This is a genomic window from Geodermatophilus sp. SYSU D00703, from assembly GCF_054050155.1.
In genome coordinates this window covers 1-57,274 of sequence record NZ_JBJGYU010000022.1, presented here as the reverse complement: position 1 = coordinate 57,274, position 57,274 = coordinate 1, and the positions used below count along the sequence as shown (strand labels likewise).

The 57,274-nt window shown below is 74.9% G+C and carries 54 protein-coding genes and 1 riboswitch (1 of these 55 cut by a window edge); of the genes, 21 read left to right on the top strand and 33 right to left on the bottom strand.

What is annotated here, in order from left to right; all coding sequences use genetic code 11:
• From ACI782_RS18670 to ACI782_RS18650, 5 genes are all read right to left on the bottom strand, one after another.
• On the bottom strand, positions 1–604 hold the beginning of the coding sequence (locus ACI782_RS18670) for an AI-2E family transporter (protein ID WP_456911575.1). It extends 806 nt beyond the left edge of the window; 604 of the gene's 1,410 nt are visible here — the first part of the coding sequence; its start codon is at positions 602–604; the stop codon falls past the left edge of the window.
• A 303-nt stretch (positions 605–907) separates the two neighbouring features.
• On the bottom strand, positions 908–1,603 hold the full coding sequence (locus tag ACI782_RS18665) for a dienelactone hydrolase family protein (RefSeq protein ID WP_456911574.1): 696 nt from the start codon (positions 1,601–1,603) through the stop codon (positions 908–910).
• 88 nt (positions 1,604–1,691) lie between these two features.
• Positions 1,692–2,237: a hypothetical protein gene (locus tag ACI782_RS18660; protein ID WP_456911573.1), complete on the bottom strand. Its 546-nt coding sequence runs from the start codon at positions 2,235–2,237 to the stop codon at positions 1,692–1,694.
• 77 nt (positions 2,238–2,314) lie between these two features.
• Positions 2,315–2,878: a hypothetical protein gene (locus tag ACI782_RS18655; RefSeq protein ID WP_456911572.1), complete on the bottom strand. Its 564-nt coding sequence runs from the start codon at positions 2,876–2,878 to the stop codon at positions 2,315–2,317.
• 31 nt (positions 2,879–2,909) lie between these two features.
• Positions 2,910–3,377 (bottom strand): PPOX class F420-dependent oxidoreductase, encoded by a 468-nt coding sequence (locus ACI782_RS18650; protein ID WP_456911571.1) that lies wholly within the window; start codon positions 3,375–3,377, stop codon positions 2,910–2,912.
• Between the two features lie 98 nt (positions 3,378–3,475).
• Here ACI782_RS18650 and ACI782_RS18645 point away from each other — a divergent pair, with 98 nt between their 5' ends.
• Together ACI782_RS18645 and ACI782_RS18640 are read left to right on the top strand one after the other, a co-directional pair.
• Entirely contained in the window at positions 3,476–4,810 is a 1,335-nt protein-coding gene (locus tag ACI782_RS18645; RefSeq protein WP_456911570.1) for an AI-2E family transporter, read from the top strand.
• A gap of 69 nt (positions 4,811–4,879) precedes the next feature.
• Positions 4,880–5,830, top strand: a complete 951-nt coding sequence (locus ACI782_RS18640; RefSeq protein ID WP_456911569.1) for a proteasome assembly chaperone family protein — start codon at positions 4,880–4,882, stop codon at positions 5,828–5,830.
• A 145-nt stretch (positions 5,831–5,975) separates the two neighbouring features.
• On the opposite strand, the gene purU is transcribed toward ACI782_RS18640, so the two are convergent.
• From purU to ACI782_RS18615, 5 genes are all read right to left on the bottom strand, one after another.
• Positions 5,976–6,872, bottom strand: coding sequence for a formyltetrahydrofolate deformylase (gene purU / locus ACI782_RS18635; protein WP_456911568.1), 897 nt, complete (start codon positions 6,870–6,872; stop codon positions 5,976–5,978).
• 75 nt (positions 6,873–6,947) lie between these two features.
• On the bottom strand, positions 6,948–7,868 hold the full coding sequence (ligD, locus tag ACI782_RS18630) for a non-homologous end-joining DNA ligase (protein ID WP_456911567.1): 921 nt from the start codon (positions 7,866–7,868) through the stop codon (positions 6,948–6,950).
• Positions 7,869–7,893: 25 nt separating this feature from the next.
• A complete protein-coding gene (ligD, locus tag ACI782_RS18625) occupies positions 7,894–9,354 on the bottom strand; it encodes a non-homologous end-joining DNA ligase (protein ID WP_456911566.1) in 1,461 nt (486 codons plus the stop codon).
• A gap of 1 nt (position 9,355) precedes the next feature.
• Complete coding sequence (ku, locus tag ACI782_RS18620; RefSeq protein ID WP_456911565.1) at positions 9,356–10,393, bottom strand: non-homologous end joining protein Ku; 1,038 nt, start codon at positions 10,391–10,393, stop codon at positions 9,356–9,358.
• Between the two features lie 131 nt (positions 10,394–10,524).
• Complete coding sequence (locus ACI782_RS18615) at positions 10,525–11,091, bottom strand: DUF1360 domain-containing protein (RefSeq protein ID WP_456911564.1); 567 nt, start codon at positions 11,089–11,091, stop codon at positions 10,525–10,527.
• A 206-nt stretch (positions 11,092–11,297) separates the two neighbouring features.
• On the opposite strand from ACI782_RS18615, the gene ACI782_RS18610 reads away from it, so the two are divergent.
• Positions 11,298–11,711, top strand: coding sequence for a hypothetical protein (locus ACI782_RS18610; protein ID WP_456911563.1), 414 nt, complete (start codon positions 11,298–11,300; stop codon positions 11,709–11,711).
• Positions 11,712–11,961: 250 nt separating this feature from the next.
• Entirely contained in the window at positions 11,962–12,360 is a 399-nt protein-coding gene (locus tag ACI782_RS18605) for an STAS domain-containing protein (protein ID WP_456911562.1), read from the top strand.
• Between the two features lie 75 nt (positions 12,361–12,435).
• Here the strand turns inward: ACI782_RS18605 and ACI782_RS18600 are convergent, their stop codons facing one another.
• Positions 12,436–13,458, bottom strand: a complete 1,023-nt coding sequence (locus ACI782_RS18600; RefSeq protein WP_456911561.1) for a DNA topoisomerase IB — start codon at positions 13,456–13,458, stop codon at positions 12,436–12,438.
• A 57-nt stretch (positions 13,459–13,515) separates the two neighbouring features.
• On the bottom strand, positions 13,516–15,360 hold the full coding sequence (locus tag ACI782_RS18595) for a SpoIIE family protein phosphatase (protein WP_456911560.1): 1,845 nt from the start codon (positions 15,358–15,360) through the stop codon (positions 13,516–13,518).
• Between the two features lie 225 nt (positions 15,361–15,585).
• Here ACI782_RS18595 and ACI782_RS18590 point away from each other — a divergent pair, with 225 nt between their 5' ends.
• The gene (locus ACI782_RS18590; protein ID WP_456911559.1) at positions 15,586–16,083 is read left to right on the top strand and encodes an ATP-binding protein; all 498 of its coding nucleotides are present in this window, start codon (positions 15,586–15,588) and stop codon (positions 16,081–16,083) included.
• Positions 16,080–17,030, top strand: a complete 951-nt coding sequence (locus ACI782_RS18585; RefSeq protein ID WP_456911558.1) for an RNA polymerase sigma factor SigF — start codon at positions 16,080–16,082, stop codon at positions 17,028–17,030. The genes ACI782_RS18590 and ACI782_RS18585 overlap by 4 nt, the downstream gene beginning before the upstream one ends.
• A gap of 179 nt (positions 17,031–17,209) precedes the next feature.
• Here the strand turns inward: ACI782_RS18585 and ACI782_RS18580 are convergent, their stop codons facing one another.
• Positions 17,210–18,427 (bottom strand): SPFH domain-containing protein, encoded by a 1,218-nt coding sequence (locus ACI782_RS18580; protein WP_456911557.1) that lies wholly within the window; start codon positions 18,425–18,427, stop codon positions 17,210–17,212.
• Positions 18,428–18,455: 28 nt separating this feature from the next.
• Positions 18,456–18,899 carry an NfeD family protein gene (locus ACI782_RS18575; RefSeq protein ID WP_456911556.1) on the bottom strand — a complete coding sequence of 148 codons (444 nt, stop codon included), beginning with the start codon at positions 18,897–18,899 and terminating at the stop codon, positions 18,456–18,458.
• Between the two features lie 86 nt (positions 18,900–18,985).
• Here ACI782_RS18575 and ACI782_RS18570 point away from each other — a divergent pair, with 86 nt between their 5' ends.
• Positions 18,986–19,723 (top strand): hypothetical protein, encoded by a 738-nt coding sequence (locus tag ACI782_RS18570; protein WP_456911555.1) that lies wholly within the window; start codon positions 18,986–18,988, stop codon positions 19,721–19,723.
• A 93-nt stretch (positions 19,724–19,816) separates the two neighbouring features.
• Here the strand turns inward: ACI782_RS18570 and ACI782_RS18565 are convergent, their stop codons facing one another.
• Genes ACI782_RS18565 through fabG form a run of 3 tightly spaced genes read right to left on the bottom strand, consistent with a single transcriptional unit; the run spans position 19,817 to position 22,500 of the window.
• Complete coding sequence (locus ACI782_RS18565; RefSeq protein ID WP_456911554.1) at positions 19,817–20,983, bottom strand: ferrochelatase; 1,167 nt, start codon at positions 20,981–20,983, stop codon at positions 19,817–19,819.
• Positions 20,984–21,022: 39 nt separating this feature from the next.
• Entirely contained in the window at positions 21,023–21,796 is a 774-nt protein-coding gene (gene fabI / locus ACI782_RS18560) for an enoyl-ACP reductase FabI (RefSeq protein ID WP_456911553.1), read from the bottom strand.
• A complete protein-coding gene (gene fabG / locus ACI782_RS18555) occupies positions 21,796–22,500 on the bottom strand; it encodes a 3-oxoacyl-[acyl-carrier-protein] reductase (RefSeq protein WP_456911552.1) in 705 nt (234 codons plus the stop codon). Before fabG ends, fabI begins: the two co-directional genes overlap by 1 nt.
• Before the next feature lie 235 nt (positions 22,501–22,735).
• Between fabG and ACI782_RS18550 the strand changes: the two genes are divergently transcribed.
• Positions 22,736–23,683, top strand: coding sequence for an ABC transporter substrate-binding protein (locus tag ACI782_RS18550; RefSeq protein WP_456911551.1), 948 nt, complete (start codon positions 22,736–22,738; stop codon positions 23,681–23,683).
• A 5-nt stretch (positions 23,684–23,688) separates the two neighbouring features.
• Complete coding sequence (locus tag ACI782_RS18545) at positions 23,689–24,384, top strand: EthD domain-containing protein (protein WP_456911550.1); 696 nt, start codon at positions 23,689–23,691, stop codon at positions 24,382–24,384.
• 15 nt (positions 24,385–24,399) lie between these two features.
• On the opposite strand, the gene ACI782_RS18540 is transcribed toward ACI782_RS18545, so the two are convergent.
• On the bottom strand, positions 24,400–26,319 hold the full coding sequence (locus tag ACI782_RS18540) for an FAD-binding monooxygenase (RefSeq protein WP_456911549.1): 1,920 nt from the start codon (positions 26,317–26,319) through the stop codon (positions 24,400–24,402).
• An 89-nt stretch (positions 26,320–26,408) separates the two neighbouring features.
• Complete coding sequence (locus tag ACI782_RS18535) at positions 26,409–27,389, bottom strand: patatin-like phospholipase family protein (RefSeq protein ID WP_456911548.1); 981 nt, start codon at positions 27,387–27,389, stop codon at positions 26,409–26,411.
• Between the two features lie 166 nt (positions 27,390–27,555).
• Between ACI782_RS18535 and ACI782_RS18530 the strand changes: the two genes are divergently transcribed.
• The 3 genes from ACI782_RS18530 to ACI782_RS18520 are packed head-to-tail and all read left to right on the top strand — an operon-like array spanning position 27,556 to position 32,107.
• Complete coding sequence (locus tag ACI782_RS18530; protein ID WP_456911547.1) at positions 27,556–28,581, top strand: 3-oxoacyl-ACP synthase III; 1,026 nt, start codon at positions 27,556–27,558, stop codon at positions 28,579–28,581.
• Positions 28,578–31,133 (top strand): alpha/beta fold hydrolase, encoded by a 2,556-nt coding sequence (locus ACI782_RS18525; protein ID WP_456911546.1) that lies wholly within the window; start codon positions 28,578–28,580, stop codon positions 31,131–31,133. Before ACI782_RS18530 ends, ACI782_RS18525 begins: the two co-directional genes overlap by 4 nt.
• A complete protein-coding gene (locus ACI782_RS18520) occupies positions 31,130–32,107 on the top strand; it encodes an NAD-dependent epimerase/dehydratase family protein (RefSeq protein ID WP_456911545.1) in 978 nt (325 codons plus the stop codon). Before ACI782_RS18525 ends, ACI782_RS18520 begins: the two co-directional genes overlap by 4 nt.
• A 49-nt stretch (positions 32,108–32,156) precedes the next feature.
• Here the strand turns inward: ACI782_RS18520 and ACI782_RS18515 are convergent, their stop codons facing one another.
• Complete coding sequence (locus ACI782_RS18515; protein ID WP_456911544.1) at positions 32,157–33,221, bottom strand: diguanylate cyclase; 1,065 nt, start codon at positions 33,219–33,221, stop codon at positions 32,157–32,159.
• Positions 33,222–33,342: 121 nt separating this feature from the next.
• Here ACI782_RS18515 and ACI782_RS18510 point away from each other — a divergent pair, with 121 nt between their 5' ends.
• On the top strand, positions 33,343–34,146 hold the full coding sequence (locus ACI782_RS18510) for an MBL fold metallo-hydrolase (RefSeq protein ID WP_456911543.1): 804 nt from the start codon (positions 33,343–33,345) through the stop codon (positions 34,144–34,146).
• Positions 34,147–34,192: 46 nt separating this feature from the next.
• Here the strand turns inward: ACI782_RS18510 and ACI782_RS18505 are convergent, their stop codons facing one another.
• Positions 34,193–35,452 (bottom strand): 3-deoxy-7-phosphoheptulonate synthase, encoded by a 1,260-nt coding sequence (locus ACI782_RS18505; RefSeq protein WP_456911542.1) that lies wholly within the window; start codon positions 35,450–35,452, stop codon positions 34,193–34,195.
• A 269-nt stretch (positions 35,453–35,721) separates the two neighbouring features.
• Here ACI782_RS18505 and ACI782_RS18500 point away from each other — a divergent pair, with 269 nt between their 5' ends.
• Positions 35,722–36,135: an excisionase family DNA-binding protein gene (locus ACI782_RS18500; RefSeq protein ID WP_456911541.1), complete on the top strand. Its 414-nt coding sequence runs from the start codon at positions 35,722–35,724 to the stop codon at positions 36,133–36,135.
• 178 nt (positions 36,136–36,313) lie between these two features.
• On the top strand, positions 36,314–37,285 hold the full coding sequence (locus ACI782_RS18495; RefSeq protein WP_456911540.1) for a quinone oxidoreductase family protein: 972 nt from the start codon (positions 36,314–36,316) through the stop codon (positions 37,283–37,285).
• 68 nt (positions 37,286–37,353) lie between these two features.
• On the opposite strand, the gene ACI782_RS18490 is transcribed toward ACI782_RS18495, so the two are convergent.
• The 7 genes from ACI782_RS18490 to ACI782_RS18460 all read right to left on the bottom strand — a co-directional run bounded on the left by ACI782_RS18490 (position 37,354) and on the right by ACI782_RS18460 (position 45,056).
• A complete protein-coding gene (locus tag ACI782_RS18490) occupies positions 37,354–38,310 on the bottom strand; it encodes a VWA domain-containing protein (protein WP_456911539.1) in 957 nt (318 codons plus the stop codon).
• Between the two features lie 55 nt (positions 38,311–38,365).
• Entirely contained in the window at positions 38,366–39,400 is a 1,035-nt protein-coding gene (locus tag ACI782_RS18485) for a DUF58 domain-containing protein (RefSeq protein WP_456911538.1), read from the bottom strand.
• Positions 39,397–40,665, bottom strand: a complete 1,269-nt coding sequence (locus ACI782_RS18480; protein WP_456911537.1) for an AAA family ATPase — start codon at positions 40,663–40,665, stop codon at positions 39,397–39,399. Before ACI782_RS18480 ends, ACI782_RS18485 begins: the two co-directional genes overlap by 4 nt.
• 262 nt (positions 40,666–40,927) lie before the next feature.
• Positions 40,928–42,268 carry a C40 family peptidase gene (locus ACI782_RS18475; RefSeq protein ID WP_456911536.1) on the bottom strand — a complete coding sequence of 447 codons (1,341 nt, stop codon included), beginning with the start codon at positions 42,266–42,268 and terminating at the stop codon, positions 40,928–40,930.
• A gap of 210 nt (positions 42,269–42,478) precedes the next feature.
• A complete protein-coding gene (locus ACI782_RS18470; RefSeq protein ID WP_456911535.1) occupies positions 42,479–44,014 on the bottom strand; it encodes a long-chain-fatty-acid--CoA ligase in 1,536 nt (511 codons plus the stop codon).
• Between the two features lie 71 nt (positions 44,015–44,085).
• The gene (locus tag ACI782_RS18465) at positions 44,086–44,229 is read right to left on the bottom strand and encodes a hypothetical protein (protein ID WP_456911534.1); all 144 of its coding nucleotides are present in this window, start codon (positions 44,227–44,229) and stop codon (positions 44,086–44,088) included.
• Positions 44,230–44,297: 68 nt separating this feature from the next.
• Positions 44,298–45,056 (bottom strand): SIR2 family NAD-dependent protein deacylase, encoded by a 759-nt coding sequence (locus ACI782_RS18460; protein WP_456911533.1) that lies wholly within the window; start codon positions 45,054–45,056, stop codon positions 44,298–44,300.
• 134 nt (positions 45,057–45,190) lie between these two features.
• On the opposite strand from ACI782_RS18460, the gene ACI782_RS18455 reads away from it, so the two are divergent.
• The 6 genes from ACI782_RS18455 to ACI782_RS18430 all read left to right on the top strand — a co-directional run bounded on the left by ACI782_RS18455 (position 45,191) and on the right by ACI782_RS18430 (position 52,504).
• Entirely contained in the window at positions 45,191–48,034 is a 2,844-nt protein-coding gene (locus tag ACI782_RS18455; RefSeq protein ID WP_456911532.1) for an aconitate hydratase, read from the top strand.
• A gap of 14 nt (positions 48,035–48,048) precedes the next feature.
• The gene (locus ACI782_RS18450) at positions 48,049–48,810 is read left to right on the top strand and encodes an SDR family oxidoreductase (protein ID WP_456911531.1); all 762 of its coding nucleotides are present in this window, start codon (positions 48,049–48,051) and stop codon (positions 48,808–48,810) included.
• A 2-nt stretch (positions 48,811–48,812) separates the two neighbouring features.
• Positions 48,813–49,505 carry a sirohydrochlorin chelatase gene (locus tag ACI782_RS18445; RefSeq protein ID WP_456911530.1) on the top strand — a complete coding sequence of 231 codons (693 nt, stop codon included), beginning with the start codon at positions 48,813–48,815 and terminating at the stop codon, positions 49,503–49,505.
• 139 nt (positions 49,506–49,644) lie between these two features.
• A complete protein-coding gene (locus tag ACI782_RS18440; protein WP_456911529.1) occupies positions 49,645–50,361 on the top strand; it encodes a hypothetical protein in 717 nt (238 codons plus the stop codon).
• 9 nt (positions 50,362–50,370) lie between these two features.
• A riboswitch (guanidine-III (ykkC-III) riboswitch) is annotated at positions 50,371–50,436 on the top strand.
• Positions 50,437–50,447: 11 nt separating this feature from the next.
• Positions 50,448–50,762 (top strand): DMT family transporter, encoded by a 315-nt coding sequence (locus tag ACI782_RS18435; RefSeq protein ID WP_456911528.1) that lies wholly within the window; start codon positions 50,448–50,450, stop codon positions 50,760–50,762.
• 122 nt (positions 50,763–50,884) lie between these two features.
• The gene (locus tag ACI782_RS18430) at positions 50,885–52,504 is read left to right on the top strand and encodes a multicopper oxidase family protein (RefSeq protein ID WP_456911527.1); all 1,620 of its coding nucleotides are present in this window, start codon (positions 50,885–50,887) and stop codon (positions 52,502–52,504) included.
• A 52-nt stretch (positions 52,505–52,556) separates the two neighbouring features.
• Here the strand turns inward: ACI782_RS18430 and ACI782_RS18425 are convergent, their stop codons facing one another.
• The 5 genes from ACI782_RS18425 to ACI782_RS18405 form a co-directional block, all read right to left on the bottom strand.
• A complete protein-coding gene (locus ACI782_RS18425; protein WP_456911526.1) occupies positions 52,557–53,414 on the bottom strand; it encodes a sulfurtransferase in 858 nt (285 codons plus the stop codon).
• Positions 53,411–53,875, bottom strand: coding sequence for an SgcJ/EcaC family oxidoreductase (locus ACI782_RS18420; protein ID WP_456911525.1), 465 nt, complete (start codon positions 53,873–53,875; stop codon positions 53,411–53,413). Before ACI782_RS18420 ends, ACI782_RS18425 begins: the two co-directional genes overlap by 4 nt.
• 43 nt (positions 53,876–53,918) lie before the next feature.
• Positions 53,919–55,811, bottom strand: a complete 1,893-nt coding sequence (locus tag ACI782_RS18415) for an ABC transporter ATP-binding protein (protein WP_456911524.1) — start codon at positions 55,809–55,811, stop codon at positions 53,919–53,921.
• 84 nt (positions 55,812–55,895) lie between these two features.
• Positions 55,896–56,672 (bottom strand): enoyl-CoA hydratase/isomerase family protein, encoded by a 777-nt coding sequence (locus ACI782_RS18410; RefSeq protein ID WP_456911523.1) that lies wholly within the window; start codon positions 56,670–56,672, stop codon positions 55,896–55,898.
• The gene (locus ACI782_RS18405; protein ID WP_456911522.1) at positions 56,669–56,896 is read right to left on the bottom strand and encodes a helix-turn-helix domain-containing protein; all 228 of its coding nucleotides are present in this window, start codon (positions 56,894–56,896) and stop codon (positions 56,669–56,671) included. Before ACI782_RS18405 ends, ACI782_RS18410 begins: the two co-directional genes overlap by 4 nt.
• Between the last annotated feature and the right edge of the window lie 378 nt (positions 56,897–57,274).

Below are 57,274 nucleotides of genomic sequence, written 5' to 3'. Positions count from 1 at the left end.
CCAGCTGGCTGTAGTCGAACTGGGAGATGAGGTCGGAGAGCTGGCCGGAGACGATCCCCCGGTCGTTGAGATCGGCCACCACCGAGGCCAGCAGCGCCTCGGCGGAGTCGGCGTAGTCGGGCAGCAGCGCGGCGAACTGGGCTATCGAGACGACCAGCAGCGCGACGAAGGCCAGCAGGATCGTCCAGACGAGCACCAGGAGCACCGTGGCGCTGGCCCAGCGCGGCCAGCCGTGCCGCTGCAGGAACCGCTGCACGGGCATGAGCGCGATGACGACGACCAGCGCCAGCAGCACCGGGCCGACCAGCCAGGCGATCTCCCGGACGCCGGCGATGGCGATGGTGGCCGCGGCCGCCCCGCCCACCAGGACCAGCCAGCGTGGCAGCCCGCCGGGCGACGGGTCGGGGAGCTCGGCGGGGACCTGGTGCGCCGCGCCGTGGCTCGCCTCGGCCGCCCGCGCCGCGGCCACCGTGGCCTCCTCGACGTCGGCGGCCTGCACCTCGGCGGCCTGCACCTCGGCGGCCTCAGCCGGGGTCAGGGCACTGGCGCCCCCGGGCTCCGGGACCTCCGCCCCGGTGCCCGACAGCCCTTGCTGCGCGACCATGTTCCGCGTCCCGCCGGCTCAGGCCGCGGCGACGGGCGCGGGCCCGCCGGACGTCTCGACGTCGACCATCTGTCCTCCGCCTTCCCCCACGCGGCGCCGCGGTACCCGCGCACCAGCCTGGCATGCCTGACCGGCGAGGTCGGGAACGCGCACCGTCGAGCAACGCGGCCATCGCTGGCAGGTCGGAGGACGCGGCGAGGACGAGCAGCGTGTCGCCCGTCCGCTCACCCCGGCCAGCCTAGGAGGTGGCGGCGGCCGCTCGAGACGGCGAGCCGGCGCTCGCTGAAGCTCCCGCCGCTGTCCTCAGGTGGTCGCGACCCGGTCGGTCAGCGTGAGCACCCGGCGCCAGACGTCGGCGCAGGCGTCGGCCCAGTCGCCGTACGCGCGGTCGAAGAACGAGTGCGGTGCGCCGTCGTAGACCGCGGTCTCGACCTCCGCCCCGCCGGCGCGCATCCGCTCGGCGAGCGCGAGTTGGTCCTCGACCGGGGTGGCCTGGTCCGCGCCGGCGATCACCATGAGCGTCGGGCGGGTGGCCGCGACGTCGCCGACCATGGCCGGCCGGCCGTAGAAGCCGACGCACGCGGCCACGTCCAGGTCCCCGCCGGCCAGCCGCCACGCGTGGCTGCCGCCGAAGCAGAACCCGACGGTCACCACCGGCAGGTCGGGTCGGGTGCGCTCGCGCAGGTACGCGATCGCGGCGGCGACGTCGGCGTCCACCCCCTCCGGGGTGGTCTGCGGGATGTGCGTCTGCCAGTCGAAGTCCTGCTCCCGCGTGCCCGTCTGCGGCAGCTCGGCCGTCCGCCCGAAGTAGTCGATCGCCACCGCGGAGAGCCCGGCCTCGGCGAACCGCTCGGCCAGGGCCACGTAGTACGGGTGCAGGCCGCGGATGTCGGGCAGGAGCACGACCCCCACCCGGGCGGGCTCCGCGGGCGCGGCGTGCGCCGCGGCGAACTCGGTGCCGTCACCAGCGGTGAGCGTCAGCGTGCCGCGCTCGGCCACGTCGCCGCTCCTCGGCGGCGGGGGCGGGCGGCTGTCGGTGTCGTGGCACATGCACCGTTCCTACCTGCGCCGACGCCCCGGCGCCCGCTCAGGTGTCGGCGGACTCGTCGGCGGCGCCCGCGTGCCCGCCGAACACGCTCGCGGCGACCTCGCGCCGGACGTCGGCCAGCCAGTGGTGCTGCTTGTCGGCCTGCTCGATCAGCCGGTGGAACAGCTCCCCGTCGATCCGGTCGTCGGTCTCCCCCAGCGCGCGGAGGGTCTCGAACCCGGCCCGCTTGGCCAGCACCGCGGTGGCGATGAACTCGAACTCGACCAGGTCCGACAGCGGCGACCGGGAGAGCAGGTGGCCGTTGAGCTTGAGGCGGGTGAGCTTCTCCCCCACCCAGGTCGCCACCTGCTTGTACTGGCGCACCGGCAGGCCGAGGGACTGCATCGTGGTGCGCAGCGCGGACCGCTCCTCCTGCAGCTCGCCCAGCAGCTCGGTCAGCCGGGTCTCGTACGCGCTGCCCCGGTGCCGGCCGAGCATGCGGCGGACCAGCTCGATGCCACCGGTGGCGGCGGCGAGGTGGTCGTTGGTGTAGACGGTGAGCAGCTCGGCGTTGCGGAGCCCGGCGGGCGCGGACGGCTCGGACACGGTTCTCCCAGGGGGCGCGGGACGGGCGAGGGTGTCCCATTCTCACCACCCCGCTGATCACCGCGCGCGACGACGGCTCAGCCGGCCGCCCGGACCAGCAGCCGGGCGGCGGTCGGGCGCAGCTCCCGCTCCAGCTCCCACAACCCGGCGGCCAGCCGCTGCCCGACCGCCTGGCGGGAGATGCCGAGGGCCGCGGCGGCCTGGGCCTGGGAGCGCCCGGCGCCGACCAGCTCGATCGCCTCCCACGCCGGGGCGCTGCGCCGCTGCACGAGGGCGGCGAGCGCGCTGAGCACCGCCTGCGCGTCGCCGGCGTCGGGCGGCACCATCCCCCGCACGGCCAGGCGGGCGCTGCGCTGCCGGGCCGCGTCCACCGCCCGGCGGGCGCCGAGCACGGCGGGCGCACCGGTCCGCAGGCCGTCGGGCAGCGGCCCGGCACCCACGCCGACGTCCCAGCCGCCCTCCCGGACCAGGCCGAGGACCACGTCCACGACGGCGTCGGGGTCGGCCAGGACGGCGGACAGCTCGGCGTCGGCGGTGCGCTCGAAGGGCTGCACCACCGGCACGGTCCCGGCGAGGCGGGCGAGGGCTTCGGCGACCCGGTCCCCGCCGTCCCGCCGCGCGATGGTCACGACGAACGGCACCGGGCGAGCCTGGCAGCTCGACCGCCGGGGCTCACATCCGGGCGGCGACCTCGGCCGGGAAGCCGCCGGTCGCGACCGGCCCCCACCGCTCGACGGTGATGCGCAGCAGCGACTTGCCCTGCCGGGTCATCGCGGCGCGGTACTCGTCCCAGTCCGGGTGCTCGCCGCTGATGGCGCGGTAGTAGTCGACCAGCGGCTCGAGGGCCTCCGGGAGGTCCAGCACCTCGGCCCGGCCGTCGACCTGCACCCACGGACCGTCCCAGTCGTCGGAGAGCACGCACAGCGACACGGCGGGGTCGCGGCGGGCGTTGGCCACCTTCGCCCGCTGCGGGTAGGTGGAGACGACGACCCGGCCCTCGCCGTCCAGGCCGCAGGTGACCGGTGAGAGCTGCACGCCCCCACCGCTGCGGCGGGTGAGCAGCACGGCCTTGTGGCGGGGACGCAGGAACTCCTCGAGCGCCGTCCGGTCGACCCGGTCGGTTGTCGCGGTCTTCGGCATGGCGCCGACGCTACGAGGTGCGCGTCGTGATCGTTCCGGCAACTCGTGATCGTTTCCGCGCGGCCCGGAACGGACATCCACGTGTTGTGATCTCGCGCATGAGACTCCGAGGGTCCGACCGCTCCGCCTCCGCCGAGGCGGAGGCGGAGGCGCCGGCGCAGGTCGAGGGACGCGAGCACGTCGCCCACCCCGACGAGGCCGCCGTCACCGCCGCCCCGGCGCCGTCGTCCGAGCGGGGTCCCCGGCTGCGCCGGGCGACCCGGAACCTCGCGATCGCCTCGGCCCAGCTGCTGCTCATCACCGGCGCGATCGTCGTCCTCGGGTGGGTGCTCGGCCGGCTCTGGGTGATCCTGCTGCCGATCGTGCTGGGCCTGCTGTTCGCCACGGTGCTGTGGCCGCCGACGCGGTTCCTGCGCCGGCACCGCTGGCCGCCGGCGCTGGCCGCGACCGTCGCCCTGCTCGGCTTCCTCGCGGTCATCGGCGGGCTCGTCGCGGTGATCGCGCCGCAGGTCGCCGACCAGGTCGGCGAGCTGGCCGACCAGACCGCCGTCGGGCTGCAGCAGGTGCAGGCCTGGCTGCAGGGCCCGCCGTTCAACATCGGCCAGGACCAGATCGGGCAGGCCGTCGACAACGCCATCAACTCGCTGCAGGACAACGCGCAGAACATCGCCGGGTACGCGCTGACCGGCGCCTCGGCGGTCGGGAACGGGCTGATCAACCTCGTGCTGGCGCTGGTGCTGGCGTTCTTCTTCGTCAAGGACGGCCCGCGCTGGGTGCCCTGGTTGGCCGCCCAGACCGGGCCGAAGGTCGCGCCGCACGTGGCTGCGCTCTCGCACAAGACCTGGAGCACGCTCTCGGAGTTCATCAAGCAGCAGGCGCTGGTCGGCTTCGTCGACGCCTTCTTCATCGGCCTGGGGCTGTGGATCCTCGACGTCCCGCTGGTGCTGCCGCTGGCGGTGCTGACCTTCTTCGGCGCGTTCATCCCGATCATCGGTGCCTTCGTCGCCGGGGCGTTCGCCGTGCTGATCGCCCTGGTCGACGAGGGCTTCACCGTGGCGCTCATCGTGTTCGGGATCGTGCTGCTGGTGCAGCAGATCGAGGGCAACGTGCTGCAGCCGATCATCCAGGGCCGTGGGTTCAACCTGCACGCGGCCGTGGTGATCCTCGCGGTCACCGCGGGTGGCAGCCTGGCCGGCATCACCGGCGCGTTCCTCGGGGTCCCCGTGGCCGCCCTGATCGCCGTCGTCTACCGGTACGTCCGCGACGAGCTCGACGGGCGCTCCCCGGACGTGACCGACGACGGCACCCGGCCGGAGATCCGCGGCGACGAGACCGGCGCGGAGGTCACGCGGGAGCAGGTGGCCCCGCCGGCTCCCGACGGCAGCGGCCGGCCGTCGCAGCAGGGGCTCGGGGACGGCAGCTCGGGCGGGTGAACCGGGAATGCCCGCCGCCCGCGGCGGGCTGATCACCGACAGGACCCGACCGGCGAGGAGGCACCACCCGTGGCGCAGCGACCGGAGGAGCTCGTCGAGCTGCTCCCCGAGGCCGAGCCGTTCCTCGCCCGCGAGGCCGAGGTGGCCGGGGCGGCGCACCGCCGCGGCCTGGTCCTCGTCCACGACCTCGCCGGTGAGTTCGACGCCGCGCACGCCGGCGCCCTGGCCGGCTCGCACCTGCTGGCCGGACTGCCGCACCAGCTCATCGCGCGCTTCGACGTCGACGCCCTGGTCGACTACCGCGCCCACCGGCCCCGGATGACCTTCAACGGGGACCGGTACGAGTCCTACACCGCCCCCGAGATCGCGCTGTACGCGGTGGAGGACGACGCCGGCGAGCCGTTCCTCCTGCTGCACGGCGCCGAGCCCGACTTCGCCTGGGAGCGGTTCGTGGCGGCGGTCGGCCGGCTGGTCGAGCGGCTGGGCGTGACGTCGGTGGTGGCGCTGCAGGCGATCCCGATGCCGGTGCCGCACACCCGCCCGGTGACGGTCACCGCGCACGCCACGCGGCGGCAGCTCATCGAGGCCTACCCCGTCTACTGGGGCGAGCTGCGCATCCCCGGCAGCGTCGCGGCGCTGCTGGAGCTGCGGCTGGGCGAGGCCGGCGTCGACGCGCTCGGCGTGGCCGCGCACGTGCCGCACTACCTGGCCCAGGCGACCTTCCCGGCCGCCTCGCTGACCCTGCTCGAGCACCTGTCCCGGCTCACTGGGCTGCACCTGCCGACCGAGACGCTGCGCGAGGCCGCGGAGACCCACCGCACCGAGGTCGACGAGCAGATCGGCCGCTCGCCGGAGAACACCGCCGTCGTCGCGGCGCTCGAGCAGCAGTACGACCAGTTCGCCGCCGCGCGGGAGAGCTCGGACCTGCTCAGCGACGCCGGCGAGGTGCCCAGCGGCGAGGAGATCGGCGCGGAGTTCGAGCGGTTCCTCGCCGAGCAGGAGCGCCGCCGGGGCGAGTGAGCCCCCGCCCCACGTCCCGACGACGGGCGGTCAGCCGCGGGACCGGACGACGCAGCGGCCTGACCTCACACGGTGCCCCTGGCGGAACTCCGCGCCGCGGTGCGCTCCTCACCCGTCCCTCGCTGCGGTGCTCCCGCGGCTGTCCTCACGCGAAGACGATGGTCCTGGCGCCGTCCACGATGACCCGGTCCTCGACGTGCCAGGTGACGGCCTGGGCGAGCACCTGGCGCTCCACGTACCGGCCGATCCGCCGCATGTCCTCCACCGTGGCGCGGTGGTCGACGCGGGCGACCTCCTGCTCGATGATCGGCCCGGCGTCCAGCTCCGGCGTCACGTAGTGCGCGGTGGCGCCGATGAGCTTGACGCCGCGGTCGTGCGCCGCCTGGTACGGGTTCGCCCCCACGAACGCCGGCAGGAAGCTGTGGTGGATGTTGATCAGCCGCTCCGGGAACCGGGCGCAGAAGTCCGCCGAGACGATCTGCATGTACCGGGCGAGGACGACCAGGTCGACGTCGCCGATGAGCTCCAGGGCGCGCGCCTCGGCCTCGGGCTTGGTGTCGGGCGTGACCGGCACGTGGTGGAAGGGCACGCCGTGCGCCCGCGCCACGGGCTCGAGGTCGGGGTGGTTGGAGACGACGGCGGCGATCTCCGCCCGCAGGTCGCCCGAGCCCACCCGGTAGAGCAGCTCCTGGAGGACGTGGTCGGTCGTGCTGACGAACACCGCGAGCCTCGGCCGGTACGAGGCCTCGGTCAGCCGCCAGGTGAACTGCCACTCGCGGCCCAGCAGCTCCAGGGCGCCCTCGAGCTGGTGGCGGCGGTGGGCCAGGTCGGCGAGGAAGAACTCCAGCCGCAGCGTGAAGGTGCCCCCGACCGGGTCGGAGGAGTGCTGCTGCGACTCGGTGATGTTGGCCCCGGCGTCGGCGAGCAGGCGGGACAGCACCGCGACGATGCCGGGCCGGTCGGGGCAGCGGACGACGAGGCGCCCGACGTCGGTCAGCCGGTCGTCACGGGGACCGAGGGAAGGCAGCTCAGCAACGGACACGGGAAGCGAGGATGCCAGGTCCGGGCGCGGATCCCGACGGCTCTCCCTCGAACGAGCGGGACGGTCGAACGCGGTTCAGGCCGGCGGCAGGACGGCGCGCTGCGCCCCGGCGATGTCGAACAGGTCGCCGTACTCCTCGACCCGGGCGAGCACGTCCTCGGTGCGGAACCGCAGCTCCCCCGGGTCGGCCCCGTCGAGCACCGCCTCCACCTCGTCCCAGCCGATCGGCGTGGACACCGTCGCGTCGGGGCGCGCCCGCAGCGAGTACGGCGCCACCGTCGTCTTGGCCGGGTTGTTCTGGCTCCAGTCGATGAGCACCTTGCCCGGCCGCAGGACCTTCTCCATCCGCCAGACCACCCGGTCGGGCGTCTCGGCGGCGAGCTCCCGCGCCAGCTCCTTCGCGTAGCGGCTGGGGTGCTCGCGGTCGGTCACCCGGATCGGCGCGTACACCTGCATCCCCTTCGACCCCGACGTCTTCACCACCGGGTCCAGGCCGTCGTCGACCAGCCGCTCGCGCAACCGCTCGGCGACCTCGCAGCACTCGAGGATGCCGGCGTCCGGACCGGGGTCGAGGTCGAGGACCAGCAGGTCGGGCAGGGTCGGCTGCAGCCGGCTGCCCACCTGCCACTGCGGCACGTGCAGCTCGATCGCGGCCAGGTTGGCCGCCCAGGCGAGGTCGGCGACGGTCTCGAGGACCACCATGTCGAGGGTCTCCCGGCCGCGGGAGCTGCCCGGGCTCGGGACGGTGACGCGGCGGACCCAGTCGGGCGCGTGCCGGGCGCTGTTCTTCTCGAAGAACGCCTGCCCCTCCACGCCGTCGGGCCAGCGGGTGAACGTGACCGGCCGGCCGGACAGGTGCGGCAACAGCGCCGGCGCGATCCGGACGTAGTAGTCGATCACCTGCGCCTTGGTGAAGGAGACCTCCGGGAAGAGCACCTTCTCCAGGTTGGACACGTGCAGCTGCCGCCCGTCCACGCGCACCAGCTGGCGACTCACGGGCACTCCTGTACCCGGCGCGCGCTCACCACTCCTCCACCACGTCCTCCGGCGCGAGGTCGTCGCGCAGCCCGCGCCAGGACGGGTGCCGCATCCGGCCGTCCGCCGTCCAGACGGCGAAGGCCACCTCGCCGACCAGGTCGGGCTCCACCCAGCGCGCGTCGCGGCTCACCTCGCGCGGGAGGTCGCCCGCGAAGGGGCTGGTCGAGCGCGGGGTGACCAGCTCCGCCAGGTCGCGCAGCGCCTGGGCGGTGAAGCCCGTGCCCACGTGGCCGGCGTACACGAACCGCCCCTCGTCGTCGTGCAGGCCCACCAGCAGCGAGCCCACGCCACCGGCCCGCCGGCCCTGCCCGGGCCGCCAGCCCCCGACGACGACGGCCTGGGTGCGGACGTTCTTGACCTTGCGCCAGTCCGGACCGCGCAGGCCCGGGCGGTAGGGCGAGTCCAGCCGCTTGGCGACCACGCCCTCCAGGCCGTTCTCCCGGCTGGCCGCCAGCACCGCCGCCCCGCCACCGCGGAACCACGGCGTGCCCACCCAGCACTGCCCGCCGATCCCGAGGGCGTCGAGCCGCTCCCGCCGCTGGGCGTAGGGCAGGTCCAGCAGGCGCTCGCCGTCCCACGCCAGCAGGTCGAAGACCAGGTACGTGACCGGCGCGGCCGCCGCGAGCCGGAGCACCTCGGGCCCGGTGCGGTGCATCCGCCCCTGCAGCGCGCCGAAGTCCGGCCGGCCCTGCTCGTCGAGCGCGACGACCTCGCCGTCGAGGACGGCGTCGTGCCCGACCAGCGCCGCGGGCAGCCGGCCCAGCTCGGGGTAGCGCACGGTGATCTCGGTTCCGCTGCGCGCCCACAGGGTCAGGGCGCCGTCCTGCACGACCGAGACGGCGCGGACGCCGTCCCACTTGAACTCGTAGCCCCACCGGGCGTCCTGCGCGGCCGGAGGGAGCTCGCCGAGGGTGGCCAGCATCGGCGACGGGACCTCGACCGGCGCCTCCGGCGGGGCCGGGTCGAGCTTGCGCACGTTCCAGGTGCCGTCGGCCAGCCGGAACAACACGTACCGGCCGCGCAGCCGCCGGCCGTCGAAGGCCACGGTGACGTGGTCGTCGGCCCACTTCTCGGTGGCGTACCGGCCGGCGTCCCAGATGCGCACCTCGCCGCCGCCGTACACGCCGGCGGCGATCGTCCCCTCGAAGGTCGCGTACTCCAGCGGGTGGTCCTCGGTCGGCACGGCCAGCCGGCTCGGACCGGCCGTGGTGGGCGGCCCCTTCGGCACCGCCCAGCTCTTGAGGACGCCGTCCCGCTCGAGCCGGAGGTCCCAGTGCACGCGCTCGCCGGTCCGGCGCGGGGTGTGGTGCTCCTGGACGACGAACGTGTCGCCGCTGCCGGCCGGCAGGGCGGCGCCCGCCGGCGGCACGGGCTCGGCGGTGCGGGCCGGGTCGCGCTTGGCGCGGTACTCGGCCAGCGGGTCCTCGCGCGGGCGCGCCGGCACGTCAGGCGCTGCGGCGGGCGCGCTTGGCCGGCTGCTTCTCCGCCGTCGCCTTCTTCGCGGCCGGGGCCTTCGTCGCCGCCGTCGCCTTCTTCGCGGCCGTGCTCTTCTTCGCCGCCGCGGGGGTCGCGGCAGCGGCGCTCCTGCGGGCCGGGGTCTTCCGGGCCGGCCGCTCCTCCGGCTCCTCGTCGCCGGCCGGGCGCGCGACGCGCTTGGCGGCGGTGGCCTTCTTCGCGGGAGCCCGCCGGGCCGGGGGCTCCTCGGCGGCTCCCCCGCGGGCCTGCTCGACGCTGCGGCGCAGGGCGCTCATCAGGTCGACCACCGCGGCGCCCGGATCCGCCGTCTCCGGCAGCGGCTGCACCTCGCCGCCGGTCTGCTTGGCCTCCAGCAGCGCGGCCATGGCCTCTCGGTAGTCGTCCGTGAACTCGGCGGGGTCGAAGTCCCCGGTCATCGAGGCGATGAGCGCCTCGGCCATCTGCAGTTCCTGGGGCCGGACGGCGATGTCCTCGTCGAGGAACGCGAAGTCCGGACGACGGATCTCGTCGGGCCAGCGCATCGTGTGCAGCACCATGACGCCCTCGCGCACGCGCAGCGCGGCCAGCGACTCGCGCTGCCGGATCGCGATCTTGGTGATCGCGACCTGCCCGGCGTTCTCCAGCGCGTCGCGCAGCAGCACGTACGGGCGGGTCGCCGACGCGTCGGGCTCGAGGTAGTAGGTCTTCTCGAAGTGGATCGGGTCGATCTCGTCCTGGGCGACGAACTCCAGCACCTCGATCTCCCGGCGGCTGGGCAGCGGCAGGTCCTCGAAGTCCTCGTCGGTGAGGACGACCAGCTGGCCGTCGGGGAGCTCGTAGCCCTTGGCGATGTCGGAGTACTCGACCTCCTCGCCGTCGATCGAGCAGACCCGCTTGTACTTGATCCGGCCGCCGTCGGTGGCGTGCACCTGGTTGAACCGGATGTCGTGGTCCTCGGTGGCGGTGTAGAGCTTCACGCCGATGCTCACCAGGCCGAAGGACACCGCACCGCGCCAGATCGACCGCATGCCGCTTCCTCCCGCGAGTCCCGTCCCACGACCGACGGGCGGGGAAGGCCGGGCGGTCCAAGATCACCAGGATAGGCGCGCCGCCCACGTCGTGGCAGGTCGAGCGGCCCGCTCCTCCTCCGTACGGGTGGCTACCGCCCGCCCTCGTCGTCGTCCCCGGTGACCCGCTCCTGGAGGGCGTCGTAGGCGAACTGGAGGACGTCGGAGCCGGCCACGGCGGTCATCGTCAGCGCCGCCAGCCGGGTGGCGTTGGGCGCCGCCACGTAGGCGAACACGAACCCGGTGGCGACCCACTGCGCCAGGCAGAACGGGCAGGTCAGCAGCTCCCCCACGGCGTGCTTCCAGCCACCGTGCTCGCGCACCTCCTCGGCCAGCTCGGCCTCGCCCGAGGCGCCGTTGAACTGGGCGAACGGCGCCCGCAGCGGGCTGGTGACCGGGTCCTTGGCGATCCGCCGGGCCAACCGGAACGTGCCGATGGTGAGCAGGACCGCGTCGCCCAGCGGGATGCGCGTGGGCAGCGGGCGGCCCGAGGCCCGGACGGCGGCCGCACCGGCGGCGACGGCGGTGCTGTAGACGCTCATCGCACCGAGGAAGCCCCCCAGCGGCCGGTCCTCCCCGCCCGCGTACGCGCGCTGCTGTCCGCGCGCCCACCGCCGGACCGGGGCACCGATCCGCTGCACCTCGTCTGCCATCGCCATGTCTGCCGCGCTACCCCGACCGTCCGGTGGCCATGCCCACAACCTCGACGTGCCGTCCGCCTCGCCGTGCCCACCGCCTCGCCGCGCCCGCGAGCGGGCTCACGCATGGCCGGGAGGCGGACGGGTAGGCGCACGGACAGACCGCGGCCGGACCGGCCGCCCCCGGGACGCGCCGACCGCGCTCCCCGCACAGGACGGAGGACCTGATGACCCAGCCGAGCGAGGGCCAGACCGCACGCGACGTCTTCCCCGAGGACGAGGGCGTCCCCGACGTCTCGCAGGACGACTCGCCCACCCAGGAACGGGCCGAGGACCCCCAGTTCGCCCCCGTGCCGCGCGACGACGCGGGCGCCAGCGTCGACTTCGGCACCACGGCCTTCGAGCAGTCCGAGGGCGAGTCACTGACCGGTCGGCTGGAGCGCGAGGTCCCCGACGTCCAGCCCGGTGTCCGGACGGCCGAGGACCCGACCCGCCCGGTCGGCCAACTGGAGCAGGACTACGACACCACGCCGGACTCAGACTCGGGGACCAACCGCACCGCCGACGACGTCGAGGCCAGCCTCGACGCCTCGGTGGGCGGGGAGAGCGCCGAGGAGAGCGCGGTCCACCTCATGGAGTGACCGCCCGGACGGGCGAGATCCCGCGCCCGGACGGCGACGGCCGTCCGGGCCGGTTGGCGCGCACGCGGCCCGTTGCATACCTTGGGCGGCGGCGGTTCAGCAGGCAGCCGCGGCCGTGCCGGGTCGATCCCCGGTACGGGTACGTTCGACGACGAGCGTGCTCGGGGGCCACGACACCGGGGGGCCGCTCAGCGGTAGATTGACCGGGCGGTCGTGCCGCCGGGTACTGCCGTTGAGAGGAGCTCAGCCCGTGACCACATCCGACCTGCCTGCCGAGGGGCAGCCCGACGTGTCGACCGAGGGCACGGACGCACCCTTCGACGACGTGATCACGCTCTCCACCTCCACCGGTGAGGACGGCGCGGTCACGGTGACGGTCGTCGGCGAAGTGGACACGTTCACGGCCCCGGTGCTCCGGTCGTCGCTCGACACCCAGCTCGAGCAGCAGCCCAGGGCGTTGGTCATCGACCTCTCCGGCGTCCAGTTCCTCGGCTCCGCCGGGCTGGCCGTCCTGGTCGAGACCCAGAAGTCGGCCCGCTCCCGCGACGTCGACCTGCGCCTCGTGGCCACCACGCGGGCGGTCACCCGGCCGCTGGAGGTCACCGGGCTGATCGACCTGTTCACCATCGTGGACGGCAGCTCCCGCTGACGTCCGTCCGGGACCACCCCGGACCAGACACGACTGAGGCCCCGCTCCGGCGGGGCCTCAGTCGTCTCCGCGGGATCAAGCGGTGAGCATCTGGCAGACCGCCTGCTCCAGCACCTTCTGCGCCGTCCGGTCGTCCGGCGCCGAGGCCGCCTCCTCGAGGGCGTCCGCGATCGTCTCCCCGCTCTGGAAGCGGTCCACGACCCGCGGGTCGACGTAGCTGGCCCTGCAGACCGCCGGCGTGTTCCCGAGGGTCTCCGAGACCCGCTCGTAGGCCTGCTTGACGACCCGCTTGCGCGCCGTCTTGTTCGCCGGCTGCGGCGTCTCGGCCAGGGCCGCGGCCATCAGCACCGTGGCGCTCCAGGTCCGGAAGTCCTTCGCGGTGATCTCCGCCTCGCTGACCTCCTTGAGGTAGGTGTTCACCTCCACGCTGTTGACGTCGTGCCAGACGCGGTCGGAGCCCGCCGGGTCCTCGACCCAGTAGCCGAGCAGCTCCTCCCCGGTGTCCTCTGGACGCTCGAGCAGCTCCCGGACGACGTCCGCGGTGGGCTCGTCGGTGACCTCCAGCTCCCGCTCGATCCCGCCCTTGGCCGTGTAGGAGAAGAACACCCGCTCGCCGCGCACCCGGACGTGGTCGCGCCGCAGCGTCGCCAGGCCGTAGGTGCCGTTGTCCTCGGCGTACTGCTCGCTGCCGACGCGGAAGGCGCCGAGGTCCAGCAGCCGGACGGCGGCGGCGAGCACCCGTTCCCGGGTCAGCCCGCTGCCGGTGACCGCGTCGACGACGGCGTCCCGGACGTCGGGCAGCTGGTGGGCGATCTCCAGCACCCGCTCGTGCTTCTCCGCGTCCCGGCGGGCCCGCCAGGCGTCGTGGTAGCGGTACTGCTTGCGACCGGCGGCGTCCACCCCGGTGGCCTGGATGTGCCCGTTGGGCCAGGGGCAGATCCAGACGTCCTTCCACGCCGGCGGGATGGCGAGGGCGCGGATCCGGTCCAGCCGCTCGTCCCGGATGAGCGACCCGTCGGTGTCGTAGTAGGCGAAGCCGCGGCCGGCGCCCCGGCGTCGGTACCCGGGGCCGTGCACGTCGCTGCGGCGGAGTCTCACGCGGGGTGGATGTGCACCGGGACCGTTCCTCAAACCGGCGGCGCGCCGGGATCCCCGTCAGTGCAGCTCGACCAGGCCGGCGAGGCCGCTGATCTCGAGGATGTGCCGGGTCACCCCGCCGTCTGGGGCGTCCACCACGAGCCGCCAGCCCTCGTCGGCGGCGATGCGCGCCATCGCGAGGACGACGCGCACCGCGGCGCTGCTGAACAGGGTCACCTCGCACAGGTCGAGCTCGACCTGGCCGGTGCCGCCGTGGCTGGCCTCCAGCAGCCGGATGCGCATCTGCTCCGCGCCGAGGATGTCGACCGCGCCCCCGACCCGCACCACGGGCCGTTCCGCCGCCCGGTCGACGACGACCTCCGCGGAACTGGCGCCGACGTGCCGCTCCTCCAGCTCCTCGGGGCTGCGCCGCAACCGCATGCTCAGCGTCACCGTCGTCCCGTGCTCGCCCTGCAGGACCACGCCGTCCACGAGCTGGCGCATGATCAGCAGGCCGCGGCCGCGGTCGCCGGGGTCCCGGTCCGGCGGCCGCCAGCGCCCCTCGTCGCGAACGGTCACCGTCAGCAGCCCGTCGACGTCGACACCCGCGGTGACGTACATGCGCCCCGGGGTCGTGCCGCGGTAGGCGTGCTCGGCGGCGTTCGCGCAGGCCTCCCCCACGGCGACCATGACACCGACGCGGTCCTGCTCCCCCATGCCCAGCCCGGCCAGCCACGCGGTCAGCCGGCGGCGCACCGCCGGCAGCGACGAGGGGACGGCGGGCAGGTCGAGGTCCAGCGGCTCCAGCGTCTCGGCCAGCCGGTGGGCGACCAGGACGGCGATGTCGTCGGGGCGCTCGCCGGGCGCCAGCAGGCTCTCGGCGATGGCCGCCGCGAGCGAGGCCGCACGCTCCGCATCGAGGGCCCCGGGCCCGGCGAGCACCTCGCGGGCGACCGCGCTCAGCCGGCTCAGCCCCTGGGCCGGCGGCGGGCCGGAGGCGGAGACCGCGCCGTCGGAGTAGAGCACCAGCGTCGCGCCCTGCGGGACCTGCGCGGTGGCGACGACGGTCGGCGTGCCCGGGAGGCTGCCCAGCGGCGGCCGCGGGGTCAACGGGAGGAAGGAGGCGGAGCCCTCCTCCTCGACGAGCAGCGGTGCAGGGTGCCCGGCCGCGGCATAGGTCAGCAGGCCGGTGGACGCCTCCAGCACGCCGTAGAACACCGAGGACCCCTCGACGTCCTCCATCTCGACGGCGAAGGCGTCCAGCGCCGCCACGACGGCCTCCGGGGACGGGTCGCGCAGCGCGACCGATCGCATGGCGCCGCGCAGCCGGCTCATCGCCCCGGCCGCGGGCACCCCGTGCCCGACGGCGTCCCCGATGACCAGCGCGACCCGGCCCCGGCCCAGCGGGACCGCGTCGTACCAGTCGCCGCCGGCCGCGCACACCGAGCTGGCCTGGTGGTAGCTGCCGGACAGTCGCAGGTCGGGCAGCAGCGGCAGCGCCGGCGGCAGCAGGGCGTGCTGCACCTGCTCGACGACCTCGGCCGCGGCGTCGGGCCGGCTCCCTGCCTCGTCGGCCTCGACGAGCAGCAGGACCCCGGGCCGCCCTGACACCCGCAGTGGCTGCAGGACGACGCTCGCCGGCGGCCCGTCCGACCCGAGGGAGCCGTGCACCGTCTCCGGGCGGCCGGAGCGCGCCACCACCGCGGCCAGGTCGGTGAGGTCGCGCCCGTCGAGCGACGGCAGGTCGTCGGTGCTCGTGCCGAGCTCGCGGGCCCGGGCGTTGGCCCAGACCGGCTCCATGGCGGGCCCGGCGAGGCAGTAGATCGCCGCGGGGGCGTCCTCCATGGCCGCGACCAGCACTGCGCCGCCCGCGTCCTCGACGGGACCGGACCCCGGCGGCGCGCTGTCCTGGGAGGTGTTCATCTGCGACCAGGGAACAACAGCCCCGGGACCCCGGCAACCGCGCTCCACCGCAGGCCACCGCGGGTTTGAGCCGCCCCACGAGGTGGGTAACCCGCCCCTTCGGGCGCACCGCCCGGGCCCGTGGCGCACCGGCATCGGCGCGCGGTCGGGCAGGATGGGAGCCGAGCCGGGCGGCCGGGGTCTCCGGCGCCGGTGCGAGAGCAGACGATGAGGAGCGGACGACGGATGGTGGACTCGAGGGGTGCCCTCGCGCACGACGGGCGGCGCGCCGAGCGACTGGAGCTGCGGGTGCCCACCACCCCGACCCAGCTGCCCGCGGTGCGGGCGATGGCCGGTGACCTGGCGATGCGGATGGACTACGACCTGGACGCCGTCGAGGACCTCCGCCTGGCGGTGGACGAGGCCTGCGCGACGCTCGCGTCGATCGTCAGCGGTGACCGTCGGCTGACCGTCGTCTTCGAGACGACCCGGGCCGGGCTGCACATCGACGCCTGGGTGCCGACGGCGGAGGGCACCGACGTCCCCCGGGACGGCTTCGGGTGGGCGGTCCTGCACACCCTCGTCGACAACGTGGAGGCCGGCCCCGCCACCCAGGCGACCGTGCCGGCCGGTGACGGCACTGCCGCCGCCGTCGCGGTGATCTCCATGGACAAGTACCTGCCGGGGCAGCACCCGGACCAGTCGCTCGGGAAGACGGGCCAGAACGTCTCGGTCGCGCGGTGACCCGGGGAGCCGCCGCGAAGCCCCAGACGGCCGAGGAGGACACCCTGCCCGACGACGACACCCCGACCACCCCGCACGGGACGGACGACGAGATCGCGTCCGACGAGCAGCCGGTCGTGGTGCCCGACCCCCGCCGCGAGACGGTGCCCGAAGCCGAGTCGGAGCCCGAGCCGACCCCGGCCTCGGACAACCGCCGCCGCGCCGAGCGCACCGCGCCGCTGTTCGCCGAGCTGGCCACGCTCGAGAAGGACGACCCGCGCCGCGAGCGGCTGCGCGAGATCCTGGTCGAGGAGCACCTGCCCCTGGTGCGGCACTTCGCCCGCCGGTTCAGCAACCGCGGCGAGCCGTTCGACGACCTGCTGCAGGTCGGCACGCTCGGCCTCATCGCGGCCATCGACCGGTTCGACCCGAACCGCGGGGTCGAGTTCCTGAGCTTCGCCGTCCCGACGATCACCGGCGAGATCAAGCGGCACTTCCGCGACCAGGGCTGGTCGGTGCGCGTGCCGCGGCGGCTGCAGGAGCTGCACCTGTCGCTCAACGCCGCCGTCGGCGAGCTGGCGCAGAAGAACGGGCGCGCGCCGACGCCCAGCGAGCTCGCCGAGCACCTGGGCATCCCCCGGGCCGAGGTGCTCGAGGGGCTGGCCGTCGCCAACGCCTACCGCAGCAGCTCGCTGGACGAACGGCTCTCCGGTGAGGACGACTCCCCCACGCTGGCGGCTACGCTCGGCGAGGAGGACGCCGCACTGGAGGGGGTGGAGTACCGGGAGTCGCTGCAGCCGCTGCTGGCCACCATCCCGGCCCGCGAGCGGCGGATCCTCATCCTGCGGTTCTTCGGCAACATGACCCAGTCGCAGATCGCCGCCGACATCGGCATCTCGCAGATGCACGTCTCGCGGCTGCTGAGCCAGACCCTCGCCAAGCTGCGCGAGGGCCTGCTCAAGGACTGAGAGAGGACCCCCTGCCCCCCACTCGCAGGCTCGCGGCGGGGCCCTGCAGGGGGGCCGGGCCCGCGATGGGGTCGAGGCGCCGGTCCCGGTCGGGACCGGTGCCCCCACGACCGGCCCACCGCGGCACGGGTGCCTCTCGCGCCCGTGCCGCGGCCTTGCCGGTCGGTGCCCCCGTCGTCTCAGGCCCGGGGCGGTTGGCCGTCGGAGGCGGAGGGGTCCTCGAGCGGAGCCCCGGTGGCCGCCTCCTCGGCGGCCCGGGCCAGGGACGGCGTCGGCGGCATCTCCGGCGTCGGCACCGCGGGCTCGGTGTCGGCGATGCTGGAGAGCTCGATCCGGGCCTCGGGCTGGTCGGCGGCGGCCGGCACGTGGGACTCGAACCAGTCGCTCGTGTCGATCTGCCGTCCGGCGCTCGCGCCGTTGGTCTCGCCCGACGGGGCGGGGACGTCGAGCCACGAGCGCCCCTCGTCCGCCCCGCCCATGCGGGCCAACCCCTCCAGCGCCTTGCTGAACTCGCTGGGCACGATCCACATCTTGTTGGCGTCGCCCTGCGCGATCTGCGGGAGGGTCTGCAGGTACTGGTAGGCGAGCAGACCCTGGTCGGGCTTGCCGTCGTGGATGGCCTGGAAGACCGTCTCGATCGACTTGGCCTGCCCCTGCGCCTGCAGGAACAGCGCCGCCCGCTCACCCTCGGCGCGCAGGATCCGGCTCTGCCGCTCGGCCTCCGCCTCGAGGATCGCCGCCTGCTTGCGCCCCTCGGCCGACAGGATCGCCGAGGCCTTCTCGCCCTCGGCCGTGGTGATCGCCGACTGCCGCGCGCCCTCGGCCTGCAGGATGATCGCCCGCTTGTCGCGGTCGGCGCGCATCTGCTTCTCCATGGAGTCGCGGATGGACGGCGGCGGGTCGATGGCCTTGATCTCGACGCGGGCCACGCGCAGGCCCCACGGGCCGGTGGTGCCGTCGAGCACCTCCCGGAGCTGGCTGTTGATGCCGTCGCGGCCGGTCAGCGCGCCCTCGAGGTTGAGCCCGCCGACGACGTTGCGCAGCGTCGTGGTGGTCAGCTGCTCCATGCCGGTGATGTAGTTCGCGATGCCGTAGACGGCCAGCCGCGGGTCGGTGACCTGGAAGTAGACGACGGTGTCGATGCCCACCTGCAGGTTGTCGGACGTGATGACCGGCTGCGGCGGGAAGGAGACGACCTGCTCACGCAGGTCGATGGTGGCGCGGACCCGGTCGATGAACGGCACGAGGATCGACAGGCCCGGCGAGAGCGTGCGGCTGTAGCGACCGAGGCGTTCGACGACCTTGGCCTGCGCCTGCGGGACGATCGTCACGCTCTTGGCGACCACGATGACCACCAGGACCGCGATGACGATCAAGGCGATGAGTGCGGGCTCCACGGAGTTCCCTTCGTCGGGTGGTGCGGGTTCAGTCCAGCTCGAGGGCGTCGCCGACGACGGCCGTGGCCCCGTCGACTTGGAGGATCCGGACGGTGGCCCCCACGGGGAACGCCTCGCCGCCGTACTGGCTGCGGGCGGTCCACTCGTCGGCGCCGAGGCGGATGCGGCCGCCGTGCCCGTCGACGGCCCGGGTGACCTGCGCCGTGCGGCCGACGAGCGTGGCCACGCCGTCGAGCTGCTGGGGGGTGCGGTCCACCAGGTGCCGCTTGGCCAACGGGCGGACCAGCGCCAGTAGCAGCGCCGAGACGACGATGAACCCGACCAGCTGCAGCACGACGGGGCCGCCGACCAGGGCGACGGTCATGCCGCCGAGCGCGCCCCCGGCGAGCATGAGCAGGAAGAGGTCGCCGCTGGCCATCTCTCCCGCGGCGAACAGGCCCGATGCGATGAGCCAGATCAACCAGGCGTCCACGAGATCACTCTCGCAGAACCGGACGGGATCGTGATGGATCTCAACACCATCGTCACCTGGCCGGGGACGCGGCATAACCTCGCGGGGTGCACGACTTCCCCGCGGGCCGGTTCGCGGTCTGGGCGACCGCCTGGCTCTCCGGCCGCAGCTCCTACGACGAGGCGCTCGACGCGCTGGTCGGCGACACCGCGCACCGGGTCTCCGGCCTCCCCGGCACCGACGAGGCGGTCCCCCTCGGCTGGGCGCTGACCGCGCTGCGCGGCCTCGGCGAGCGCCGGCTGCGCCTGGTCCTGCCGGTGCCGGGCGACGTCCGCGGGCTGCCGCGCGTGCCCGGACTCACCGAGCTGGCGCTGGAGGCGGGGCAGGCCGCCGTCGGCGAGCGGCTCGCGCTGGTGCCCGAGGCGCTCGGGCCCGAGGCCGTGCAGTGGACCGCGTTCCCCCTGGACGGCGCCGACCCGGTGCCGCCGCCGGTCGAGGGGAACCTGCGCGCGGTGTCCGGCGAGCTCGACCTGGCCATCTCCGACGCCGCCCGGACGCTGGCCCGGCTCGACCTCGCCCGCTGGCACCCGGAGGTGCCCACGCTCCTCGCCGGGCTGGCCGAGGCGGCGCACGTCCCGGGGATGCCGCCCGGCTCGGACCCGCTGGCGCTCTCGCTGCTCGCCCGCGCGCAGCGTCTGGCCCGGGTGCTGGACCTCGCGCTCACCGACGCCCCCGGTGGCGCGGTCACCCACGGCCAGGCCGCGGCGCGGGACGACACGCTGCGCCCGCTGGGCGAGGCCGTGCGCGCGGCGATCACCGCCGCCCACAACGCCATCCCGCGGTAGGCGGCGCGGCTCCTGCGGTGGAGCGAGCCGCGTCGCGGTGGACCGGTCGCGGGGGCCGGAGGCCTCCCGACCGGGACACGGGTGGGGCTCCGCTCAGGCCGGGGACGGCTCCTGGCCACGGTGGAGGCCGGTAGGCCGGCGTTGGACATGGCAGCAGGCGGCGGGGCAGCTGGTGCCCAGCCGCGGCGGGCCCCCGGCGCGGCGCTCCCGGAGCAGGTCCACCAGGGAGCGGACGAACGCCGGGTGCGTCCCCGCGGTCGCGGCCCGCGCGAAGGCGAGGCCGAGCTCGCGAGCCGTCTGCTCCGCCTCGTTGTCGAGGTCCCAGATCACCTCGAGGTGGTCGCTCACGAAGCCCACCGGGAAGAGGACGACGGCGCGCTCCCCCCGTTCGGCCAGCGTCCGCAGGTGGTCGTTCACGTCGGGCTCGAGCCACGGCACCGACGGCGGGCCGCTGCGGCTCTGCCACACCAGGTCGAAGGGCCGGCCGGGGACGGCGGAGTCCACGACCTTCTGCGCGGTCACCAGCAGCTCGGCCTGGTAGGCGCCGCCGGCCGGGCCCGCGACCGCGGCCATGGAGTCCGGGATGCTGTGCGCGGTCGCCACCAGCCGGGCCGTGTCGCGGAGGTCCTCGGGCAGGGACGCCAGCGCCGTGGCCAGCGCGTCGGCGTTGGCCTGCACGAAGCCCGCCGTGTCGAAGTAGTGCGGCAGCTTCTCCGCGGTCGGGCCGCCCGGCGCGGCGGCGTCGCCGGAGAGGGCGGCCCGCGCCCGCGCGACGTCCTCGTGGTACTGCCGGCAGCCGGAGAACGACGCGTAGGCCGACGTGGCCAGCACGTAGACGTGCTCGACACCGTCGTCGGCCATCTGCCGCCAGACGTCCTCGACGTAGGGCGCCCAGTTGCGGTTGCCCCAGTAGACCGGCAGGTCGACCCCCACCGCCGCGATCTCGGCCTCCAGCGCCGCCAGGAGCGCCCTGTTCTGCTCGTTGATCGGGCTGACGCCGCCGAAGTGGTGGTAGTGCTCGGCGACCTCCGCCAGCCGCTCGCGTGGGATGCCGCGGCCCCGGGTGACGTTCTCGAGGAACGGCATCACGTCGTCGTGCCCCTCGGGGCCGCCGAAGGACAGCAGCAGCAGGGCGTCCCGGCGTCCGGCGGGCGCGGGGTCGGACGACGGCAGGGCCCCGCCGTTGTTGCGCACGGCCAGGGAGGGCTCCGCGTCGGGTCGCTGTCCGGCAGGGGTGATCTCGACGGTGGAGCGGGGCACGTCCGTTCTCTCTCAGCGGGGACGACGACGGATGAGGGGTCAGACGCCCACGGCGTGGAAGCCCCCGTCGACGTGCACGATCTCCCCGGTGGTGGCGGGGAACCAGTCCGACAGCAGGGCGACGACGGCCTTGCCGGCGGGCTCGGTGTCGGTGACCGACCAGCCGAGCGGGGCGCGGGCCTCCCACGCCTCCTCGAACTGGGCGCTGCCGGGGATGGACTTCATCGCCATGCTGCGCAGCGGGCCGGCAGCGACGAGGTTGACCCGCACGCCCTCGGGGCCCAGCTCGCGGGCCAGGTAGCGGGAGGTGGACTCCAGCGCCGCCTTCGCCGCGCCCATCCAGCCGTAGACCGGCCAGGCCACGGTGGCGTCGAAGGTGAGGCCGACGACGGAGGCGGTGTCGCCGAACAGCGGCCGGCAGGCCTGGGTCAGCGAGGCCATCGACCAGGTCGACACCTGGAACGCCGTCGCCGCGTGCTCCCACGCGACCTCCGGGAAGCCCTCGCCCATCGCCTCCTGCGGGGCGAAACCGATCGAGTGGACGACGCCGTCAAGGGTGTCGCCGACGTGCTCGCGCAGCCGGTCGGACAGGGTCGACAGGTGCTCGGTGTTCGTGACGTCGAGCTCGACCACCGGCGCCGGAGCGGGCAGCCGCTTGGCGATCCGCTGGCACAGCGACAGGGCGCGGCCGAAGTTGGACAGGACGACGGTGGCGCCCTGCTCCTGCGCGAGACGTGCGGTCGCGTACGCGATCGACGCCTCGGTGAGGACCCCGGTGACCAGGACCTTCTTGCCCTCGAGGATGCCGCCCATCAGTGCCCCATTCCCAGTCCGCCGTCGACCGGGACGACCGCCCCGGTGATGTAGCCGGCCGCGTCGCTCGCCAGGAAGCGCACCACGCCCGCGATCTCGTCCGCCGAGGCGTACCGGCCCAGCGGCACCTGCCCGAGGATCTCCTGCTGCCGCTTCTCCGGCAGCGCGGCCGTCATGTCGGTCTCGACGAAGCCCGGCGCCACCACGTTGGCGGTGATGCCGCGGCTGCCCAGCTCCCGGGCGATCGAGCGGGCCAGGCCCACGAGCCCGGCCTTCGACGCCGCGTAGTTGGTCTGGCCGGCCGAACCGAGCAGGCCCACGACCGAGGAGATGAAGACGATCCGGCCCCTCCGCGCCCGCACCATCTTGGCCGCGGCCCGCTTCGACACCCGGTAGGCGGCGGTGAGGTTGGCGTCGAGGACGTCGGTGAAGTCGTCCTCCTTCATCCGCATGAGCAGCCCGTCGCGGGTGATCCCGGCGTTGCTGACCAGCACCTCGACCGGGCCCTGGTGCTCCTCGACCTCGGTGAACGCCCGGTCGACGTCCTCGGCGCTCGTGACGTCGCAGCGGACGCCGAACAGGCCGTCGGGGACGCCGCTGCCGCGGTGGGTGACCGCGACCGAGTCGCCCTGCTCGGCGAAGGAGCGGGCGATGGCCAGCCCGATCCCCCGGTTGCCGCCGGTCACGAGCACCGATCTGCCCACGTGCCACTCCCCTGCGCCGACCACTCCGTCGGGTGCCGAACCTAGTCGGTGGCCGCAGGTCACACCTCCGCGCGGGGAGGAGGCCCCCGACGGCCGCCATGAGCAGCGCCGGGTTGACCGCTGTGGCCGCCGTCACCGTGAATGGGCGTGCACACACGGACGGCAGAGGTCCGTGACCGGACATCGGAGTCCCATGGCGAGACGGACGTCGGCCCCCAGAGCACTAACCGCGGGCGTGGCGCTCGCGCTCCTCGCCGGCTGCGGTGGCGGGGAGGAGCCCGGGTCCTCGGCCGCCCCCTCGTCGGCCGACGGCGCACCGGAGGTCGGCGAGCTGACGGTCGGCACGCTGCCCATCCCCGAGGTGGCGCCGCTGTACCTGGCCGTCCAGGAGGGCTTCTTCGAGGACGAGGGCCTCACCGTCACCGCCGAGGCCACCCAGGGCGGCGCGGCCGCGGTCCCCGCCCTCATCGCCGGCGACCTCGACGTGACGTTCGGCCAGAACGTCGCCTTCCTCGTCGGCGTCCAGCAGGGGCTGCCGCTGCTGTCCGTGGGCCAGACCACGGCCATCGGCGAGGAGGAGCCGGGCAACGGCGTCTTCGTGGCCGCCGACTCGCCGATCCAGGAGCCGGCCGACCTGGCCGGCACCACCATCGCCATCAACACGCTGAACAACATCACGCAGCTGCGGACGCTGATCGACCTGCAGGACGAGGGGGTGGACCCCAGCGGCGTCGAGTTCGTCGAGATCCCGCTCGCCGACATGCCGGCGGCGCTCGAGGCCGGCCGGATCCAGTCCTCCTTCAGCGTGGAGCCGTTCACCACCATGATCGAGGCGGCCGGCGCGCGGCAGGTGCTGGACGCGGTGAACGACGAGCTCACCGGCATCCCGGTCGGCGGTTTCGCGGTCAGCCGCGAGTTCGCCGAGCAGAACCCGAACACCGTGGCGGCCTTCCAGCGGGCACTGGCCAGGGGCGCCGACATCGCGATGGACGACCCGCAGGCGGTCCGCGACGTCCTGGGCACGTACACCACGCTGTCGCCGGAGCTGATCGAGCAGGTCGCCCTGCCGACCTACATCGCGCCGGACGACACCGGCAGGCTCCAGGACCTCGCGGACCTGATGGTCGAGTACGAGTTCGTGACCGAGGAGCTGGACGCCTCGCCGTTCGTGACCGCCCCGTGAAGACCATGACGTCGCTGCTCCTGCGCGCCGGCTCGGGCGACCGCGACCGGCTGCGCGCCGCCCTGGAGACGGAGGCGGGCCGCGTCTGGGAACGGGTCGCGGCCCGTCCGGGAGCCCGGGTCCGCACGATGGACCTGCTCGACGGCGTCGTCGACGGCAGCTCGCACCAGCGCGCCATGGGCGGGCGACCCTTCGACGCGGAGATCGAGGCCGGGTGGGACGACGCTCCCCTCGCCGAGCTCGTCCCCGTCTTCGCGGGCCTGGCCGGCCGGCTCGGGGACCTGGTGGACGCCGGGGAGTCCTGCGCGCAGGTCGGCACGGTCTACCCGTTCACGCCGCGGGAGACCGACGTCGTGACGCTCGTGGTCATCAGCCGGGCGCTGACGATGAGCTGGGACGCCCACCACAGCTACTGGCTGGGCCACCACGGGTGGCTGGTGAAGCCGGGGGCCGACGCCCGCGGGAGCGGCTACCGGCAGTTCCACGCCGACCCGAAGGCCAGCTCGTTCGCCGCCCGGGAGGCCGGCGTCGGCCGCCACGAGTACGAGGGGTTCGCGATGGCCTACTTCGACGACCCCGAGGCCTACCGGGCGGTGATGGTCAACGCCCGGCCCGAGGTGCTGGAGGACGAGCGCCGGTTCATCGACATGACCGACTCGGCCCCCGGCGTCTACCGCGTCACCGCCGTCCACCAGGCCTGAGGCGCGGGGCCCTCCTCAGCGGGATCCCGTCTCGACCAGGAACCCGGAGAAGAACGCCGCCAGCTCGTCGGTGCCGTCCAGCGGCAGGACGTGCGCGACGTACTGGTCGGGACGGACGACGACCAGGCAGCCCTGCGCGCGGTCGAGGCCGCGCAGGTCGAAGACGTCGGTCCCGGCCTTGAGGTCGGGGCAGAAGACCTTCTCGTAGTCGACGAGCCCGAAGCGGCCCTTCCGCGGCAGCAGCAGCGGGGGCAGGCCGGTGACCGACAGCTCCCGGTGGCCCTGCTGGACCACCGCGCGGAGGTCGAACACCGCGTCGACGTCGGCGCCGGGGGGCGTGTACCGGCGGACCGGGGAGGCCTCCGACCCCGCGAGGACCTCGCACAGGGCGCGCAGCCGGGAGTCCGCGCCGCGCGGGTCGGCCGCGTCCGCGAACGCGTAGAGCCGCCAGCGGCCGTCCGCCCGCGCCACGTGGCCGAGGTGCAGGGGCTTGGCGTCGGCGAGGCGGACGACGGGTGCGGAGTGGAACCGCTCCCCGACGACGAACCCCTTGGCGAGGTCCTGGTAGGTCGCCGGCCCGGTGATCAGGGACGGCGCGTAGTGGGTGGCCACCCCCGCGGTGAACCGGCCCTGCTCGGAGTAGAGGCGCTGCAGGTCCGGGGCGCCGGCCCCCTCACCCGGGTGCTGGGGCCGGGCGCTGTGCTTGGCCGCCCACTCGCGGTCGAAGTCGATCAGCCGCTGCGCCACCGCCTGGCGCTCGGCGGAGTAGGTGCGCAGCAGCTCCGGCGCGGCGCGCCCCTCGACGACGGCGGCGAGCTTCCAGCCGAGGTTGAACCCGTCCTGCATCGCGACGTTCATGCCCTGCCCGGCCTTCGGGCTGTGCGTGTGGCAGGCGTCGCCGCCGATGAACACCCGCGGGAGGCGCGACCCGGCCCGGTCGGCGGGGACGTCGTCGAACGCGTCGGTGAGCCGCTGGCCGATCTCGTACACCGACCACCAGACGACGTCCCGCACGTCGAGCGTGTACGGGTGCAGGATCCGCCGTGCCGCCTCGATGAGCGTGTCCACGGTGATCCCGCGCGCGGCCACGCGCTCGCCCGGCGCGAGGTCGTCGAGCTCGATGTAGAACCGGACGAGGTAGCCGCCCTCGCGCGGGATGAGCACGATGTTGCCGGCCTCGGACTGGATGACCGCCTTGAACCGGATGTCGGGGAAGTCGGTCACGGCGAGGACGTCCATGACCCCCCAGGCCTGGTTGGCCGAGTCGCCGCGCAGCTCCCGGCCGATCGCCCGGCGCACCGCGCTGCGCGCCCCGTCGCACCCGACGACGTAGCGGGCGCGGACGGTGAGCTCCTCGCCGTCCCGGCCGGGCTCGGTCCGGCCGAGGGTGACCTCGACCGGGTGGTCGCCCGAGTCCCGGACGACGAGGCCGCGGACCTCGAGGCCGTAGTCCGGCGCCACGCGCCCGGGCGAGCGCCGCATGAGGTCGAGCAGGTGCTGCTGGATCCGCGCCTGGTTGACGATGACGTGCGGCATCTCCGACAGCCCGTCCTCGACGTCCTGGATCCGGCCACTCCGGGCGATGCGGGCCCGGTCCCCGTCGTCGGGTCGCCAGAAGACGGTCTCGTTGACCCAGTACGCCTCCTTGAGCAGCCGCTCGGTGATGCCGAAGGCCTCGAACATCTCCACCGACCGGCAGGCGACGCCGTCGGCCTGGCCGAGCTCGAGCGGGCCGGGCCTGCGCTCGACGACCCGGGTGGTGATCCCGGCGAAGGCCGCCAGCTGTGCGGCCAGCACCAGCCCGGCCGGCCCGGAGCCGACGACGAGGACGTCCACCTCCGCGGGGGGCTCCCCGGGCACGTCGTCGGCACGCAGCTCCTCGCCGGAGGGCAGCTCCGGGTCACCGGGGTGGTAGCCGTCCAGGTAGAACTGCACGTGGACCTCCTCCGCTCCGGCCCGGCGTCGCCGACCCGAGCCGCCCACCGCCTCCAGCACACCACAGGCGGGCGGGGAAGGTCCCCCGGTCAGCGCGAGCCGGCGTCCGCCGCCATCCGGATCAGCGGGGCCACCGCGGGCGTCGCGGCACGGGCGCCGGCGCGCAGGAAGGACTCCCGGATCACCTCGTTGAGACGCTTCCGCGACATCATGTCGGTCCCCATGACCGCCTGCTCCGCCGGGCCCGGCGCGAACACCACTGTCCGGATCCCCCGTGCGTGCAGCGCCTCGACCTCCCTGGCGAGCAGGCGTTCGCAGTACCTGCGGGCCGTCGCGTAGAGGTCCGGGCGCCATCCGACGGGCCCGCTCATCGGCGAGACGATGACGACGAGATCCACGCCCGACCCCCGCAGGGTCGCGGCGTTCGTCGGGGAGTGCACGCCGCCGTCGACGTAGCTGTGCCGACCGACCTGCACCGGGGCGAAGTACCCGGGGACCGCGCAGGACGCGGCGACCGCCAGGTGGATCGGCGCCGGAGGGGCACCCGGCCTGCCGAACACCACCCGGCGCCCGTCGCCCCGGTGCACGGCGCAGATCCACAGGGCGGAGGCCGGCCAGTCCGGCCCCTCGACCTCGCGGAGGGCGGCCAACTGCTCGACGACGTCGTGCCGGCCCGGTGCCAGCAGGGTCATGCCGGCTGCCAGCGGGCGGAACCGCCAGGGGCGGACCAGCGCGCGCTGCACCATGTGCCGGCCGGGTAGCCGGAGGGGGCGACGCAGCAGGTGCATCGGGCGGAAGGGCGCGAGCTCGGGGACGTCGGTCTCGGCCATGTACCGCAGCACGTCGTCGTCGCCCGACAACGGTGCCTTCACCGTCCAGGCCGCGAGGTCCTCCGCCGACACCCCGAACCTCAGCAGCGTGCCCGTGATCGAACCGGCCGACGTCCCGACGATCACGTCGACCGTGCGGGCGTCGAACCCGAAGTCGTGCTCGAGCACCGCCAGCACGCCCGCGTGGTAGGCCTGACCGACGACGCCACCGCCACCCAGCACCAAGCCCACTCGGACCATGCGACGGAGCCTGCCACGCTCCGGCGACCCGAGCAGTCGCCCGGCGCCCAGCGGAGGAGCCCGTGCGGACGCCTGGTGGAATAGCGTCGGGGCGGCCGGGTAGTGGCCGACCGGAGCGGGCGCGGCGGATCCGGAAGTCAGCCCATCGGAGAACGGGACGTCGCAGATGAGCCGTAGCGCCACACACCGGTTCACCAACACGGCTGTCCTGACCGTGCAGACTGCCGACGCCTCCCGGGTGGTCACCTCGGACGCACTCGACGACGCGCTCGCCGACACCTACCGACGGGTGGGGCTGCGACCCGGGCTGCTCGAGCGCCTCGCCGGCATCCGGGAGCGCCGCTGGTGGGCCGACGGCGTCACCTTCGTCGACGGCGCCGCCATCGCCGGGGCCAAGGCCATCAGCGAGAGCGGGATCGACCCGGCCGGGATCGGCGTCATGATCAACACCTCGGTCAGCCGCAGGTACCTCGAGCCCTCGACCGCGGTCGCGGTGCACCACGCGCTGGGCCTGCCGCGGTCGTGCCAGAACTTCGACGTGACCAACGCCTGCCTCGGCTTCGTCAACGGCATGGAGCTGGCGGCCGCCATGATCGACTCCGGACGGGTGGACCACGCGCTGATCGTCAACGGTGAGGACTCCCGCCCGGTGCAGGAGCGCACGATCGACCGGCTCAACCGCCCGGACACCGTGTCGCGGGATGTGCTGTCGCAGTTCGCGACGCTGACCCTCGGCTCGGGCGCCGTCGCCATGGTGCTGGGCCGCGCCGACCACCACCCGGAGGGGCACCGCCTCGTGGGGTCGGTGAGCCGGGCGGGGACCGAGCACCACGAGCTCTGCACCGGTGACAACGACATGATGCGGACCGACCTCAAGGGCCTCCTGGACGCCGGTCTCGACCTCTCCCTGCAGATGTGGGCCGATGCCGCCGAGGAGTTCGACTGGGCGCAGGGCATGAGCCGCTACGTCATGCACCAGGTGTCCAAGGTCCACACCCAGGCCATGTGCGACCGCTTCTCCGTCGACCCCTCGCGCGTGCCGACGACCTTCCCGACCCGGGGCAACCTCGGCCCGGCGTCGGTGCCCTTCACGCTGGCCGGCGAGCAGGACTCGCTGGTCGACGGCGACCGGGTGCTCCTCATGGGGATCGGCTCGGGCCTCAACGCCTCGTGCCTCGAGATCGCCTGGTGAGGGCGGACGACGCCGCGAGCCTCCCGCCGGCACTCCCCGGCCTGGACCCCTCGTGGTCCCGGCTGGTCACCGTCGCCGACCGCACCGGCGTCGAGCACACCTGGCACGTCCTCGACAACGGCGTCCGCGACCCGGCGGGCACGCTGCTGTGCGTCCACGGCAACCCCACCTGGTCCTACCTCTGGCGCCGGCTGCTGGCCGCGGCGCCGCCCGGCTGGCGGGTGGTCGCCCCGGACCAGCTGGGCATGGGCTGGTCCGACCGGCTGCCCGCGCCCCGGTCGCTGGAGCAGCGGATCGCCGACCTCGGTGACCTCACGACGGCGCTCGGCGTTCCCGGGCCGGTGGTCACGGTGGGGCACGACTGGGGCGGTGTGATCTCCCTCGGGTGGGCCCTCGAGCACCGGCGGGACCTCCGCGGCGTCGTCCTGGCGAACACCGCCGTCGCCATGCCGGCGGGCGACCTCGGCCCCGCCCTCATCCGGCTGGCCGCCGCGCGGGGCGTCCGTGCCGCGGCGACGGTCGGCACCCCGGTGTTCGTCCGGGCGACGACGGCGCTGTCCCGGCCGGCGCTGCCCGCCGACGTCCGCCGCGCCTTCGCCGCCCCCTACCGGTCGCCACGGCGACGAGCGTCCGTCGGGGACTTCGTCGCCGACATCCCGTTCGCCCCCGGCCACCCGTCCCGCCCCGTGCAGGAGGCGGTCGCCGAGGGCATCCGCGCGCTCGACGTCCCGGCCCTGCTGCTGTGGGGCCCACGCGACCCGGTCTTCCGCGAGCGGTACCTGGCCGACCTGCGCAGCCGCCTGCCGCACGCCCGGCTGCACCGCTACGAGGGTGCCTCCCACCTCCTCCCCGAGGACGCGCCGCAGTACGCCGCGGCCGTGGCGCAGTGGGTGACCGACCTCGGTGCCGCGGATCCCGCTCCGGCCCGCCCGAGGGGGGACGCCGGACGCCGCCTGTGGTCCGCCCTGGAGGAGCGGTCGGACGACGACGCACCCGCGGTCGTCGACGTCGGCGGCGTCACCGTGAGCTGGTCCCGGCTCGCCCGGCGGGTGGCGGACCTGGCGGCCGGGCTGGCGGCCTGCGGAGTCCGTCCGGGGCACCGCGTCGCCCTGCTCGTGGAGCCGTCGGCCGACCTCACCGCCGCGGTGTACGCGGTGTGGCGCGCCGGCGCCGTCGTCGTCGTCGCGGACAAGGGCCTCGGGCTGTCCGGGATGCGCCGGGCGCTGCGCAGCGCGGCGGTCGACCACGTCATCGGCGGCCGGACGGGGCTGGCGGCGGCGCGCCTGATGGGCCTGGCGGCCTCCCGGATCGCGGCCGGCCCGACGCCCCTCCGCGCGCTGGGGGCCGCGCACACGCTGGCCGCCCTGGAGAGGCTCGGCCGGTCGGCGCCGGCACCGGCCGAGGCCCCGCTGGACGCCGACTGCGCCGTGCTGTTCACCTCCGGGGCGACCGGGCCGGCGAAGGGCGTCGTCTACACGCACCGCCAGGCCGCGGCCCAGCTGGAGCTCGTGCGGTCCACCTACGGCCTCACCGCCGAGGACCGCTTCGTGGCGGCGTTCGCGCCCTTCGCGATCCTCGGACCGGGTCTGGGCGTCGCGTCGGCGGTGCCGGACGTCGACGTGACCGCGCCGGGATCGCTGACCGCGGCAGCACTGGGCGAGGCGGCTGCCGCGGTCGAGGCGACGGTGGTCTTCGCCTCCCCCGCCGCGCTGCGGCGCGTGGTCGCCACGGCCGACGACGTGTCGGAAGGACAGCGGAAGGCGCTGGCGGGGGTCCGGCTGCTCGTGTCCGCCGGCGCGCCCGTCCCCGCGTCCCTGCTGCGGGCGCTGCGCGCGGTCCTCCCGGCCGCCGACGCGCACACCCCCTACGGGATGACCGAGGTGCTGCCGGTCGCCGACGTCTCCCTGGCCGGCATCGAGGCCGCCGGCGCGGGGAACGGGGTGTGCGTGGGCCGGCCGCTGCCCGGCGTGGCCGTGCGGATCAGCCCCCTCTCCCCCGACGGGCGGGCCGACGGCGAGCCCACCGACCGCCCGGGCGTCCCCGGCGAGGTCTGCGTGCAGGCGGCCCACGTCAAGGACCGCTACGACGCGCTGTGGGCGCTGGAGCAGACGACCTCGCGGGACCCCGGCTGGCACCGCACCGGCGACGTCGGGCACCTCGACGCGGACGGGCGGCTCTGGATCGAGGGGCGCCTCCAGCACGTGGTCGCCACGGGCTGCGGACCGGTGACGCCGGTCGGGATCGAGCAGCGGGTGGAGGCGCTCCCCGGGGTGGCGGCCGCGGCGGCCGTCGGCGTCGGGCCGGTCGGCGCACAGGTCGTCGTCGTGGTGGTCGTGCCGTCGCGGAGCAGCCGGCGCCCGGCCGGCCGGGGCGCGCGGCTGGCCCTGGCCGACGAGGGAACCGCGGACGCCGTCCGCGCCGCCGCGGGGCTCGGGGTCGCCGCGGTGCTGACCACCGCCGGGCTGCCGGTGGACGTCCGGCACCAGTCCAAGGTCGACCGGAGCGAGGTCGCCCGCCGGGCCGCGCGGGTGCTCGCCGGCCGCCGGCCGTGAGGGTGCTCGTCACCGGCGCGAGCGGGATGCTCGGCCGGGCCACGGCGACCACGCTGCTCGAGCACGGGCACGAGGTCACCGTGCTGCAGCGCCGCCCGTCCGGCCTGCCGTGCGCGGAGGTGCTGGCCGACGTCGCCGACCCGGCCGCCGTCGCGCGGGCCGCCCGGGGCCGGGACGCCGTGCTGCACCTGGCCGCGAAGGTCGACGTCACCGGGCCGGCGGCCGCGTTCGTCGCGGCGAACGTCGAGGGCACGCGCGCCGTCGTCGGCGCCTGCCGAACCGCGGACGTCGGCCGGCTGGTGCACGTCTCCTCGCCCTCGGTGGCGCACGCCGGGACGGCTCTGGTGGGAGTGGGCGCTGAGCCGGCCGACCCGGCGCGCGCCCGCGGGAACTACTCCCGCTCGAAGGCCGTGGCCGAGCGGGAGGCGCTGGCCGCGGACTCGGCCTCCCTCGCCGTGCTGGCGGTGCGACCCCACCTGGTGTGGGGCCCCGGTGACCTCCAGCTGGTGGCGCGCGTCGTCGAGCGGGCGCGGGCCGGGCGGCTGCCGGTGATCGGCTCCGGCGCGGCCCTCATCGACACCACCTACGTCGACAACGCCGCGGCCGCGCTGGTCGCCGCCGTGGACGCCTGCGGACCGGTCCACGGCGAGGCCCTCGTCGTCTCCAACGGGGAGCCGCGGCCGGTCGCCGAGGTCCTCCGCCGGCTGTGCGCGGCGGCGGGGGTCCCGGGGCCGCGCGGCCGGGTGCCGTTCCCCGCCGCCTACGCCGCCGGTGCCGCGGTCGAGGGGGTCTGGGCCCTGACGCGGCGGCGGTCCACCCCGCCCATGACCCGCTTCCTGGCCGGGCAGCTGGCGACCGCGCACTGGTTCGACCAGCGGCGGACGCGGGCCGCGCTCGGGTGGCGGCCGCAGGTGGGCCTCGAGGAGGGGTTCGCGCGCCTGCGCGACTGGTACCGCGCCGCGGCCCCGACCTGACGCGGGTGCCGCCCCCGCTCGCCCGAGGGTCGACGGGCGGCGCTCCGGGTCAGGCCGCGGCCACGGCGACGCAGCCGCGCCCGGCGCGCTTGGCGTCGTAGAGCGCGGCGTCCGCGGTCTCGTACAGCGCCTCCAGGCTGTCCGCGTCCTGCGGCAGGTGGGCCACCCCCAGGCTGATCGACAGGGTCAACGTCGTGCCGTCGGTGAGCGTCACGGGGGTCGTGCGCACCGCCTCCAGCAGGGCCTCGGCCCGGCGCTGGGCAGCGCGCGCGGAGCAGCCGGGCAGCAGGATGGCCAGCTCGTCACCGCCCAGCCGGGACAGGACGGCGTCGTCGGCACGCACCTGCTCTCTCAGCACCCTGGCCAGGTGGACGAGGACCTCGTCGCCGGCCGGGTGCCCGTGCGCGTCGTTGATCGACTTGAACGCGTCGACGTCGATGAGCACCAGCGCGGTCCCCGGGGCCGGCCGGCGCGCGGTCGTCCGGAGCAGCGCGTCCTGGAAGACCCGGCGGTTCACCAGGCCGGTCAGCGTGTCGACCTGCGCCTGCGACTGCAGCGCCGCGACCAGGTGCTCCTGCCGGACGGCTGCCCGGCAGAGGACGGCCGCCATCAGGACCAGCACGGCCCCCACGAAGACGAGGTCGGTGAGCGCCTCCCGGACCGGCAGGAGGTACAGCAGCATCCCGGCGTCCACGAGCACCGTCGTACCGGTCACCAGGACGACGCCCGCGGTCTTGAGGTGGGAGGCCGCCCACAGGACCGGCAGGGAGAGGAACGACTGCGCCGCGGCGGAGGTGTCGTCGGTCAGCACGGACAGCACGGCCCCGAGCAGGACGCCGCCGACGGACATCAGCGCGCCGGCCCCCACCCGGTCCAGGCGCTCCGCCGGCACGACCCGGTGGACGGCGGAGCACACTGCCAGGAGCCCGGCGGCCGACCAGCAGATCCCGCGCGCGAGTGCGGCCTGCGTCGAGTGCTCCAGGAGCGCCCACCCGGCGAGGGCGACGGCCGCCAGCAGGAGGATGACGGCGGCGCTGCGCGCCGCGGACTGCGGGTCCCGCGCCCGGACGTGCCGCAGGAGGCTGGTGTCAGGCGTGTCCGACGGGGCGCGCACGGTGCGTCAGGGTAGCTGAACAGAGCGACAACGCCCCAGCCCAGCAGCGCGATCGTCCCGAGTGGACGTCGTCGGCGACCTGCGGGACCGTCGGCGGGGACTCCGCTGCGAGGGAGGGCTCATGAGGGTCGGCGGGATCGACGTCCACCCCATCGCCGACGGCACCTTCCGGGCGAGCCCCGGCTACTTCGGCGACCACGTGACCGCGGACGGGCACGAGGACTTCTTCAACCGGCACGGCCAGGCCTGGATGCCGATCGGCACCTTCCTCGTCCGGACTGGCGCCTCGGTGGTCCTGGTCGACACGGGCCTGGGCCCGGACCTGCACGACGACGGCCCGCGCCGGCTGCTCGTCGGCGGGCAGCTGCCGGTCGGGCTGCGCGCCGCGGGAGTGAGTCCGGCCGAGGTCGACGTCGTCATCTGCACCCACCTGCACCTCGACCACTGCGGATGGCTCTTCGACGGCGCGGGGCGGCCGGTCTTCCCCCGTGCCGACATCTGGTTCGGCGCGGGGGACTGGGAGCACTTCGTGCTCGACCCGCAGAGCAGGATGCTCGACCACATCCGGCACGGGCTGCGGACCACGGACGCCGCCCGTCTCCACCTGGTCGGCGGCGACACTCCCGTCGTGCCCGGGGTCGACGTCACCATGACCCCGGGGCACACCCCCGGTCACCTGTCGGTCGTCGTGTCCTCCGGCGTGCACCGTGCGCTGCTCCTCGGCGACGCGATCACCTGTCCCGTGCAGCTGGACGAACCCACGTGGCACGCGATGGGGGACGTCGACCCCCGGCTCGCCGCCCGGGTCCGGGAACGACTGTTCCGGGAGCTCGAGGACGACACGACCGTCGGCGCCGGCGCGCACTTCCCCGAGCTGCAGTTCGGCCGCGTGCTGGCCGGTGGGAAGCGCCGGTGGATCGGCTGAGGGCCTCCCCGGCTCGGGCACGCCAGCCCGTGGACTCCGTCGGGGGTCACGCGCCTGCGGAGCTGGTCTCCCGCTGCCGGGTCCCGCGCCGTGCCCGGGCCGCCTCGGCCAGCTCGGCCAGCATCGCCTCGGTCGTCTCCGGGTCGACGCAGGCGTCGGTGACGCTCTTGCCGTACTCCAGCGCCTCGGGGTGCCGGCGGTCGAGGTCCTGCCGCCCGGCGACCAGGTTGCTCTCGACCATGACGCCGCGGATCGCCCGCTCGCCGGCCGCGATCTGGCCGGCCAGGTCCCGCACGACCTCGACCTGGCGCCGGTGGTCCTTGCGGCTGTTGCCGTGGGAGGCGTCGACGACGACCACCTCCGGCAGGCCGCGCGCGGCCAGCTTCCGCTTCGTGTCGGCGATGTGCGCGGCCGAGTAGTTCGGGCCGTCCTGGGCGCCGCGCAGGATGACGTGGCCGGTGTCGTTGCCCGTCGTCGACAGCTGGGCCGACACCCCGTGGTGGTCGACACCGAGGAACTCGTGCGGGGCCCGCGCGGCCACGACGGCCGAGACGGCGGCCTCGACGCTCCCCTCCGGCGAGTTCTTGAAGCCGACGACGGACGAGAAGCCGGACACCCGCTCGCGGGCGGTCTGGTCGGTGACGTTGCGCGCCCCCACACCGTTGTAGGTGACGAGCCCGTTCACGTACTGCGGCGTCAGCGCGTTGAGCGGTTCCGCGGCCACCGGCACGCCCAGCTCGGTGATCCGGCACATGAGCAGCCGGGTGGCGACGAGGCCGACGCTGATGCGGCTGGAGCCGTCGAGGAACGGGTCGTAGGCGAACCCCTTCCAGTCGACCTCGGTCCGCGGCTTCTCGGTGTAGGTCCGCATCAGGATCTCGAGGTCGTCGCCGTGCCGTTCCCGCATGCGGGCGAGGAAGCCGGCGTACTCCACGGCGGCGGCCGGGTCGTGGATCGAGCACGGGCCGGCGATGACGGCCAGGCGGTCGTCGGCACCGGTCACGACGTCGGTCATGGCGCGGCGCCCGGCCCGCGTCGTGGCGGCCGACGCGGCCGACAGCGGGACGACGGTGGCCACCGCCGCGGGCGTGACGACGACGCTGAGCCCGGTGATGCGGACGTTGACCAGGTCCCCGAGATCGACGTCCGCCACCGGTCCGACGCCCAGCCGCTGCTGGACGCCCGGCAGCAACTCGGCCAGCGCAGCGTCGATCTGCCCGTTGACCCGCGTCTGGACCTCCAGCAGCTGATCGGCGATCCGCGTCGCCACGTCGAGGATCCGGTCGGCCGGGATGGGTACCTCCATGGTCCCCACTCTCCCCGACCGCGACGGGGCCGCCCCGGCCGGGCCTCCCGCGGGTGCGCGGCCGGCGGCACCGTCGTCGGCGGCTGGGGCCGACGCACCGCCGGCGAGCGCAACGGTCAACTCCTGACGAATCGGACCGGTCCGTCTCGTCCTCCGGTGTCCTCGCCCCGCCCTCCAGGGGCCCTTACGGTCTGTATCAGCACGGACGCGCACCGTCGCCGACAGCGAGCCGGACCTGCGTCCCGTGGACCGCCACCGAGAGGAACGACGTGTCTCTGCCCCAGCGCTCCCCCGCTCCGGCTCTCCACCGTCAGGCCGCCTACGGCCAGCGCCCCTCCGCCCGGCCCGCCGTGCCCGGCTCCCGGCCGATGGCGCGCCCCACGTCGCCGGCGATGAGCCTGCAGCCCGGCGTCGGCCCGATGGGCCAGCGCCCCCTGGCCGCGCGGCCGGCCCCCGGCCACCCGACGGCGGCGCGGCCGTCGACCGAGCGGCCCGCTCCGCGCGCCGCGGTCAGCTTCCTCACCGTGGCCGAGGTCGCGGCGATCATGCGCGTGTCGAAGATGACCGTGTACCGCCTCGTGCACGGCGGGGAGCTGGCCGCCGTGCGCGTCGGCCGGTCCTTCCGGGTCCCGGAGCCGGCGGTTCGCGGCTACCTGAGCGGGGCCCGCACCGACGTCGCCTGACCCGGGCGGCCACCCACGGCCGGGTCGGAGCCGAGGGCCCGCCGACCACCCGGTCGGCGGGCCCTCGGCCCTCCGGACGGGGCTGCAGGAGCGGGCGTACGCCGGGCGCTCCCCCACCGCGGTCCTCGACCGCCCGCCCGCCCGCCGCCCACCGTCGCGGCGCCCCTAGCCTTCCCGCATGCGTGCCGTGCAGATCACCCGCTTCGGCGGCCCCGAGGTCCTCGACGTCGTCGACCTGCCCGACCCCGTCCCGGGCCCCGGCCAGCAGCTCTACGACGTGCAGGGCGCCGGGGTCAACTTCGCCGACACCCACCAGATCGAGGACAGCTACCTCGCCCCGCAGCAGCTGCCGCTGGTCCCGGGTGCGGAGTTCGTCGGCACGCCGGCCGGCGGTGGGCCGCGCGTGGTGGGGCTGCTCGAGGGCGGCGGCTACGCGGAGAAGGTCGCCGCGCACCCCCGGCTGACCTGGCCGGTGCCCGACGGCGTGACCGACGAGCAGGCGCTGGCTGTCGTCCTGCAGGGGGCCACCGCCTGGCACCTGCTGCGCACCAGCGCCCACCTGGCCGCCGGGGAGACCGTCGTCGTCCTCGCCGGCGCCGGCGGGGTCGGGTCGCTGGCGATCCAACTCGCCCGCCGCTGGGGCGCGGGCCGGGTCATCGCCACCGCCTCCAGCCCGGAGAAGCGGGCGCTGACCGAGCAGCTGGGCGCCGACGCCAGCGTCGACCCCGCCCTGGCCGACGACGACCCGAGGGCCTTCACCGCCGCGCTGCGCGAGGCCAACGGCGGCAAGCCGGTCGACGTGGTGCTGGAGATGACCGGTGGGAACGTCTTCGACGGCGCCCTGTCGGCGCTGGCCCCGTTCGGCCGGCTGGTCACCTACGGCATGGCCGCCCGGAAGCCGGCGTCCCCGGTGGACCCCGGCGCCCTGATGCAGAAGAGCCGCGCGGTCATCGGCTTCTGGCTGGCCCACTGCATGACGCGGCCGCACATGATGGACGACGCGATGACCGAGCTGCTGCCGCTGGTCGCCGACGGCGCGCTCTCGCCGATCGCCGGCGGTCGCTACCCGTTGACCGCCGTCCGGGAGGCGCACCAGGACCTGCTCGCCCGCCGCACCACCGGCAAGCTCGTCCTCGACCCCTCGCGCTGAGAAGGGACCCCGTCCTCCCCACCACTCGCAAGCTCGCGGCGGGGCCTCGGACGGGGCCGGACGGGGGGCTACAGCAGGCGGTTGGTCCAGAGCAGGCTGAGGACGACGCCGAGCAGGGCCAGCAGCACCCCGCCGCGGACGAACCAGTAGCTGACGTCGCGGGGCTCGGTGGTGTAGCCGATCTGGCTGCCGAGGTCCTCGTAGACCTGCTCGAGCTCCGCGGCGCTGGCCGCCTCGCTGTAGCTGCCGCCGGTGTCGTCGGCGATCCGCTCGAGGGTCTCCCGGTCCACCGGCACCGGCACCCGCTCGCCGTCGAGGTCGAGGGTGCCGTAGTCGGTGCCGAAGGCGATCGTGGAGACCGGGATGCCCGCGTCGACCGCGGCGTCGATGGCCTGGGTGTCGTCGCGGCCGACGGTGTTGTACCCGTCGGAGAGCAGCACGATCCGGGCCGGGGGCAGCTCCTCCTCGGTCGCCTCCAGCGAGGCCTGGAAGTTCTGGATCGCCGACAGCGACGTGAACACCGCCTCGCCGATCGCCGTCGACTCGGCGAGGTCGAGGTTGTCGATGGCGCTGCGCACCTGGCCGCGGTCGGTCGTCGGGGTGACCAGCGTGGTGGCGGTGCCGGCGAAGGACACCAGCCCGAGGTTGATCCGCTCGGGCAGGACGTCGACGAACTCCTTGGCCGCCTTCTGCATCGCCTCGAACCGGCTGGGCTCGATGTCGGTGGCCTGCATCGACAGCGAGACGTCGACGGCCATGATCACCGTCGCCCGCTCGCGGGGCACCCGCACCTCGGTGCTCGGCACGGCCAGCGAGACCACGAGCGCGGCCAGCGAGAGCGCCACCAGCCCGAAGGCCAGGTGCCGCCGCCAGCCGGGCCGCTTGGGCACGAGCGAACCGAGCAGGGCGACGTTGGTGAACCGCGCCGCGTAGGCCTTGCGACGCAGCTGCAGGACCACGTACAGCGCGACCAGTGCGACGACGGCGAGCAGGCCGAGCAGCCACAGCGGTGCCTGGAAGGTCATCGGGAGGCTCCTCCGCTGCCGGCGCGCCGGCGGTCGCCACGGGTCGTCGGGGACGTCATCGGGATGCGCCTCCGGAGCCCGCCCGGCGCCGGTCCGCGACGAACCGGACGACGTCCATGAGCCAGTCGCGGTCCGTGCGCAGCTGCAGGTGACCGGCGCCCGCCCGGCGCAGCGCCGCGGCGATCGCCTGCCGCTGGGCGGCGGCCCCGGCTGCGTACCGGGCGCGGAACTCGGCGTCGCCCGTGGGCACCTCGAGGGTCTGGCCGGACTCGGGGTCGACGACGGTCAGCAGCCCGACATCGGGCAGCTCCAGCTCGCGCGGGTCGACCACCTCGATGGCCAGCAGCTCGTGCCGCCCCGCCAGCCCGCGCAGCGGCCGCTCCCAGTCGGCGGGGCCGCGCGCGTCGGAACCCAGGAAGTCGGACACGACGACGACCAGCCCGCGCCGGCGCGGCGGGCGGCGCAGCGACTCCAGGGCGGCCGCGAGGTCACCCCGCCGTCCTCCGGCGGCCCGGGGTGTGGCCACCACGGCGCGCAGCAGCCGGTCGGCGGCCAGCCGGCCGGCCGCGGCCGGGTAGCGGTCGACCCGCTCGCCGGTGGTGACGACCGCGCCGAGCCGGTTGCCCCCGCGGACGGTCAGGTGGCTGACCGCGGCCAGGCCGGCGATGGCCAGGTCGCGCTTCTGGCACAGCGCGGTGCCGAAGTCGAGGCTGGCCGAGAGGTCGACGACGGCCCACGTCTCCAGCTCGCGGTCGGCGATCGTCTCCCGGACGTGCGGCACCTGGGTGCGCGCGGTGACCGGCCAGTCCATCCGCCGGACGTCGTCGCCGGGGTGGTAGGTGCGCGAGTCCCCGGCCTCGGTGCCCGATCCGGGCACCAGCCCGAGGTGGTCGCCCTGCAGCAGGCCGTCGAGGCGGCGCCGGACGGTGAGCTCCAGCCGCTGCAGCAGGACGTCGGCCGGTCCCTCGGCGAAGCGGGGCGGAGCGCCGTCCCCGGCCCCCGGGTCGATCCCGGACCCGGGCGTGGGCGCGTGCCCCGGGGGCTCCGGCGTCGCGGTGCCGGAGCCCCCGGAGCGACGACGGAGGATCACGCCGGCGACGACCCGGGCGCGAAGCCGTTGCCGGCCGGCCCCGGCTGGCCCTGCGCACCGGGCTGCCCCTCGGCGGGCCGGCCGGCGAAGGGACCCTGCACGGGCCCGCCGAACTGCGGAGCCGGCTGGCCGAACGGCGGCGCACCGTGCGGCGGGACCGGCTGCGGCGGGCCGAACGACGGCACGGCCGGCCCGCCCGGAGCGGCCGGGCCGAAGCCGCCGGACCGCTGCCGCGGCGTGACCTGCGGGAGCGGGACGGTCTGGAGGATCCGCTTGACCACGTGGTCGGCCGGCACGCCGTCGGCCAGCGCGTCGTAGGAGAGCACCAGCCGGTGGCGCAGCACGTCGGCGGTGACGTCGAGGACGTCCTGCGGCAGCACGTAGTCCCGGCCGCGGAGCAGCGCCAGCGCCCGGCTGGCGGCGATCAGGCCCAGCGAGGCGCGCGGACTGGCGCCGTAGGAGACCCACGACGCGACGTCCTCCATGCCGTGCTCGCGCGGCGCGCGGGTCGCCACGACCAGCCGGACGACGTAGTCGACGAGCGCGTGGTGCACGAACACCTGCGAGGCGGTGCGCTGCATCCGGAGCAGGTCACCGGGGGCGAGCACCGTCTCGGCCACCGGCGGGGTCGACCCCATCCGGTAGATGATCTCCCGCTCCTCCTCGGGGCTCGGGTAGTCGACGAGCACCTTCATGAGGAAGCGGTCCCGCTGGGCCTCGGGCAGCGGGTAGACGCCCTCGGACTCGATCGGGTTCTGGGTGGCCAGCACCAGGAAGGGGTCGGGCAGCGGGTGGGTGACCCCGCCGATGGAGACCTGGCGCTCGGCCATGACCTCGAGCAGCGCGGACTGCACCTTGGCCGGCGCGCGGTTGATCTCGTCGGTGAGGACGAAGTTGGCGAACACCGGGCCGAGCTCGGTGTCGAAGGCGTCCTGGCCGGCCTTGTAGATGCGGGTGCCGATGATGTCGGCCGGCACCAGGTCGGGGGTGAACTGCAGCCGCGTGAACGACCCGCCGACGACGGTGGCCAGCGTCTCCACCGCGAGGGTCTTGGCCACCCCGGGCACGCCCTCGAGCAGCACGTGACCGCGGGCGAGCAGCGAGACGAGCATCCGCTCGACCAGCCGGTCCTGCCCGACGATCACCCGCTTGATCTCGAAGAGCACGCGCTCCAGCTGCGCAGCGTCGGCCGAGGGCGGCACCGGCTGACCGGTGGCCGAGGACCCAGCGGACTGCTCGAGGGGCGTGCTGGCGGCGCTGCTCACGGGGCTCCCAGGATCGTGCGGCTCCGCGGCCTCGGGGAGGCCGGCGACGGGGCGGTGTGCCCGTCCCCGCGCCAGTGTCCTACACGTTCCTGCACAGCAGCCGTCCCGCCGACGGCTGCACCGGAGTCGCCCACGGCGCGGCGCGCCGACCGTCCGCGTGGCGTGTGTCTACCCCTGCCCGCGCGGGCGGGTGACTGCTAGCCTCGTCACTGCGTCGGGCAGCTCCCCCCGTGGCTGCCCGACGCCCCATGTCCCGGCCCTCTCAGCCGGTCGGGCGGACGGCGCCGAAGTAGTCGTTGCCGAACCACATCGACGAGACGCGTACGACGTCCCCGCTCTGCGGCGCCTGGATCACCTGGCCGCCCCCGATGTAGAGCGCGACGTGGTAGATCGAGGTGTAGGCCGACCCGGAGCCCCAGAAGACCAGGTCACCGGCCCGCAGGTCGGACGCGGCCACGGTGCGGTCGCGGAACCGCCAGTACTGCTCGCGGCTGGTGCCGCCGATGGCGATGCCGGCCTGCGCGTACGCGTACTCGGTCAGCCCCGAGCAGTCGAAGCCGTAGATCGCCGTGTCCGGCGGGATGCCGTAGGACGGGCCGGAGCCGTTGCCGCCGCCCCAGCTGTAGGGCAGCCCGCGCTGCGACCTCGCGGCGGCGATCGCCGTCTGCACCGCCGAGCCCGACGGCGCGTCGGCCGTCGTCGGCACCGGGGCCGGCGCGCCACCCGACGAGGAGCCGCTGGAGGAACCGGCCGAGGGGGAACCGGCCGAGGAGGAACCCCCAGCGGAACCGGCCGAGGAGGAGCCGCCGGAGGAACCGGCGGAGGAGGACGGCGGGCCGGCCGGCGGGCTGGTGCGGGCGGCCTCCTGCGCCGCGGCAGCGGCGGCCGCCGCGGCCCGGGCGCCCTGGGCGCCGTAGAGAGCCTCCTGCGCCTCGGCGAGCTCGGCCTCCCAGGCCTCCCGCTGCTCGGCCAGCGCCGCCGTCTGGGCGCGCGCCGAGACCTCCTGGGCCTGGGCCGCGGCCAGCGACTCGGCCGCCTCGTCCTCCAGGGCGTCGGCGTCCGCCACCGCCTGCCGGGCGGCGCGGTCGGCGTCCGCGGCCTCCTGCTCGAGCACGGTCAGCTGGTCGACGACGTCGACCCGGTGGTCGCCGGCGGCGTCGAGCAGCGCGGCCCGCTCCAGCAGCTGGGTCGGCCCCTCGGCGCTCATCAGCGCCGCGGCGCCGGGCGCGGTGCTGCCCTGCATGTAGCTGGACCGCGCGAAGTCGGCGACCTGCTGGCGGCCGCGGGTCAGGGCCGCCCGGGCCCGCTCGGCGTCCTCGGCGGCCTCGTCGGCGGCGGCCTGCGCCTCCTCCTGGGCGGCCTTGCGCTCCTCGTACTCCTGCAGCGCGATCTGCGCGGCCTGGTGGGCGGCGGCCGCGGCGGACTCCGCCTCGGCCAGCTGGGCGCTGATCTCACCGACCTGGGCGGCCGCCGCGTCACGGGTGGCCTGCGCGTCGGCGACCTCCGCCTCCCCCGGCACGGCGAGCGCCGCACCGGGGGCCGCGCCCACCGCCACGACGGCGGCGACGGTCGTCCCGATCCCCCGGAGGAGCCACCGGGGCACCCCGCCCCTCGGAGCCGTACCCCGTGTGTCCGCTGCGCTGCCCACCGACCCGACCTCTCTCCGACCCCACACCGACGGCACCCCGGAGGGCGCTTCCTGGTGCGGGGATCGACGCGGTCGGGCACACGGTTGAGGGGCCCCTCACCCGGTGGGGTGAGGGGCCCCTCAGCGCAGTGACCGCGGAGAGTGGCCCCGGGAGGAGGTCCTGCTTCAGTGGACCTGGCGCTCCGAGGTGGACCAGAAGGCCTCCCGCAGCTTGAACTTCTGGATCTTGCCGGTCGCGGTGCGGGCCAGCGCGTCGCGGAACTCGACCCGCTTGGGGATCTTGTACCCGGCGATCTTGCCGCGGCAGTGGGCGATGACCTCCTCCTCGGTGACCTGCTGCCCCTCCGCGCAGACGACGATCGCGGTCACCAGCTCACCCCACTTGTCGTCGGGGATCCCGATGACTGCGACCTCCGCCACCGCGGGGTGGCTGAAGACGACGTCCTCCACCTCGATCGACGAGACGTTCTCGCCGCCGGTGATGATCACGTCCTTCTTCCGGTCGGAGATGGTGACGTAGCCGCCCTCGTCGACGGAGCCGCCGTCGCCGGTGTGGAACCAGCCCCCCTCGAGCGCCTCGGTCGAGGCGTCGGGGTTGTTCCAGTAGCCGGCCAGCACGGTGTTGCTCTGCACGAGCACCTCACCGGAGTCGCTGACCTGCACCCGGGTGCCCAGCGCCGGCACCCCGGCCCGCGACAGCTTCTTCGCGCGCTCCTCCGGCTCGAGCGCGTCGTACTCCTCGCGCGGCCGGTTCACGGTGACCAGCGGGGCGGTCTCGGTGAGGCCGTAGATCTGGTTGAACTGCCAGCCCAGCTCGGACTCGATGCGGGCGATGGTCCGCGACGGCGGCGGCGCGCCAGCGACCACGATCCGCACCCGGTCGCGGCCGGGGACCTCGCCGTCCCAGTGGGCCGCGGCCTCGAGCACCGAGTTCCACACCGCCGGCGCCCCGCACATCAGCGTGACGCCGTGCCGCTCCACCCGCCGCAGGATCTCCGCGCCGTCGACCTTGCGCAGCAGCACCTGCCGGGCACCGAGGCCGGCCAGCGTGTACGGCATCCCCCAGCCGTTGCAGTGGAACAGCGGCAGCGTGTGCAGGTAGACGTCCCGGTCGCTGACCTGCATGTGCATGCCGAAGGTCACCGCGTTGACCCACTCGTTGCGGTGGGTCATCTGCACGCCCTTGGGCCGCGCCGTCGTGCCGCTGGTGTAGTTGATGGTCGCTGTGGCGTCCTCGTCGGGCGCCGACCACGGCCGCGGCTCGACGTCGTGGCGCAGCAGCTGCTCGTACTCCTCCCCCGTGCCGAACCGGTGCTCGACGTCGATCCCCTTGAGCGAGGCCTCCAGGTCCGGGTCGACGAACAGCGCGCGGGCGCCGCAGTGGCCGACGATGTAGGCGACCTCCTCCTGCGCCAGCCGGAAGTTGATCGGCACGAGCACCCGGCCCGACGACGGGACGCCGAGCAGCATCTCCAGCAGCCGGCCCGAGTTGTGGCTGACGACGGCGACCCGGTCGCCCTCCCCGATGCCGAGCTCGTCGAGGGCGGCCTGCATCGCGCGGGCGCGGCGGGCGACCTCGCGGTAGGTCACCTCTCCCATGGACGGCGCCGGCTGGTCCGGCTCGTCGACGATGCCGATCCGGTCGCCGTACACCAGCTCGGCGCGGTCGAGGAAGTCACGGGTGGTGAGAGGCACGCGCATGTCCGGCTCCCGGGTGGTCGGGCCGCCGCGCGCCGGGGCGCCCGGCAGCCGCTCGACGTGGTCCCGTCACGCTAGCGCCGGAGCCCCACGATCAGGCGGGGCCATGCGCCCGATGCCGCGCCACCGGGCACCTCCAGGGAGGCCGAGGGGTCGGGCACCCCGTCCTCGACGTGCGCCCACTCGCCGTCGTGGTGGTCGCCGGAGGTCGCCTCCACGGAGCTCGTGACCAGGCGGGTGGCCGGGTCGGCGGTGGCGGAGCACGCGGCGGAGAACGGCGCTGCGATCAGCGCGCGACCAGGCAGGGCAGCGACGTGCCGATCGGCTCGCGGACGACCAGGTCGGCCAGCCCGTCGTAGGGCGTGGGCTCGGCGTTGACGACGACGACCCGCGCCCCGGCCTCGGCCGCGAGGTCGGTCAGCCCCGCGGCCGGGTGCACGGTGAGCGAGGTGCCGACGGCGAGGAAGACGTCGCAGTCGGTCGCCGCCTCTGCCGCGGCCTCGATCACCGCGGCGTCCAGGGCCTGGCCGAAGCTGATCGTCGCGGACTTGAGGATGCCGCCGCAGCGCCGGCAGGCCGGGTCGGGCTCGCCCCCCTCGACGCGGGCCAGGGCCGCGGCCATCGTCGTCCGGTCCCGGCAGGCGAGGCACTCGACCTCGTGCACCGTGCCGTGCAGCTCGAGCACCAGCTCCGGCGAGGACCCGGCCGCCTGGTGCAGCCCGTCGATGTTCTGGGTGAGCAGCGCCCGCAGCCGGCCCTGCCGCTCGAGGTCGACCAGCGCCGCGTGGCCGGCGTTGGGCCGTACGTCGCGGGCCTGCAGGTCGCGGCGCATCAGCCAGGCCCGGCGGCGGATGTCGGGGTCGGCGACGTAGTAGGACAGCGTCACCAGCTTCTCGGCGTCCGGGTCCTTCGTCCACACGCCGTCGGGTCCCCGGTAGTCGGGGATGCCGCTGTCGGTCGAGATGCCGGCGCCGGTCAGAACGGTGACCCGTCCGGCGTCGGCCAGCCAGGCTGGCAGCGGGTCGGGGACGGCGCCGGTCGTCACGGCGTCCACGGTAGGGCCCGGGCGCGACCTCCCGGGTAGGCAAGGGTCGCCTCACCTGCGGGGCTGCGGACGCGGCTGGGATGATCCAGGGTGGCAATCAGCGCGATCGACCAGCGAGGGGTAGGCGCAGAGCAGTGGCAGCCAGCAAGGACAGCTTCGGAGCACGCGCGACGCTGAGCGTCGACGGCACCGACTACGACATCTACCGGCTCGACGCGGTGGAGGGCGCGGAGAAGCTGCCCTTCAGCCTGAAGGTGCTGCTGGAGAACCTGCTGCGCACCGAGGACGGCGCCGACATCACCGCCGACCACATCCGGGCGCTGGCGAACTGGGACCCGAACGCCGAGCCGGACCAGGAGATCCAGTTCACCCCGGCCCGCGTGGTCATGCAGGACTTCACCGGCGTCCCCTGCATCGTCGACCTGGCCACCATGCGCGAGGCCATGGCCGAGATCGGCGGCGACCCGCAGAAGATCAACCCGCTGGCCCCCGCCGAGCTGGTCATCGACCACTCCGTGATCGCCGACGTGTTCGGCACCCCGGAGTCCTTCGAGCGCAACGTCGAGATCGAATACGAGCGCAACGGCGAGCGCTACCAGTTCCTCCGCTGGGGCCAGGGCGCCTTCAGCGACTTCAAGGTCGTCCCGCCGGGCACCGGCATCGTCCACCAGGTCAACATCGAGCACCTGGCCCGCGTCGTGTTCCCGCGGGCGGAGACCTCCGCCGATGGCACGACCCGGGTCGTCGCCTACCCCGACACCTGCGTGGGCACCGACTCGCACACCACGATGGTCAACGGCCTGGGCGTGCTCGGCTGGGGCGTGGGCGGCATCGAGGCCGAGGCCGCCATGCTCGGCCAGCCGGTGTCGATGCTCATCCCGCGGGTGGTCGGCTTCAAGCTGACCGGCGAGCTGCCCGAGGGGTCCACCGCGACCGACCTGGTCCTCACGATCACCGAGATGCTCCGCCAGCACGGCGTCGTCGGGAAGTTCGTCGAGTTCTACGGCGAGGGCGTGTCCGCCGTCCCGCTGGCCAACCGGGCCACGATCGGCAACATGAGCCCGGAGTTCGGCTCGACCGCGGCGATGTTCCCCATCGACGAGGAGACCATCAACTACCTCCAGCTGACCGGGCGCCCCGCCGAGCAGGTGGCGCTGGTCGAGGCCTACGCCAGGGAGCAGGGACTCTGGCACGACGCGTCGCGTGAGCCGGCCTTCTCCGAGTACCTGGAGCTGGACCTGTCCACCGTCGTCCCGTCGATCGCGGGCCCGAAGCGCCCGCAGGACCGCGTCTCCCTGTCCGACGCCAAGGCCGCCTTCCGCGAGGCGCTGCCCGCCTACGCGCCGGAGGGCGACAGCGAGCCGGACGACGCCGCGAGCGAGGGCTCGACCGTCGACGAGTCGGTCGAGGAGACCTTCCCGGCCTCCGACCCGGCCAGCCCGTTCGCCCACGGCGACGGCGAGGCCGGCCGGCCGCACTCCTTCACGCTCCCCGAGCGCGTCCACGACCGCCCGTCGACGCCGACCAAGGTCGTGCTCGAGGACGGCCGGGAGACCTTCGTCGACAACGGTCACGTGGTGATCGCCGCGATCACCTCCTGCACCAACACCTCGAACCCGCAGGTGATGCTCGGTGCCGCGCTGCTGGCCAAGAAGGCCGTCGAGGCGGGCCTGGAGACCAAGCCGTGGGTGAAGACGACGCTCGCCCCGGGGTCCAAGGTCGTCATGGACTACTACGAGAAGGCCCAGCTCACCCCGTACCTGGAGAAGCTCGGCTTCTACCTGGTCGGCTACGGCTGCACCACCTGCATCGGCAACTCCGGCCCGCTGCCCGAGCCGGTCAGCCAGGCGGTCAACGAGGCCGACCTCGCCGTCGTCTCGGTGCTGTCCGGCAACCGCAACTTCGAGGGCCGGATCAACCCCGACGTCAAGATGAACTACCTGGCCAGCCCGCCGCTGGTGATCGCCTACGCGCTGGCCGGGACGATGGACCTCGACCTCACCACCGAGCCGCTGGGCAAGGGCAAGGACGGGCAGGACGTCTACCTGCGCGACATCTGGCCGTCGCCGCAGGAGGTCCAGCGGGTCATCGACGAGGCCGTCTCGGCGGAGCAGTTCGGCCGCAGCTACGAGGACGTCTTCGCCGGCACCGAGCAGTGGCAGAACCTGCCCACGCCGACCGGGGACACCTTCGCCTGGGACGCCGCGAGCACCTACGTCCGCAAGCCCCCGTACTTCGAGGGCATGCCGGCCGAGCCCACCCCGGTGCAGGACATCACCGGCGCCCGGACCCTCGCGGTGCTCGGCGACTCGGTGACGACCGACCACATCTCCCCGGCCGGCTCCATCAAGGCCGACAGCCCTGCGGGCAAGTACCTGCAGGAGCACGGCGTCCAGCGGCGCGACTTCAACTCCTACGGCTCCCGGCGCGGGAACCACGAGGTGATGATCCGCGGCACGTTCGCCAACATCCGGCTGCGCAACCTCCTGGTGCCCGGCACCGAGGGCGGCGTCACCAAGAACCACCTCACCGGCGAGACGACGTCGATCTACGACGCGTCGGTCGCCTACCAGGAGCAGGGCATCCCGCTGGTCGTGCTGGCCGGCAAGGAGTACGGCTCCGGGTCCTCGCGGGACTGGGCGGCGAAGGGGACGGCGCTGCTCGGCGTCAAGGCGGTCATCGCCGAGAGCTACGAGCGGATCCACCGCTCCAACCTCATCGGCATGGGCGTGCTGCCGCTGCAGTTCCCCCAGGGCCAGAACCGCGAGTCGCTCGGCCTGACCGGCGACGAGGAGTTCACCATCACCGGGATCACCGCGCTCAACGACGGCGAGACCCCGCGCACGGTGAAGGTGACGGCCGGCGACGTGGAGTTCGACGCCACCGTCCGGATCGACACCCCCGGCGAGGCGAACTACTACCGCAACGGCGGGATCATGCAGTACGTCCTGCGCTCGCTGCGCGCGGCGTCGGCCTGAGCCGGGGCTGACGCGTGGACCTGGGCCTGGGTGGCCGCCGCTACCTGCTGACCGGCGCGAGCCGCGGGCTGGGGCTCGCGGCCGCCCGGGCCCTGGTCGACGACGGGGCGCGGGTGCTGCTCAGCTCCCGCTCCCCCGACTCCGTGGACGCCGCCGTCGCCTCGCTGGGTGGGGCGCCGGCGGCGCACGGGGTCCCCGCCGACCTGGCCGACCCCGGCGCCGCGGAGCGGCTGGTCGAGGCGGCGCTCACCGAGATGGGCGGCGTCGACGGCGTACTCGTCTCGGTCGGCGGACCGCCACCCGGGACGGTGCTCGAGTCCGCCGAGGAGCACTGGCGCGACGGCGTGGAGAGCGTGCTGCTCGGCCCGCTGCGGCTGGTCAAGGCTCTGGTGCCGCACCTGGACGCCGGGAGCGCGATCGGGTTCGTCCTGTCCACCTCCGTCCGCCAGCCGATCGGCCACCTGGCCATCTCCAACGGGCTGCGGCCGGGCCTGGCGATGACGGCCAAGGCCCTGGCCGACGAGCTGGGGCCCCGCGGCATCCGGGTGGTGGGGCTGATGCCGGGCACCATCGCCACCGACCGGATCACCGAGATCGAGGAGGCGTCGGGCGACGCCGCCGCGATGCGGGCGCGCACCGAGGCCGGCATCCCGCTGCGCCGGGTCGGGCGGCCCGAGGAGTTCGGCCGGGTGGCGGCCTTCCTCCTCTCCCCCGCAGCCTCCTTCCTGACCGGCGCGATGATCCCGGTGGACGGCGGCGTCCTGCGGGCGCTCTAGTGGTGGCGCCGGTCCTGGTCGCGTGCGCGCACGGGACGCGCAACCCGTCCGGCCGCCGGCTGGTCGCCGAGCTCGCCCTGGCCGCCCGCCGGCTGCGGCCCGGCCTCGAGACGACGGCGGCCTTCGTCGACGTCCAGCCGCCGACCGTGGCCGACGTGGTCAGCGACCTCTCCGGGCAGGGGCGCGCGGTGGTCGTCGTCCCCCTGCTGCTGTCGGGCGGCTACCACGTGCACGTCGACATCGCCCGCGCCGTGCAGGCGCACGACGCCGCTCGGGCCGCCCGGCCGCTCGGGCCCGACCCGCGGCTGGTCGCCGTCCTGGCCGACCGGCTGGCGGAGGCGGGCGCCGACCCGCAGGACCCCCGCACCGCCGTCGTCCTCGCCGCCGCCGGGTCCAGCGACCCGCGGTCGCGGGCCGACGTCGAGCACACCGCCGGCCTGCTCCAGGAGCGCTGGACCGGGCCGGTCACCACCGGCTACGGGTCGGCCGCGCAGCCGCCGGTGCCCGAGGCGGTCGCCGCGGCCCGGCGCGCCGGCGCCCGGCGGGTGGTGCTCGCGGCCTACCTGCTGGCGCCGGGGCACTTCCACGACGAGCTGGCGGCGGCCGGCGCGGACGCGGTCACCGCTCCCCTGCTGCCCGACGAGCGCCTCGCCGTCGTGCTGCTGGACCGCTACGACGCGGCCGTCCCCGCCTGACGAAGGACCCCGTCCTCCCCACCCTCCGCACGCTCAGGGCGGGACCCGGGACGGGGCCAGGACTCTGCAGGGGCCGGGCGCGCGGTGTCCTCAGGGCGGCCGAGTTGTCCGCCCGGCCCCGCGGGGCGAGGCTGCCGTCATGGGCTCCGACGTGGTCTTCTTCGCCCGGCCGGAGGGGGAACCGCGTCCGCTGGGCGTCGCCCCGCGCCTTGCCGGCTGGATGGCGACCGGCCACCCCGACCAGGTGCACGTGCGCGCGTTCGTCACCCACGCCCAGTCGGTCCTGGGGACGCCGCCGTCCGGGCCGGTCGCGCTGCGGCTGGACGTCGGACTGCCCGACGACGTCCGGCTGCTCGACCAGTACGGCCTGGCGCGCTACCTCGGTCCGCTCGCCGAGTGGCTGGAGTCCCACGGCGAGTGGGAGCTGGCCGGCGTCTGGGCCACCAAGGCGCCCGGCGAGGACACGGTGCTCCGCGTGGACGCGGCCCGGCCGGTGGCCCCGCCGGAGGGGGACCGTCGCTTCACCCTCCGGACCACCACGTCGGCGGGGTCGCCGCAGTACACGGCCGAGGTTCGCGAGCAGCTGGCCGGGGAGCCGACGCTGCCGGACGGCCCGGTCGCCCTGCAGCTGGCCTTCGTGGTGCCGCCCGGCTGCAACTGGCCGGGCCTGTGGCAGCCCACCCTCGACGGGCTGGCACGGGTGCTCGGCGCGGCCGGCGACGACAGCCCCGACGAGCCGTGCGACGGCCGGGTCGTCGAGTTGGGGCTGCACCGGCGCGAGGACCCCGCGCTCGGCCACGGCGTGGTGGTGACCGGGATCGCCCGCACGCTGGAGGACGACGCACCCCCCGTGTGAGAGCCTGGGGGCGGGTCTCCTCCCGGGCCCCCGGACGAGCGGTGCCGTACCCGGACAGCGACAAGACGGCGCCCCGGAGGGCTGTCGTGTCCTGGTTCGTCCTCGTCCTGTCCGGCGTGCTGGAGGCTGTCTGGGCCACCGCGCTCGGCCGCTCCGAGGGGTTCACCCGGCTGGTCCCGTCGGTGGTGTTCGCCGTCGCCCTGCTGCTCAGCATGGGCGGGCTGGCCTTCGCCATGCGCGAGCTCCCGATCGGCACCTCGTACGCCGTCTGGGTCGGCATCGGTGCGGCCCTCACCGTCGGGATCGCAATGGTCACCGGGGAGGAGCCGGCGTCGGCGGTGCGGCTGCTCCTGGTGGCCGGGATCGTCGGCTGCGTCGTCGGACTCAAGCTCCTGCACTGAGGCAGGTCCCCCAGAGCGGGGGTCCTAGTACCCCCCAGTGTCGGCTCGGGACCGTTCTGCCTCTCGGCCAGGCTCTCGGCACGGGGATCGATGCCGTTCGGGGCAGACACCGGGAGCACGCCATGGACCAGCCCACCCTCACCCGCCGCGACGCCCTGAAGATCGGCGTGCTGGGCACCGCAGCCCTGACCTTCCCGTTCCTGCCGGGGCCGCTCGCCGCCAAGCGCGCCTCGGAGTTCAGGAACCTGCCGCGGCCCTACACCCTCCCGTTCCGGCAGCCGGAGGACCTCCTGCCGTCGGGGGAGGTCACGGTCGGCGGGGTGCGACGCCCGCTCTACGAGATCACGCAGCGCCCGTTCCAGGCGCGGATCCTGCCCGGCGTCACGACGACGATGTGGGGCTACAACGGCCAGTTCCCGGGGCCGACCATCCGCGCGACCCGGGGCGTGCCGATCGCCGTCCGCCAGGCCAACCGGCTGCCGGAGAAGCACCCCACGCTGGGCTACGTGCCCGCGACCTCCACGCACCTGCACGGGGCGCCGTCCCGGCCGCAGTACGACGGCTACGCCAACGACCTCACCATGCCGGGCCAGTTCAAGGACTACCTCTACGACAACATCGAGGAGGAGCGCACGATCTGGTACCACGACCACTCGGTCATGCGGACGACGGAGAACGTCTACATGGGCCTGGCCGGCATGTACGTCGTCCGCAACCCCGTCGACGGGCAGCTGCCCACGGGCCAGTACGACGTCCCGCTGGTCATCAACGACGCGGCCTTCACCGAGAAGGGCCAGCTGCTCTTCGACGACAACAGCGAGTCCGGGATCATGGGCGACGTCATCCTGGTCAACGGCGTCCCGTGGCCGGTGATGCCGGTGGAGCGGCGCCGCTACCGGTTCCGCATCCTGATCGCGTCACTGGGCCGGGGCTACCGGCTGCAGCTCTCCCCCCAGGCGCCGATCACGGTGGTGGCCACCGACGGCGGCGCGATGCCGGCCCCCGTGACCGTGACCACGCTGACGGCCACCATGGCCGAGCGCTACGAGGTCGTCATCGACTTCAGCGCCTTCCGCGCCGGCCAGCGGGTCGAGCTGCGCAACCTCGGGATCGACGACACGATCGAGTTCGACGACACCGACAAGGTCATGGCCTTCCAGGTGACCGACAGGGTCACCGTGCCGGACAGCCCGCTGACCATGCCACCGGCAGCCGTGGCCGTCGCTGGGGAGAAGCCGCTGATGGAGCTGACCGAGGCGGATGCGGTCCGCAAGCGCGCGCTCCGCTTCCGGCGGCACAACAGCAACTGGACGATCGACCAGAAGACCTGGGCCGACGTGGAGGCGTCCGAGTTCCAGGACGTGCTCGCCAACCCGCAGCCGGGTGACGTCGAGGTCTGGGAGCTGCAGAACAACGCCGGCGGCTGGTTCCACCCGATCCACGTGCACCTGGTCGACTTCAAGATCCTGAGCCGCAACGGCAGGCCGCCGCAGCCCTACGAGCGCGGTCCGAAGGACGTCGTCCACCTGGGCGAGAACGACGTCATCCGGATCATCGCCCGCTTCGGCGGGGTCATCGGCACCGATCCGTCCGGGCAGCCGATCCGCCGCACCGGCCGGTACATGTTCCACTGCCACAACACCAGCCACGAGGACCACGACATGATGCACCAGTTCCGGGTCGGGCAGGACACGCCCGAGAACGACCCGTTCTCCGCGCCCGCGCAGGACCTCCCGGCGTAGAGACGGCCGTGGCCGACCCGGCGGGGCGGACCCCCTCCGCCGGGCCGCGGGCTCAGCCGGCGTCCGGTCCGGTGGCCACCGGACGGTCCGGGTCGGCCGACCACTGCGACCACGACCCCGGCCACAGGGCCGCCTCGATGCCGGCCACGGCCAGGGCCGCGACCTCGTGCGCCGCGGTGACGCCCGACCCGCAGTAGGCGCCCACCGCCCGCCCGGGGACGGCGCCCAGGCCGGCGAACCGCTCGCCCAGTACAGCCGCTGGAAGGAACGTGCCGTCCTCGGCGAGGTTGCCGGTGGTCGGCGCGCTGACCGCGCCGGGCACGTGGCCGGGGCGCGGGTCGACCGGCTCGGTCTCGCCCCGGTAGCGCTCGCCGGCGCGGGCGTCGAGGAGCACGCCGGTCCCGGGCAGGGCCGCCGCCTCGTCGATGGTCAGCACCGGCATCCCGCCGGGGGTGAGGGTCACGTCGCCGGGCACGGGGACGACGTCGTCGGTCTCGAGCGGGCCGCCGGCGCGTCGCCACGCGGCGAGACCGCCGTCGAGCAGCCGGACGTCGGCCAGCCCGCCCCACAGCAGCAGCCACCACGCGCGCGCCGCGGCGAGGCCGCCGCTGTCGTCGTAGGCCACCACGGGGTCGCCGCCCCGGATCCCCCACCGGCGGGCCGCCGACTGCAGTCGCTGTAGCGACGGCAGCGGGTGCCGCCCGGCCGCGGCCGACGGGGGGTCGGCCAGCTCGGCATCCAGGTCGACGAGGACCGCGCCGGGCAGGTGGCCGGCGCGGTACTCCGCCCGGGCCCGCTCCGCGTCGTACCCGAGCGCCCAGCGGACGTCGAGCAGGACCGTCCTGTCCCGCCGGCGCAGCAGTTCCTCGGCGGCGACCAGCACGGACGGCGGGCCCGGCGGCCGGCTCACTGCGGGGCCAGCAGCCCGCGCAGCTCCTGGGTCAGGGCCTCGCGGGCCTCGGGGTGCTGGGACCACGCGGCGGGCGTGGCCTGCAGCAGGGAGATGCGCCAGCGGCCGCCGCCGTCGTCGACCGCGACCACCGTGTGCACCGTGTGGTACCGCGGATCGACGTCACTGCTCCCGGGCGGGATCATCCCGGCGTTGGCCAGGAGCACCGCGACGCCCTGCGCCACGGGCCGCACGGTGCGGATCACCGCGACGTAGGTGGCCGTCTGATGGTTGCCGAAGATCTGCCGGAAGTCGGCGGCGATGGCCAGCCGCCCGTGGTGGTGGGTGCCGTCGTACCCGATGATGTCGCCGTCGTCGGCGAAGGCGGCCGCGACCGCGGCGCCGCTGCGCCGGTTCCAGCCGTCGAGGAACTGGGCGTAGAGCGCACGGATCTGGGCGTCGTTCGGGTGCGCGGACGTCACGCTGGCTCCTCCTGCGTTGCTGGGACAGGAGTGACGGTAGTGGTCACGCCGCGCCGACCGTTCGCCCCTCGCCGACCGCGAACTGGGTGCGGTAGAGGTCGGCGTACCGGCCGCCGAGCGCCAGCAACTCATCGTGCGTGCCCGACTCCACGATGCGACCGTCGTCGATGACGAGGATCTGGTCGGCGCTGCGGATGGTGGACAGCCGGTGGGCGATCACCAGCGAGGTCCGCCCGGTCAGCGCGGTGTCCAGGGCGTTCTGCACCGCCACCTCCGACTCGCTGTCCAGGTGCGCGGTGGCCTCGTCGAGGATCACGATCCCCGGCGCCTTGAGCAGCACGCGGGCGATCGCCAGCCGCTGCTTCTCCCCGCCGGAGAGCCGGTAGCCGCGGTCGCCGACGACGGTGTCGAGGCCGTCGGGCAGCGAGCGGACCAGCCCGGCGATCCGCGCCCCGGCGAGCGCGGTCTCCAGCTCCGCCTCGGTCGCCTCCGGCCGGGCGTAGAGCAGGTTGGCGCGGATCGTGTCGTGGAAGAGGTGCGCGTCCTGACTGACCACGCCGATCGCGTCGCGCAGCGAGGCCAGGGTCACCGACCGGACGTCGGCGCCGCCGACCCGGACCGTCCCGCTGGTCGCGTCGTACAGCCGCGGTACCAGGTTGGCGATCGTCGACTTCCCCGCGCCGGAGTGGCCGACCAGGGCCACCAGCTGCCCCGGCTCCACCCGGAAGGAGACGTCGTGCAGGACGGCGGTCGGCCCGCCGTGCTCGGGCAGTGAGACGTCCTCCAGTGACGGCAGCGAGACCTCCGCCGCCGAGGGGTAGCTGAACGACACGTGCTCGAACTCGATCGACCGGTCCCCGGCCGGCACCGGGACGGCGTCGGGCTCCTCCCGGATCATCGGCTGCAGGTCGAGCACCTCGAAGACGCGGTCGAAGCTGACCATCGCGCTCATCACGTCGACGCGGACGTTGGACAGCGCGGTCAGCGGACCGTAGAGCCGGGACAGCAGCAGGGCGAGCGCGACGACGTCCCCCGGGCTGAGCGACCCGGTGAAGGCCAGCCACCCGCCGAGGCCGTAGACCAGCGCGGTCGCCAGTGCCGCGACGAGGGTGAGGGCGGTGAAGAACGTGCGCCCGTACATGGCCGACAGGACTCCGATGTCGCGGACCCGCGCCGCGCGGCCGCGGAACCCCTCCGCCTCGGCGTCCGGCCGGCCGAACAGCTTGACCAGCAGCGCGCCCGCGACGTTGAAGCGCTCGGTCATGATCGCGTTCATCGACGCGTTGAGCCCGTAGGACTCCCGGGTGATCTCCTGCAGGCGGCGGCCGATCCGCCGGGCCGGCAGCACGAACACCGGGACCAGCACGAGCGACAGCGCGGTGATCTGCCAGGAGAGGCTGAACATCACCCCGGCGGTGAGCACCAGGCCGATGACGTTGGAGAGCACGCCCGACAGCGTCGTGGTGAACGCCTGCTGGGCGCCGATGACGTCGTTGTTGAGCCGGCTGACCAGCGCACCGGTCTGCGTCCGGGTGAAGAAGGCGACCGGCATCCGCTGCACGTGCTCGAAGACCCTGCTGCGCAGGTCGTAGATGACCCCTTCGCCGATGCGCGCGGAGAACCAGCGCGTGGTCAGCGAGACCCCGGCGTCGACGACCGCGAGCGCGGCGATGAACAGCGCGATGCGGACGATGTCGGCGGCGGTGCCGTCCAGGCCGGCGATGCGGTTGACGATGTCCCCGGCCAGCAGCGGCGTCAGCACCCCGATCACCGAGGAGCCGACCACCAGCAGCACGAAGAACGTCAGGTCCCGCCGGTACGGCCGGGCCACGCCGAGGATCCGGCGCACGGTGCCCTTGGGCAGCTCGCGCGAGGTGACCGACGGGTCGCGGCGGAACGAGCGCATCGCCGCCATGGAGGTCATGGGCCCGCTCATGTCCACGCCACCTCCTTCCCGACCGCCAACACCCCTGCCGGACGGCCTGTTCCGAGAAGGAGTCTCCCAGCGCCCGCTGACGGATCAGCGGCCCGCGGCCAGCTCCCGCAGCCGGCGGGTCTGCGCCGCCCGCTCCGCCGCGTCCTGGGCCGCCGGGTCGTTCCGGACGGCCGACCGCACCAGCGCGGCGGTCTCCCGGCCGGCACCGACCGGTGGCGCGGTGAGGGCCGCGACCAGCGACGCGACGGCGGTGTCCAGGTCGGCCGCGGGGACGACGGCGTTGGCCAGCCCGATCGTCCGCGCCTCCTCGGCCCCGACGGCGCGCCCGGTCAGGCAGATCTCCAGCGCCCGCGAGTAGCCGACCAGCTCCACCAGCGTGCTGGTGCCGGTGAGGTCGGGGACCAGCCCGAGCGTCGCCTCGGGCAGCCGCAGCACGGCGTCCTCGGTGAGCACGCGCAGGTCACAGGCGAGCGCCAGCTGGGCGCCTGCGCCGATCGCGTGCCCCTGCACCGCGGCCACCGAGACGATCCCCGGCGCACGCAGCCAGCGGAAGCCGGCCTGGTAGCGGCGGATCCGTTCCTGGGTCTCCTCAGCCGGCAGCCGCGCCAGCTCCCCCAGGCCGCCGGCGGTCCCGGGGTCGGTGCTGAACAGGCTGCGGTCCAGGCCCGCGGAGAACGACCGGCCGGCGCCGCGCACCACGACGACCCGGACGTCGTCGTCCAACGACTCCCCCACCGCGGCCAGGGCGGCCCAGGTGGCGGGGGTCTGCGCGTTCAGCTGCCCGGGGCGGTCCAGCGTGACGGTCAGGACGGCGCCGTCGCGCGCCGTCCGCACCCGCCCGTCGGAGACCCCGTCGATCACGCCTTCTTGCTGTTCCGGTTCGCCCCGCCGCGGCTGCGCAGGGTGGCGCCGGACTCCGAGAGGAGGCGGTGGACGAAGCCGTAGGAGCGGTTGGTCGACGTGGCCAACGACCGGATGCTCTCGCCGCCGTCGTACCGCTTGCGCAGGTCGTCCGCGAGCGACGAGCGGTCGTCTCCGGTGATGCGCTTGCCCTTGCCGAGGTCCGCAGTGTTCGAGTCGGCCATGACTCCCCTCCGTCAGCAGCCGGCCCCCGGACCCCACGGCCCGCCGGGCTGCTCGTCCCCATGGCGCCAGGGTCCCCATGACCGCGACGTCCCGCGACCCATGATCACCCAGCACCCCCGGCCGCGCGACGTGAAGCGATCACGATGACACTGTCGGCCTCCGGCCGACACCGCGGCCAGGTGCCGTCCCCCAGCCGCGCGGAGCCCCACCGTCGCACCCGGCGGGGACCCTCCAGGCCCGCCACCGGCCACGACACCGCGGCCAGGTGCCGTCCCCCAGCCGCGCGGAGCCCCACCGTCGCACCCGGCGGGGACCCTCCAGGCCCGCCACCGGCCACGACACCGCGGCCAGGTGCCGTCCCCCAGCCGCGCGGAGCC

What these genes read in the sequence shown, in the direction of transcription:
- ACI782_RS18490 (WP_456911539.1), bottom strand. Translation starts at nt 38,310, where the DNA reads ATGACCTTCCAGGCACCGCTGTGGCTGCTCGGCCTGCTCGCCGTCGTC.
- ACI782_RS18545 (WP_456911550.1), top strand. Translation starts at nt 23,689, where the DNA reads ATGACGTCGCTGCTCCTGCGCGCCGGCTCGGGCGACCGCGACCGGCTG.
- fabI (WP_456911553.1), bottom strand. Translation starts at nt 21,796, where the DNA reads ATGGGCGGCATCCTCGAGGGCAAGAAGGTCCTGGTCACCGGGGTCCTC.
- ACI782_RS18505 (WP_456911542.1), bottom strand. Translation starts at nt 35,452, where the DNA reads ATGGAGGTACCCATCCCGGCCGACCGGATCCTCGACGTGGCGACGCGG.
- ACI782_RS18535 (WP_456911548.1), bottom strand. Translation starts at nt 27,389, where the DNA reads ATGGTCCGAGTGGGCTTGGTGCTGGGTGGCGGTGGCGTCGTCGGTCAG.
- ACI782_RS18415 (WP_456911524.1), bottom strand. Translation starts at nt 55,811, where the DNA reads ATGAGCGGGCCCATGACCTCCATGGCGGCGATGCGCTCGTTCCGCCGC.
- ACI782_RS18650 (WP_456911571.1), bottom strand. Translation starts at nt 3,377, where the DNA reads ATGCCGAAGACCGCGACAACCGACCGGGTCGACCGGACGGCGCTCGAG.
- ACI782_RS18590 (WP_456911559.1), top strand. Translation starts at nt 15,586, where the DNA reads ATGGTGGACTCGAGGGGTGCCCTCGCGCACGACGGGCGGCGCGCCGAG.
- ACI782_RS18510 (WP_456911543.1), top strand. Translation starts at nt 33,343, where the DNA reads ATGAGGGTCGGCGGGATCGACGTCCACCCCATCGCCGACGGCACCTTC.
- ACI782_RS18495 (WP_456911540.1), top strand. Translation starts at nt 36,314, where the DNA reads ATGCGTGCCGTGCAGATCACCCGCTTCGGCGGCCCCGAGGTCCTCGAC.
- ku (WP_456911565.1), bottom strand. Translation starts at nt 10,393, where the DNA reads ATGCGGTCGATCTGGCGCGGTGCGGTGTCCTTCGGCCTGGTGAGCATC.
- ACI782_RS18610 (WP_456911563.1), top strand. Translation starts at nt 11,298, where the DNA reads ATGACCCAGCCGAGCGAGGGCCAGACCGCACGCGACGTCTTCCCCGAG.
- ACI782_RS18405 (WP_456911522.1), bottom strand. Translation starts at nt 56,896, where the DNA reads ATGGCCGACTCGAACACTGCGGACCTCGGCAAGGGCAAGCGCATCACC.
- ACI782_RS18595 (WP_456911560.1), bottom strand. Translation starts at nt 15,360, where the DNA reads ATGAACACCTCCCAGGACAGCGCGCCGCCGGGGTCCGGTCCCGTCGAG.
- ACI782_RS18440 (WP_456911529.1), top strand. Translation starts at nt 49,645, where the DNA reads ATGGGCTCCGACGTGGTCTTCTTCGCCCGGCCGGAGGGGGAACCGCGT.
- ACI782_RS18645 (WP_456911570.1), top strand. Translation starts at nt 3,476, where the DNA reads ATGAGACTCCGAGGGTCCGACCGCTCCGCCTCCGCCGAGGCGGAGGCG.
- ACI782_RS18470 (WP_456911535.1), bottom strand. Translation starts at nt 44,014, where the DNA reads ATGCGCGTGCCTCTCACCACCCGTGACTTCCTCGACCGCGCCGAGCTG.
- ACI782_RS18530 (WP_456911547.1), top strand. Translation starts at nt 27,556, where the DNA reads ATGAGCCGTAGCGCCACACACCGGTTCACCAACACGGCTGTCCTGACC.
- ACI782_RS18430 (WP_456911527.1), top strand. Translation starts at nt 50,885, where the DNA reads ATGGACCAGCCCACCCTCACCCGCCGCGACGCCCTGAAGATCGGCGTG.
- ACI782_RS18615 (WP_456911564.1), bottom strand. Translation starts at nt 11,091, where the DNA reads ATGGCGATGGCAGACGAGGTGCAGCGGATCGGTGCCCCGGTCCGGCGG.